General features: G+C 70.4%; 52 protein-coding genes and 1 tRNA gene (1 of these 53 cut by a window edge). 31 read left to right on the forward strand and 22 right to left on the reverse strand.

The window, feature by feature from the left end; all coding sequences use genetic code 11:
• The 3 genes from ACLU3S_RS04745 to ssd form a co-directional block, all read right to left on the reverse strand.
• Positions 1–594 (reverse strand): type II secretion system F family protein (locus tag ACLU3S_RS04745; RefSeq protein WP_413950524.1); only part of this gene is annotated, 594 nt, incomplete at its 3' end.
• Between the two features lie 20 nt (positions 595–614).
• A complete protein-coding gene (locus tag ACLU3S_RS04750) occupies positions 615–1,820 on the reverse strand; it encodes a TadA family conjugal transfer-associated ATPase (protein WP_413950450.1) in 1,206 nt (401 codons plus the stop codon).
• Positions 1,817–2,914 carry a septum site-determining protein Ssd gene (gene ssd, locus ACLU3S_RS04755; RefSeq protein WP_413950451.1) on the reverse strand — a complete coding sequence of 366 codons (1,098 nt, stop codon included), beginning with the start codon at positions 2,912–2,914 and terminating at the stop codon, positions 1,817–1,819. Before ssd ends, ACLU3S_RS04750 begins: the two co-directional genes overlap by 4 nt.
• Positions 2,915–3,508: 594 nt before the next feature.
• Here ssd and ACLU3S_RS04760 point away from each other — a divergent pair.
• On the forward strand, positions 3,509–4,339 hold the full coding sequence (locus tag ACLU3S_RS04760) for an HAD family hydrolase (RefSeq protein WP_413950452.1): 831 nt from the start codon (positions 3,509–3,511) through the stop codon (positions 4,337–4,339).
• A 337-nt stretch (positions 4,340–4,676) separates the two neighbouring features.
• Here the strand turns inward: ACLU3S_RS04760 and ACLU3S_RS04765 are convergent, their stop codons facing one another.
• Entirely contained in the window at positions 4,677–5,501 is an 825-nt protein-coding gene (locus ACLU3S_RS04765; RefSeq protein WP_413950453.1) for an oxidoreductase, read from the reverse strand.
• A gap of 101 nt (positions 5,502–5,602) precedes the next feature.
• Here ACLU3S_RS04765 and ACLU3S_RS04770 point away from each other — a divergent pair, with 101 nt between their 5' ends.
• Complete coding sequence (locus ACLU3S_RS04770; RefSeq protein WP_413950454.1) at positions 5,603–6,583, forward strand: ATP-binding protein; 981 nt, start codon at positions 5,603–5,605, stop codon at positions 6,581–6,583.
• A gap of 3 nt (positions 6,584–6,586) precedes the next feature.
• On the opposite strand, the gene ACLU3S_RS04775 is transcribed toward ACLU3S_RS04770, so the two are convergent.
• Positions 6,587–7,852 carry a hypothetical protein gene (locus ACLU3S_RS04775; RefSeq protein ID WP_413950455.1) on the reverse strand — a complete coding sequence of 422 codons (1,266 nt, stop codon included), beginning with the start codon at positions 7,850–7,852 and terminating at the stop codon, positions 6,587–6,589.
• A gap of 271 nt (positions 7,853–8,123) precedes the next feature.
• On the opposite strand from ACLU3S_RS04775, the gene ACLU3S_RS04780 reads away from it, so the two are divergent.
• From ACLU3S_RS04780 to ACLU3S_RS04805, 6 genes are all read left to right on the forward strand, one after another.
• Positions 8,124–10,427, forward strand: coding sequence for a SulP family inorganic anion transporter (locus ACLU3S_RS04780; protein WP_413950456.1), 2,304 nt, complete (start codon positions 8,124–8,126; stop codon positions 10,425–10,427).
• A gap of 147 nt (positions 10,428–10,574) precedes the next feature.
• Positions 10,575–12,530 (forward strand): acetate--CoA ligase, encoded by a 1,956-nt coding sequence (acs, locus tag ACLU3S_RS04785; RefSeq protein ID WP_413950457.1) that lies wholly within the window; start codon positions 10,575–10,577, stop codon positions 12,528–12,530.
• Between the two features lie 202 nt (positions 12,531–12,732).
• Positions 12,733–14,175 carry a Na+/H+ antiporter NhaA gene (gene nhaA, locus ACLU3S_RS04790; protein WP_413950458.1) on the forward strand — a complete coding sequence of 481 codons (1,443 nt, stop codon included), beginning with the start codon at positions 12,733–12,735 and terminating at the stop codon, positions 14,173–14,175.
• A 109-nt stretch (positions 14,176–14,284) separates the two neighbouring features.
• A complete protein-coding gene (locus tag ACLU3S_RS04795) occupies positions 14,285–14,773 on the forward strand; it encodes a phage holin family protein (protein ID WP_413950459.1) in 489 nt (162 codons plus the stop codon).
• Complete coding sequence (locus ACLU3S_RS04800) at positions 14,770–15,705, forward strand: alpha/beta fold hydrolase (protein WP_413950460.1); 936 nt, start codon at positions 14,770–14,772, stop codon at positions 15,703–15,705. The genes ACLU3S_RS04795 and ACLU3S_RS04800 overlap by 4 nt, the downstream gene beginning before the upstream one ends.
• A 139-nt stretch (positions 15,706–15,844) precedes the next feature.
• Positions 15,845–16,024 carry a hypothetical protein gene (locus ACLU3S_RS04805; protein WP_129307738.1) on the forward strand — a complete coding sequence of 60 codons (180 nt, stop codon included), beginning with the start codon at positions 15,845–15,847 and terminating at the stop codon, positions 16,022–16,024.
• A gap of 17 nt (positions 16,025–16,041) precedes the next feature.
• On the opposite strand, the gene ACLU3S_RS04810 is transcribed toward ACLU3S_RS04805, so the two are convergent.
• The 3 genes from ACLU3S_RS04810 to nth all read right to left on the reverse strand — a co-directional run bounded on the left by ACLU3S_RS04810 (position 16,042) and on the right by nth (position 19,142).
• On the reverse strand, positions 16,042–17,241 hold the full coding sequence (locus tag ACLU3S_RS04810) for a MarP family serine protease (protein ID WP_413950461.1): 1,200 nt from the start codon (positions 17,239–17,241) through the stop codon (positions 16,042–16,044).
• Positions 17,242–17,359: 118 nt separating this feature from the next.
• Positions 17,360–18,055: an NUDIX hydrolase gene (locus ACLU3S_RS04815; RefSeq protein WP_413950462.1), complete on the reverse strand. Its 696-nt coding sequence runs from the start codon at positions 18,053–18,055 to the stop codon at positions 17,360–17,362.
• Positions 18,056–18,107: 52 nt separating this feature from the next.
• Positions 18,108–19,142 carry an endonuclease III gene (nth, locus tag ACLU3S_RS04820; protein ID WP_413950463.1) on the reverse strand — a complete coding sequence of 345 codons (1,035 nt, stop codon included), beginning with the start codon at positions 19,140–19,142 and terminating at the stop codon, positions 18,108–18,110.
• A 274-nt stretch (positions 19,143–19,416) separates the two neighbouring features.
• On the opposite strand from nth, the gene ACLU3S_RS04825 reads away from it, so the two are divergent.
• Both ACLU3S_RS04825 and ACLU3S_RS04830 read left to right on the forward strand, forming a co-directional pair.
• On the forward strand, positions 19,417–20,091 hold the full coding sequence (locus ACLU3S_RS04825; protein ID WP_014674022.1) for a Crp/Fnr family transcriptional regulator: 675 nt from the start codon (positions 19,417–19,419) through the stop codon (positions 20,089–20,091).
• 161 nt (positions 20,092–20,252) lie between these two features.
• Positions 20,253–21,068 (forward strand): nucleotidyltransferase domain-containing protein, encoded by an 816-nt coding sequence (locus ACLU3S_RS04830; protein WP_413950464.1) that lies wholly within the window; start codon positions 20,253–20,255, stop codon positions 21,066–21,068.
• Here ACLU3S_RS04830 and ACLU3S_RS04835 read toward each other — a convergent pair.
• The 4 genes from ACLU3S_RS04835 to ACLU3S_RS04850 are packed head-to-tail and all read right to left on the reverse strand — an operon-like array spanning position 21,065 to position 23,456.
• Positions 21,065–21,895, reverse strand: coding sequence for an MBL fold metallo-hydrolase (locus ACLU3S_RS04835; RefSeq protein ID WP_413950465.1), 831 nt, complete (start codon positions 21,893–21,895; stop codon positions 21,065–21,067). The genes ACLU3S_RS04830 and ACLU3S_RS04835 overlap by 4 nt on opposite strands.
• Positions 21,892–22,776, reverse strand: a complete 885-nt coding sequence (locus ACLU3S_RS04840; protein WP_413950466.1) for an NUDIX hydrolase — start codon at positions 22,774–22,776, stop codon at positions 21,892–21,894. The genes ACLU3S_RS04835 and ACLU3S_RS04840 overlap by 4 nt, the downstream gene beginning before the upstream one ends.
• Before the next feature lie 57 nt (positions 22,777–22,833).
• The gene (locus ACLU3S_RS04845; protein WP_413950467.1) at positions 22,834–23,298 is read right to left on the reverse strand and encodes a RidA family protein; all 465 of its coding nucleotides are present in this window, start codon (positions 23,296–23,298) and stop codon (positions 22,834–22,836) included.
• Complete coding sequence (locus ACLU3S_RS04850) at positions 23,295–23,456, reverse strand: DUF4177 domain-containing protein (RefSeq protein WP_003975360.1); 162 nt, start codon at positions 23,454–23,456, stop codon at positions 23,295–23,297. The genes ACLU3S_RS04845 and ACLU3S_RS04850 overlap by 4 nt, the downstream gene beginning before the upstream one ends.
• Positions 23,457–23,596: 140 nt before the next feature.
• Here ACLU3S_RS04850 and ACLU3S_RS04855 point away from each other — a divergent pair, with 140 nt between their 5' ends.
• The gene (locus ACLU3S_RS04855) at positions 23,597–24,574 is read left to right on the forward strand and encodes an ArsA family ATPase (protein WP_413950468.1); all 978 of its coding nucleotides are present in this window, start codon (positions 23,597–23,599) and stop codon (positions 24,572–24,574) included.
• Complete coding sequence (locus ACLU3S_RS04860; RefSeq protein WP_413950469.1) at positions 24,571–25,953, forward strand: ArsA family ATPase; 1,383 nt, start codon at positions 24,571–24,573, stop codon at positions 25,951–25,953. The genes ACLU3S_RS04855 and ACLU3S_RS04860 overlap by 4 nt, the downstream gene beginning before the upstream one ends.
• 396 nt (positions 25,954–26,349) lie before the next feature.
• Here ACLU3S_RS04860 and wblA read toward each other — a convergent pair whose 3' ends face one another.
• A complete protein-coding gene (gene wblA / locus ACLU3S_RS04865) occupies positions 26,350–26,688 on the reverse strand; it encodes a transcriptional regulator WblA (protein ID WP_356151450.1) in 339 nt (112 codons plus the stop codon).
• A gap of 496 nt (positions 26,689–27,184) precedes the next feature.
• Here wblA and ACLU3S_RS04870 point away from each other — a divergent pair, with 496 nt between their 5' ends.
• Positions 27,185–29,515, forward strand: coding sequence for a transglycosylase domain-containing protein (locus ACLU3S_RS04870; protein WP_413950470.1), 2,331 nt, complete (start codon positions 27,185–27,187; stop codon positions 29,513–29,515).
• A gap of 223 nt (positions 29,516–29,738) precedes the next feature.
• Here ACLU3S_RS04870 and ACLU3S_RS04875 read toward each other — a convergent pair whose 3' ends face one another.
• A complete protein-coding gene (locus ACLU3S_RS04875; protein WP_413950471.1) occupies positions 29,739–30,206 on the reverse strand; it encodes a GatB/YqeY domain-containing protein in 468 nt (155 codons plus the stop codon).
• Positions 30,207–30,300: 94 nt separating this feature from the next.
• Here ACLU3S_RS04875 and ACLU3S_RS04880 point away from each other — a divergent pair, with 94 nt between their 5' ends.
• The 4 genes from ACLU3S_RS04880 (at position 30,301) to ACLU3S_RS04895 (ending at position 34,081) form a co-directional block, all read left to right on the forward strand.
• The gene (locus tag ACLU3S_RS04880; protein ID WP_413950472.1) at positions 30,301–31,227 is read left to right on the forward strand and encodes a metallophosphoesterase; all 927 of its coding nucleotides are present in this window, start codon (positions 30,301–30,303) and stop codon (positions 31,225–31,227) included.
• An 84-nt stretch (positions 31,228–31,311) separates the two neighbouring features.
• Positions 31,312–32,070, forward strand: a complete 759-nt coding sequence (locus ACLU3S_RS04885) for a Pr6Pr family membrane protein (RefSeq protein WP_413950473.1) — start codon at positions 31,312–31,314, stop codon at positions 32,068–32,070.
• 66 nt (positions 32,071–32,136) lie between these two features.
• Positions 32,137–32,210, forward strand: a tRNA-Pro gene (locus tag ACLU3S_RS04890).
• 608 nt (positions 32,211–32,818) lie between these two features.
• Entirely contained in the window at positions 32,819–34,081 is a 1,263-nt protein-coding gene (locus ACLU3S_RS04895; protein ID WP_413950474.1) for a hypothetical protein, read from the forward strand.
• On the opposite strand, the gene ACLU3S_RS04900 is transcribed toward ACLU3S_RS04895, so the two are convergent.
• A complete protein-coding gene (locus ACLU3S_RS04900) occupies positions 34,011–34,853 on the reverse strand; it encodes a PE-PGRS family protein (protein WP_413950475.1) in 843 nt (280 codons plus the stop codon). The genes ACLU3S_RS04895 and ACLU3S_RS04900 overlap by 71 nt on opposite strands.
• Before the next feature lie 281 nt (positions 34,854–35,134).
• On the opposite strand from ACLU3S_RS04900, the gene ACLU3S_RS04905 reads away from it, so the two are divergent.
• Both ACLU3S_RS04905 and ACLU3S_RS04910 read left to right on the forward strand, forming a co-directional pair.
• Positions 35,135–36,763: a DUF4041 domain-containing protein gene (locus ACLU3S_RS04905; RefSeq protein ID WP_413950476.1), complete on the forward strand. Its 1,629-nt coding sequence runs from the start codon at positions 35,135–35,137 to the stop codon at positions 36,761–36,763.
• A 31-nt stretch (positions 36,764–36,794) separates the two neighbouring features.
• Entirely contained in the window at positions 36,795–37,688 is an 894-nt protein-coding gene (locus ACLU3S_RS04910; protein WP_413950477.1) for a phosphorothioated DNA-binding restriction endonuclease, read from the forward strand.
• A gap of 224 nt (positions 37,689–37,912) precedes the next feature.
• Here ACLU3S_RS04910 and ACLU3S_RS04915 read toward each other — a convergent pair whose 3' ends face one another.
• The 3 genes from ACLU3S_RS04915 to ACLU3S_RS04925 are packed head-to-tail and all read right to left on the reverse strand — an operon-like array spanning position 37,913 to position 40,165.
• Entirely contained in the window at positions 37,913–39,430 is a 1,518-nt protein-coding gene (locus ACLU3S_RS04915) for a LacI family DNA-binding transcriptional regulator (RefSeq protein ID WP_413950478.1), read from the reverse strand.
• Positions 39,431–39,481: 51 nt separating this feature from the next.
• Positions 39,482–39,862: a helix-turn-helix domain-containing protein gene (locus ACLU3S_RS04920; RefSeq protein WP_361986679.1), complete on the reverse strand. Its 381-nt coding sequence runs from the start codon at positions 39,860–39,862 to the stop codon at positions 39,482–39,484.
• Positions 39,863–39,907: 45 nt separating this feature from the next.
• A complete protein-coding gene (locus tag ACLU3S_RS04925; RefSeq protein WP_387753212.1) occupies positions 39,908–40,165 on the reverse strand; it encodes a helix-turn-helix domain-containing protein in 258 nt (85 codons plus the stop codon).
• A gap of 510 nt (positions 40,166–40,675) precedes the next feature.
• On the opposite strand from ACLU3S_RS04925, the gene ACLU3S_RS04930 reads away from it, so the two are divergent.
• The 6 genes from ACLU3S_RS04930 (at position 40,676) to ACLU3S_RS04955 (ending at position 46,738) form a co-directional block, all read left to right on the forward strand.
• A complete protein-coding gene (locus tag ACLU3S_RS04930) occupies positions 40,676–41,608 on the forward strand; it encodes a hypothetical protein (protein WP_413950479.1) in 933 nt (310 codons plus the stop codon).
• Positions 41,605–42,306, forward strand: a complete 702-nt coding sequence (locus tag ACLU3S_RS04935) for an ATP-binding protein (RefSeq protein ID WP_413950525.1) — start codon at positions 41,605–41,607, stop codon at positions 42,304–42,306. Before ACLU3S_RS04930 ends, ACLU3S_RS04935 begins: the two co-directional genes overlap by 4 nt.
• 328 nt (positions 42,307–42,634) lie before the next feature.
• Entirely contained in the window at positions 42,635–43,807 is a 1,173-nt protein-coding gene (locus ACLU3S_RS04940; RefSeq protein ID WP_413950526.1) for a hypothetical protein, read from the forward strand.
• Positions 43,808–44,164: 357 nt separating this feature from the next.
• Positions 44,165–44,518 (forward strand): plasmid mobilization protein, encoded by a 354-nt coding sequence (locus ACLU3S_RS04945; RefSeq protein WP_413950480.1) that lies wholly within the window; start codon positions 44,165–44,167, stop codon positions 44,516–44,518.
• Positions 44,515–46,254: a relaxase/mobilization nuclease domain-containing protein gene (locus ACLU3S_RS04950; protein ID WP_413950481.1), complete on the forward strand. Its 1,740-nt coding sequence runs from the start codon at positions 44,515–44,517 to the stop codon at positions 46,252–46,254. The genes ACLU3S_RS04945 and ACLU3S_RS04950 overlap by 4 nt, the downstream gene beginning before the upstream one ends.
• A gap of 103 nt (positions 46,255–46,357) precedes the next feature.
• Positions 46,358–46,738: a hypothetical protein gene (locus tag ACLU3S_RS04955; protein ID WP_413950482.1), complete on the forward strand. Its 381-nt coding sequence runs from the start codon at positions 46,358–46,360 to the stop codon at positions 46,736–46,738.
• A gap of 255 nt (positions 46,739–46,993) precedes the next feature.
• Here the strand turns inward: ACLU3S_RS04955 and ACLU3S_RS04960 are convergent, their stop codons facing one another.
• Together ACLU3S_RS04960 and ACLU3S_RS04965 are read right to left on the reverse strand one after the other, a co-directional pair.
• Entirely contained in the window at positions 46,994–47,815 is an 822-nt protein-coding gene (locus ACLU3S_RS04960; protein ID WP_413950483.1) for a DUF317 domain-containing protein, read from the reverse strand.
• 169 nt (positions 47,816–47,984) lie between these two features.
• Positions 47,985–48,338 carry a DUF317 domain-containing protein gene (locus tag ACLU3S_RS04965; RefSeq protein ID WP_215188018.1) on the reverse strand — a complete coding sequence of 118 codons (354 nt, stop codon included), beginning with the start codon at positions 48,336–48,338 and terminating at the stop codon, positions 47,985–47,987.
• A 191-nt stretch (positions 48,339–48,529) separates the two neighbouring features.
• Here ACLU3S_RS04965 and ACLU3S_RS04970 point away from each other — a divergent pair, with 191 nt between their 5' ends.
• Entirely contained in the window at positions 48,530–49,267 is a 738-nt protein-coding gene (locus ACLU3S_RS04970) for a nucleotidyltransferase domain-containing protein (protein ID WP_413950484.1), read from the forward strand.
• Here the strand turns inward: ACLU3S_RS04970 and ACLU3S_RS04975 are convergent.
• Entirely contained in the window at positions 49,254–49,955 is a 702-nt protein-coding gene (locus ACLU3S_RS04975) for a 2'-5' RNA ligase family protein (protein ID WP_366836916.1), read from the reverse strand. The genes ACLU3S_RS04970 and ACLU3S_RS04975 overlap by 14 nt on opposite strands.
• Positions 49,897–51,315 (reverse strand): helix-turn-helix domain-containing protein, encoded by a 1,419-nt coding sequence (locus ACLU3S_RS04980; RefSeq protein ID WP_413950485.1) that lies wholly within the window; start codon positions 51,313–51,315, stop codon positions 49,897–49,899. The genes ACLU3S_RS04975 and ACLU3S_RS04980 overlap by 59 nt, the downstream gene beginning before the upstream one ends.
• 362 nt (positions 51,316–51,677) lie before the next feature.
• Between ACLU3S_RS04980 and ACLU3S_RS04985 the strand changes: the two genes are divergently transcribed.
• The 5 genes in view from ACLU3S_RS04985 to ACLU3S_RS05005 are tightly spaced (at most 51 nt apart) and all read left to right on the forward strand, a layout consistent with a single transcriptional unit that may run on beyond the window.
• Positions 51,678–52,355, forward strand: coding sequence for a class I SAM-dependent methyltransferase (locus ACLU3S_RS04985; RefSeq protein ID WP_413950486.1), 678 nt, complete (start codon positions 51,678–51,680; stop codon positions 52,353–52,355).
• The gene (locus ACLU3S_RS04990; protein WP_413950487.1) at positions 52,352–53,668 is read left to right on the forward strand and encodes a N,N-dimethylformamidase beta subunit family domain-containing protein; all 1,317 of its coding nucleotides are present in this window, start codon (positions 52,352–52,354) and stop codon (positions 53,666–53,668) included. Before ACLU3S_RS04985 ends, ACLU3S_RS04990 begins: the two co-directional genes overlap by 4 nt.
• Positions 53,669–53,681: 13 nt before the next feature.
• Positions 53,682–54,824 carry a glycosyltransferase family protein gene (locus ACLU3S_RS04995; RefSeq protein WP_413950488.1) on the forward strand — a complete coding sequence of 381 codons (1,143 nt, stop codon included), beginning with the start codon at positions 53,682–53,684 and terminating at the stop codon, positions 54,822–54,824.
• Between the two features lie 51 nt (positions 54,825–54,875).
• The gene (locus tag ACLU3S_RS05000) at positions 54,876–56,435 is read left to right on the forward strand and encodes a hypothetical protein (protein ID WP_413950489.1); all 1,560 of its coding nucleotides are present in this window, start codon (positions 54,876–54,878) and stop codon (positions 56,433–56,435) included.
• Positions 56,387–56,662: the 5' end (the start) of an FkbM family methyltransferase gene (locus tag ACLU3S_RS05005; RefSeq protein WP_413950490.1), read on the forward strand. Its footprint extends 279 nt past the window's final position; 276 of the gene's 555 nt are visible here — the first part of the coding sequence; its start codon is at positions 56,387–56,389; its stop codon lies off the right edge, out of view. Before ACLU3S_RS05000 ends, ACLU3S_RS05005 begins: the two co-directional genes overlap by 49 nt.

A 56,662-nucleotide genomic window follows, 5' to 3' on the forward strand; every position in this document is an offset into this window, starting at 1 on the left:
GGCCGCGAGTCCGGCGCCCTGGTCGACGGCCACCCGCCAGCAGGCGGCCAGCCCGGGCAGGCCCTCGGCGCCCGGCTGCCGTGCCGCCACGGCGAGCGCGCCCGGCACGTCCCCGCCGAATCGGGCGGCGGCGACCACGGCCGCCTGCGCGTCGCCGAGCCCGCCGGAGTCCTGTGCCGCCCGCAGCAGCGCCTCGCCGGGCTGCCGTCCGGCGCGCACCTCCCCGGCGAGGACCCCGCACAGGGCGATCACCGCATCGGCCCGCCGTTCCCGGGTGCGCCTCGCCTGCTGGGCCAGCCGCACCCGCCGCAGCACGGGCACTCCGGCCGCCCCCGCGACGGCCGGGATCACCGAGGCGCCCAGCACCGCGAGCACCAGCCCGGCCGCCAGCGCCCACCATTCGGCTCCCCATCGGCCGCACAGCCGCCTCAGCTCGGACAGGAGCTGATCCGCGGTCGGCGGCCCGGTCGCCACCGCCCCGCCGCCGGCGAACAGCAGCCGCGCCCTGCGTACCCCGTAGTGCCGTCCGCCCAGCAGCCAGGCGAGCGCCCCGAGACAGATCAGCGCGGCCCCCATGGACATCTCACCGGTCATTTCACCGGTCATGTAACCGGTCACTTGCGTCCCCTCTCTCCCTCGTCCCCGAACTCACCCGCACCGAGCAGATCCCGCAGCCGCTCCCAGCCGCGCTCCCGCGTGAAGGCCCGCTCGCCCCAGCGCAGGGCCGGTACGGTCCGCACCAGTCCCGTGGCGTCCCGCTCGAGCACATGCACCTCGGCGATCCGACGCCGCCCGGACCGGCCCCGCTCGAGGTGGATCACCACGGAGAGGGCGGCCGCCAGTTGGCTGTGCAGGGCAGCGCGGTCCAGCCCAGCGGCCGTGGCCAGCGCCTCCAACCGGGCCGGCACATCCCCGGCGGCGTTGGCGTGAACAGTGCACGAACCGCCTTCGTGGCCGGTGTTGAGCGCTGCGAGCAGGTGCACCACCTCGGGTCCGCGCACCTCGCCGACGACCAGCCGGTCGGGCCGCATGCGCAGCGCCTGGCGCACGAGGTCCTCCAAGGTGACCAGGCCGGCGCCCTCCTGGTTCGCGGGCCTGGTCTCCAGCCGGACGACGTGCGGATGGTCCGGTCTCAGCTCGGCCGAGTCCTCGGCCAGCACGATCCGCTCGCCCGGTCCGACCAGGCCCAGCAGCGCGCTGAGCAGAGTCGTCTTGCCGCTGCCGGTGCCGCCGCTGACGAGGAAGGACAGCCGGGCCGCCAGCAGCGCCCTCAGGATCCGGTCGCCGCCGGGCGGCACCGTGCCGGCCGCGACGAGTTCGCCGAGGGTGAAGGCCCGGGGCCGTACCACCCGCAGCGCCAGGCAGGTGCAGCCGACGGCCACCGGGGGCAGGACCGCGTGCAGCCGGGTGCCGTCGGGCAGTCGGGCGTCCGCCCAGGGCCGGGCGTCGTCCAGCCGGCGTCCGGCCACCGCGGCCAGCCGCTGCGCCAGGCGTCGTACCGCCGCCGCGTCGGGAAAGGTCACCGGCGTCAGTTCCAGCCCGCCGCCACGGTCCACCCACACCCGGTCCGGGGCGGACACCAGGACGTCGGTGACGTCGGGGTCGGCGAGCAGCGGTTCCAGGGGGCCTGTGCCGACGAGTTCGGACCTGAGCTGCTCGGCCGCGCCGAGGATTTCGGCGTCGCCGAGCACCCGGCCCTGTTCGCGCAGTGCCTGGGCCACCCGCGCCGGGGTGGGCTCGGCGCCGCTCTCGGCCAGCCAGCGGCGGACGCCGTCGAGCAGGGCCGCACCGTCGGTCCGGTCGAGTCCGGGAAGCGTCATCGGGTGGCTCCCGCCTCGGCGAGCGCACGCTCCCAGAAGTTCAGGCAGAAGCGGGCGAGCGGCCCGCGTCCGGTCGCCCCGGGTGGTTTGCCGCCGCCCTGCGGGCGCAGCAGCGAGGGTTCGACGGGCACCTCCCCGGCCAGCGGCAGGCCCAGCAGCCGGGCCACCTCCCGGTCGTCGAGGCCGGGCGCGTACGGCCCGCGCACCGCCACCCGCAGGTCGCGCACGACCATGCCGACGGCGGAGGCGACCCGCCCGGCGGCCGCGACCGCCCGCAGCTCGGCCGGCACGACGAGCACCGCGAGGTCGAGCTGGGCAAGGGCCTCGCCGACCCCGTCGTCGAGGCGGCGCGGGAGGTCGACCACGACCGTGCCGCCGCGCCGCCGGGCGGCGGCGAGCACCGCGCGCACGGCCTGGGCCGGAACGGCGACGCAGTCGCCGCGGTCCCAGCTGAGCACCCGCAGGGAGTGCAGTTCGGGCAGCGACTCCTCCAGGGCGCCGCCGCCGACCCGGCCCCGGGAGGCGGCGAAGGCGGGCCAGCGCAGTCCCTCGGCGCTCTCGCCGCCGAGGAGTACGTCGAGTCCGCCGCCGAGCGGATCCGCGTCCACGAGCAGGGTGCGCAGTCCCTCGCGCGCGGAGGTGACGGCGAGCGCGCAGGACAGCGTGGACGCGCCGGCCCCGCCCCGGCCGCCGATCACGCCGACGGTGAGGGCGGGGCGGCCGACCCCCTCGGCGACGTCGGCGATCCGGTCGACCAGCCACTGCTCGCCGTCCGGGAGCATCAGGACGTGGTCGGCGCCGATCTCGACGGCTCGTTTCCACACCCCCGAGTCGTCCTGGTCGCGGCCGACCAGCACCACTCCGCGCCGGCGCGTGGCCCCGCGCACCCGGCGGACGGCGTCGTCCCCGACCAGGACGAGCGGGGCCGCTTCCCAGCCGTCACCGATGTCCGGTGGGCCGGGGCGCACCTCGGGTGTGGCACCGGCGGCCGCGCACAGGCGCAGCAGGTCGTCCAGCAGCTCCGTGTCCTCGGTGACGATGAGCGGCCGCCCTCCGGCGGCGGGCCGCGGGTCGTGGGTGACGGTTCCGGACACGTGTGTTCCCCCTTCGCTGCGTGGTCCGCGCAGCCCCTGCGGCCACGCGAATCCCGGACATGTGAAGAACCGGCAAGCGGCCCCCATATGAGCGGCCGATAGGAACCGGCCATACGCGTCCCCGCAATCGGAACCGGCGATGAACTCGCCGTGGCGGGAGCGCGCTGGAATCACGGTGCAGCGATCCCCCGAAATCGTGTGGATCTTGGTCGAAAACGGTGGACAACTTCGAGCCTGTGAATATCCCCGTCACCCATACCGGTGACCCATGTACTGATCCGTGTACGACTTCCACAGAGCAGTCCCGCAATTACGGTGCGTCACGAATCGCGGGCACGCCGAGCGGCGGCCCGCGGCATCACAGCGCGGACCGCACAGTCGCGTAAAGAAGGGATGAAAGCGGAAAAACCCGTCCGGACATGCGACGACCCCCGCCGGGGGGGAGAGCGGGGGTCGTCCCCACGGCCGACTCGGGGGGGGGAGGAGCCGGACCGGGTTAGCACGGTCGCGAACGATCCGTGACTTCCATGGTGTACCCGAGAGCCCTCTCAGGCAAACCCACGCGCCCCAGCTTACGCCGAATGGTGGGCGCCTATGCTCAGGGACGTGGAAAACCACTCCTTGCCCCGCGCAGCGGCCTTCTTCGACCTGGACAAGACGGTCATTGCGAAGTCGAGCACGCTCACCTTCAGCAAGTCCTTCTACCAAGGCGGGCTGATCAACCGCAGGGCCGCGTTGCGTACCGCATACGCCCAGTTCGTCTTCCTGGTCGGCGGACTCGACCACGTCCAGATGGAGCGCATGCGCGAGTACCTGTCGACGCTGTGCCGGGGCTGGAACGTGCAGCAGGTGCGGGAGATCGTCGCCGAGACCCTGCACGACCTGATCGACCCGATCATCTACGACGAGGCCGCCTCCCTCATCGAGGAGCACCACACGGCCGGACGGGACGTGGTGATCGTGTCCACCTCGGGCGCCGAGGTGGTCGAGCCGGTCGGCGAGCTCCTGGGCGCGGACCGAGTGGTGGCCACCCGCATGGTCGTCGGCGAGGACGGCTGCTTCACCGGGGAGGTGGAGTACTACGCGTACGGCCCCACCAAGGCCGAGGCGATCCGCGATCTGGCCGCCTCCGAGGGCTACGACCTCGAGCACTGCTACGCCTACAGCGACTCGGCGACCGACCTCCCGATGCTCCAGGCGGTCGGCCATCCGCACGCCGTGAACCCGGACCGCGCGCTGCGCCGCGAGGCGGTCGCGCGCGGCTGGCCGGTGCTGGAGTTCCGCCGCCCCGTACCGCTGAAGAAGCGGCTGCCCACGCTCTCGGTGCCGCCGCGCCCCGCGTTGGTCGCGGCGGCGGCCATTGGAGCGGCGGCCGCGACCGCCGGCCTCGTCTGGTACGCCAGCCGGCGCCGGGGCACCGACTGACCTGTGTCCGTTTCACCCCTGTTTGAACCTGAAAGTAAAGAAGTGCGGGCAGGGCTTCCGCTTGCTCCTGGCCCGCGGTACAAAGAAATCAGGCCCGCGAGACCAAAGGACATCCGAGAGGATCCCCTACTACTACGCACTTGGCCCTGCGGACCTCGCATGAACACCGGGCACCCACGCGACGTCGACCCGTCGATTACGGGCCAGCCGCACCAGGTGACGGGCAAAGCATCCCGACCTGATGGGCGAATATCGAGGACGCTTGGTAACCCGGTGATCATGCCAGCGGCGGTACGAGCACTCGTACCGCCGCAACCCGTGTCAGGGGGAGGTGCGCTCAGGCCGCGCCGCGCTGCAGCGCCTCGCACACCGCGGTCGACTCGCGCGCACCCAGCTCCACCGCCCTGCCGCACTGGGCGATCCAGGCCGCCATGCCCTCGGGGGTGCCGGAGACGTACCCCTCCAGCGCCGCCAGATAGGAAGCGCGCCCCAGTTCGGCGTGGCCGACCTCGGACGGGCAGACCGCCTTCGGGTCCAGGCCGCTGCCGATCAGCACGATCCGCTCGGCCGCGCGTGCGACCAGCCCGTTGTACGAGGCGAAGGGACGCAGCGCGAGCAGCTCGCCGTGCACCACGGCGGCCGTGACCAGGGCCGGCGCCGAGGTGCCCGCGACGATCAGTTCCGCCAGCCCCTCCAGGCGGCCCGAGACCTCCCGGGCGTCCGGCAGCGGCAGCTCGATCAGCGGCTCGTCCACCGCCTCGCCGCCCTGCCGCGGCCTGCCGACCCGGTCGTCCTTGCTCGCGGCGGCCACCAGATGGAGCCGGGCCAGCACCCTGAGGGGCGACTGGCGCCAGATGGACAGCAGCTGCCCCGCCTCCGCCGTCAACCGCAGCGCACCGCCCACCACGCGCGCGTCTTCGTCGGCGCCGAAGTCGGTGCGCCGCCGCACCTCCTCCAGAGCCCAGTCGGCGCCGCTGAGCGCCGCCGAGCCGCGGGCGCCGCGCAGGGCCGCCTCGGAGGTGATCTCGTTGCTGCGGCGCCGCATGATCCGGTGTCCGTAGACCCGGTCCACGGCCTTGCGCACGGACTCCACGGACTCCGCCACACCGGGCAGCGAGCCCAGGGCGGCGAGCGGATCGGCGGTCGCGCCTGTCGTACTCATGAGTACGACATTACGCACCCGACCGTCAGACCCCACGAAGGAGTGGTCTTCTTCACTGATCCATGCCACGCACAGCTATCGATCGACTACTCTTGGTGAACATGAAAATTGCTTTCGTCGGGAAGGGCGGGAGCGGCAAGACCACCCTCTCCTCCCTCTTCATCCGCCATCTCGCGGCGGCCGGGGCCGCCGTCGTCGCGATCGACGCGGACATCAACCAGCACCTCGGCCCCGCACTGGGTCTCGGCGAGACCGAGGCGGCCGCACTGCCCGCGATGGGCGAACGGCTGCCGCTGATCAAGGACTACCTGCGCGGAACCAACCCGCGCATCGCCTCCGCCGCCACGATGATCAAGACCACCCCGCCGGGCGAGGGCTCGCGCCTGGTCCGGGTGCGCGAGCCCAACCCGGTGTACGACGCCTGCGCGCGGCCCGTGGAACTCGACGGCGGCGCCGTCCGTTTGATGGTCACCGGCCCCTTCACGGACGCCGACCTGGGGGTCGCCTGCTACCACTCCAAGACGGGAGCGGTGGAGCTGTTCCTGAACCACCTCGTCGACGGCCCCGACGAGTACGTGGTGGTCGACATGACCGCGGGTTCGGACTCCTTCGCGTCCGGCATGTTCACCCGCTTCGACATGACGTTCCTCGTCGCCGAGCCGACCCGGAAGGGGGTCTCCGTCTATCGCCAGTACAAGGAGTACGCCCGTGACTTCGGCGTCGCCCTGAAGGTCGTCGGCAACAAGATCCAGGAGCAGGACGACATCGACTTCCTGCGCGCGGAGGTCGGCGACGACCTGCTGGTCACGGTCGGGCGCTCGGACTGGGTGCGGGCCATGGAGAAAGGCCGTCCGCCCCGGTTCGACCTCCTGGAGGAGGCCAACGCCCGGGCCCTGCAGGCCCTCAGGGCCGCCGTGGACGCCACGTACGAACACCGAGACTGGGAGCGCTACACCCGGCAGATGGTGCACTTCCACCTGAAGAACGCCGAGGCGTGGGGCAACGAGCGCACCGGGGCCGACCTGGCGGCGCAGATCGACCCCGCCTTCGTGCTCGGCGAGAGTCTGGCAACTCCCGTCTGACTCCTACCCCTTCACCGCCGGCGCCCCGGGTACGCCCTTGGGCGCCGGGGCCGGACGTGCGGCGAGGAAGGACGCCCACCCCTGCTTGGGGGCCTCGCCCACGTCCAGGGTGCGCAGCTTCTCCAGGGTCTTCGGGTCCTGGGCGTCCAGCCAGTCGACCAGCTCGTGGAAGGAGACGCAGCGCACGTCGGGCTTGTTGCACACCTCCTTCACCACGTCCTCGACGGCGCGCATGTAGGTGCCGCCGTTCCAGGACTCGAAGTGGTTGCCGATGATCAGTGGCGCGCGGTTGCCGTCATAGGCCCGGTAGAAGCCCTTGATGAGGCCGTCACGCATCTGGTCGCCCCAGGTGTCGAACTTGTCGGGGTCGCCCTGGGTCCGGGTGCCGGACTGGTTGACCATGAAGTTGTAGTCCATGGTCAGTTGTTCATAGCTGTGGCCCGGGAAGGGCACCAGCTGCATCGACAGGTCCCACAGGCCCTCCTTCTTCTTGGGCCAGACCTGGTTGTTCACACCGCTGGAGTCGTAGCGGAAGCCCAACTGGCGGGCCGCCTTCATGAAGTTCTTCTGCCCTTCCAGGCAGGGGGTGCGGGCGCCGATCAGCTCCTTGTCGTAGTCGAACGGCAGCGGGGCCGCGTTCTTCATGCCGGTGTTGGTCTTCCAGGACTTCACGAACTGCTTGGCCTGGCGGATCTCGCTCTTCCACTCGTCCACCGACCAGGTGCCGACCCCGCCGTCGGGCCCGCAGAAGTGGCCGTTGAAGTGGGTGCCGATCTCGTTGCCCTCCAGCCAGGCCAACCGCGCCTGCTTGACGGTGTCGGCGATGCCCTGCTGGTCGTTGAAGCCGATGTCGGAGCTGCCCGGCGAGTGCTGCGGCGGCTTGTACAGGTCGCGCTTCTCCTCGGGGAGCAGATAGACGCCGCTGAGGAAGAACGTCATGTTGGCGTGGTTCTCCTTGGCGACCTTGCGGAAGTGCGAGAACAGCTTCTGGCTGTCCTCGCCGGCGCCGTCCCAGGAGAAGACGACGAACTGCGGGGGCTTCTGACCGGGCTTCAGCCGCTCGGGTCTGGGCAGATGGGGCTGCGCGCCGGTGTACGAGGTGGATCCGTCACCGATGAGCCGGAGCACGCTTTGGGGGGCCGGCGCCCCCTTCCGCGGGCCGGACGCCCCTTCCTTGGAACCGTGGGAGCCGGTCCCGCAACCGGCGAGCGATGCAGCGCATGCCGCGGCGATCATGGTGCCGACGGCGATCCTCTGGGTGGCGGCCATGTTCCGCCCACCTTCTTCCTTCTCTCAGACGAACGCTGACGAGGACTCTTTGCGGTGTCGTGCCGGGTTTGCACCGGCAGCCTCGACAAGATCGCACGGGGTCGAGAAGGAATTAGTACGACAAGCCGATCAAATGATTAGTTCCTTCGTGAGAGGGATCTGATGGGCCATTTGCCACGAAAAGCTATGCATGCCCTTTACGTGGCATTACCTTCCTTTTACGGGGCATTACTCCATCCCGCCGCCGCACCGCCCCGGAGGAGACGGGACCATGCCAGCCTGCGCACCCCCACACGCCGACCACCCCCGATCGCCGCACCGGTCCGCCCCCGGACGCCGGCGCGCCTTCCCGGTGGAAGGCGCCGACCTGTCCGCGTCCATCGCCGTGTTCCTGATCGCCCTGCCACTCTCGCTGGGCATCGCCCTCGCCACCGGCGCCCCGCTGCGCGCCGGACTCGTCGCCGCGGCCGTGGGCGGACTGGTCGCGGGCCGGCTCGGCGGCTGCCCGCTGCAGGTGAGCGGCCCCGCCGCGGGACTCACCGTGGTCACCGCCGACTTGATCCAGCGCTACGGCTGGCGGACGACCTGCGGCATCACCGTCCTCGCCGGTCTCGTCCAACTCGGCCTCGGCTGCCTGCGGGTGGCGCGCGGCGCGCTCGCGGTCAGCCCGGCGGTGGTGCACGGCATGCTCGCCGGGATCGGCGTCACCATCGCCGTCGCCCAGCTGCACATCGTCCTCGGCGGCAGCCCGGACAGCTCCGTCCTCGCCAACCTGCGGGCGCTGCCGGCCCAGTTGGCCCACCTGCACCCGGCTGCCGTCTCCATGAGCACGCTGACCCTGGCGCTGCTGCTGGCCTGGCCGCGCCTTCCGGGCCGGGCCGGCCGGTTGCTCCGCAGGGTGCCGGCCGCCCTCGTCGCCGTCGCCGGGGCGACCGCGACCGCCTCCCTGACCGGCCTCTCCCTGCCGCGGGTCGACCTGCCGTCCTGGCGCAGTCACGCCCTGGCCGGACTGCCCCAGGGGCCGGCGCTCGGCATCGCGGCCGCCGTGCTCACCACCACCCTGGTGTGCAGCGTGCAGTCGCTGCTCGGTGCGGTGGCCGTGGACAAGCTGGTCGCCGCCCGCCCCGGACCGCAGTCCCGCGTCGGCCGCTCCCACCTCGACCGGGAGCTCCTGGGCCAGGGCGCCGCCAATGTCGTCTCCGGGGCACTCGGCGGGCTGCCGGTCGCGGGCGTCGCGGTGCGCAGTACCGCGAACGTGAAATCAGGTGCCGTCAGCCGGAACTCCACGATGCTGCACGGCGTTCTCGTAGTAGTCGCCGCGCTGCTGACGGTCCCGGTGCTGGAGGAGATCCCGCTCGCCTCCCTCGCCGCTCTGGTGATGGCCGTCGGTATCCAGATGGTGTCCCTGCACCACATCCGCTCGGTGACGCGCCACCGAGAAGTGGCGGTCTACGCCGCGACCGCACTCGGCGTGGCGCTCCTCGGCGTCCTGCAGGGCGTGCTCCTCGGAGTCGCCGTGGCGGTCGCCCTCGCCCTCAACCGCCTCGCCCACACCCGCATCACCCACGAAATGAGGGAGGGAGTCCATCACCTGCGCATCCGAGGCCAGCTGACGTTCCTCGCGGTGCCCCGGCTCAGCAGAGCCCTGCATCTCGTACCCCAGGGCGCCCACGCCGTGGTGGAGTTGGACGGGTCGTTCATGGACCACGCGGCGTACGAGTCACTGCAGGACTGGCGCAGCGCCCACGCCGCCCGGGGCGGTACGGCCGAGCTGCGCGGCCGGCGCGGCGGAATCCGGACCGCCGGGCCGATCACCTCCTCGACGGAGTGCCGGTGCCGCCCCTGGACGCCCTGGCGCGACCACCGCTCGTGCTTCGTCGCGGCCTCCGGCGCCCCGGCCGGCCGGGAACTGGCCCGTGGCATCGGCTCGTTCCAGCGCAACACCGCGCCGCTGGTGCGGGGGGAGCTGGCGCGGCTCGCCCGGGAGGGCCAGCGGCCCGCACAGCTCTTCCTCACCTGCGCCGACTCCCGGCTCGTCACGTCGATGATCACCGCCAGCGGTCCGGGCGATCTGTTCGTCGTCCGCAACATCGGCAACCTGGTGCCGCTGCCGGGCGAGGAGCACGGCGACGACTCGGTGGCGGCCGCCGTCGAGTACGCGGTGGACGTCCTCGGGGTGCGCTCGATCACGGTGTGCGGGCACTCCGGGTGCGGCGCGATGCAGGCGCTGCTGACCGCCGAGCCGGGCGGCGCCGGCACGCCGCTGCGGCGGTGGCTGCGGCACGGGCTGCCGAGCCTGGCCCGGACGACCGGCGACCGCGACGCCGGTCCCCGGTTCGACCGGCGGGCGCCCGCGGACGCGGTCGAGCGGCTGTGCCTGGCCAACGTGGTCCAGCAGTTGGAGCACCTGCGGGCCCACGCCCCGGTCGCGCGGGCGCTGGCCAGGGGCGAGCTGGAGCTGCACGGGATGTACTTCCACGTCGGCGAGGCGCAGGCGTATCTGCTCGACGGGGCGGGAGAGGGCGCGGTGTTCGAGAAGGTGACGGGAGGGGATGAGGTGCACACTCCGGTATGAGGGACAGGACACCCCGTCGGCACGCCCGAGGCACACTGACACGGGACAGGTCTAAACCAATTTTGCCGTCGACCCTTGTCATCGGCCCCCCGCGTCTGATGAGCTGTGGCCTGGGACACATCGGACACCCTTCGAAAGGGAGATGTCGTGAGCAACGAGAGCCTGGCCAACCTGCTCAAGGAAGAACGCAGGTTCGCGCCCCCCGCCGACCTGGCCGCGCACGCCAACGTCAAGGCGGAGGCGTACGAACAGGCCAAGGCTGACAGGCTCGGCTTCTGGGCCGAGCAGGCCCGCCGACTGACCTGGGCCAAGGAGCCCACCGAGACGCTGGACTGGTCGAATCCGCCGTTCGCCAAGTGGTTCAAGGACGGCGCGCTGAACGTGGCGTACAACTGCGTGGACCGGCATGTGGAGGCCGGGCACGGGGACCGCGTCGCCATCCACTTCGAGGGGGAGCCCGGCGACGGCCGCGCGATCACCTACGCGGAGCTGAAGGACGAGGTCTCCCGGGCCGCCAACGCCCTCCTGGAGCTCGGTGTCCGCAAGGGCGACCGGGTCGCGATCTACATGCCGATGATCCCGGAGACCGCGATCGCGATGCTTGCCTCGGCGCGGATCGGCGCCGCGCACTCGGTCGTCTTCGGCGGCTTCTCCGCGGACGCGCTCGCGACCCGCATCCAGGATGCGGACGCCAAGGTCGTCATCACCGCCGACGGCGGCTACCGGCGGGGCAAGCCGTCCGCGCTGAAGCCGGCCGTGGACGAGGCGATCGGCAAGGTCGACAACGTCGAGCACGTACTCGTGGTGCGCCGCACCGGGCAGGACGTGGCCTGGCACGACGAGCGGGACGTGTGGTGGCACGACCTGGTCGGGCGCCAGTCCGCCGAGCACACCCCGGAGGCGTTCGAGGCCGAGCACCCGCTGTTCATCCTCTACACCTCCGGTACGACGGGTAAGCCCAAGGGCATCCTGCACACCTCCGGCGGCTACCTCACCCAGTGCGCGTACACCCACTGGTCGGTCTTCGACCTCAAGCCGGAGACGGACGTGTACTGGTGCACGGCCGACGTCGGCTGGGTCACCGGCCACTCGTACATCGTGTATGGTCCGCTGGCCAACGGCGCGACGCAGGTCATGTACGAGGGCACGCCGGACACCCCGCACCAGGGCCGGTTCTGGGAGATCGTGCAGAAGTACAAGGTCACGATCCTCTACACCGCGCCGACCGCGATCCGGACGTTCATGAAGTGGGGCGACGACATCCCCGCCAAGTTCGACCTGAGCAGCCTGCGCGTCCTCGGCTCCGTCGGCGAGCCGATCAACCCCGAGGCGTGGATCTGGTACCGGAAGAACATCGGCGCCGACAGGACTCCCGTCGTGGACACCTGGTGGCAGACCGAGACCGGCGCGATGATGATCTCGCCGCTGCCCGGCGTCACCTCCGCGAAGCCCGGTTCCGCGCAGACCCCGCTGCCCGGCATCAGCGCGACCGTCGTGGACGACGAGGGGAACGAGGTGCCCAACGGCGGCGGTGGCTACCTGGTGCTGACCGAGCCGTGGCCTTCGATGCTGCGCACCATCTGGGGCGACGACCAGCGGTTCGTCGACACCTACTGGTCCCGGTTCGAGGGCAAGTACTTCGCCGGTGACGGGGCGAAGAAGGACGACGACGGCGACATCTGGCTGCTCGGCCGGGTGGACGACGTGATGCTCGTGTCCGGGCACAACATCTCCACCACCGAGGTGGAGTCGGCGCTCGTCTCGCACCCGTCGGTCGCCGAGGCGGCCGTCGTCGGTGCCACCGACGAGACCACGGGCCAGGCGATCGTCGCGTTCGTCATCCTGCGCGGTACGGCGGCGGAGACCGAGGCGCTCGTCCCCGAGCTGCGCGACCACGTGGGCGCCACACTCGGCCCGATCGCCAAGCCCAAGCGGATCCTGCCCGTGGCCGAGCTGCCCAAGACCCGCTCCGGCAAGATCATGCGCCGGCTGCTGCGCGACGTGGCCGAGAACCGCCAGCTCGGTGACGTCACCACGCTGACCGACTCGACCGTCATGGACCTGATCCAGGCCAAGCTGCCGGCCGCGCCGAGCGAGGACTGAGCAGGGCCCGGCACCACCTGGGGCACCCGGCCGTAAACGCGCCGGGTGCCCCTTTTGCGTCTACCGTGAAGATCACCGGGACCGGCCCACCCCACATTAGGTAAACTAAGCAAAGCGTCGAGGACGCGACACGCTCCATGGGTGCGCCGGGAAGTCTGGTCGGCATGCATGCCGCCCTGCCCAGTCACCGGAGGTCCCCGCCGTGGCCGCACCCCCCACCCGGCACACCGCCAGCAAGGCCCTGGCGCGCCTGTCCCTGCCCGAGCGGACCTTCGTCGCGGCCGCGCTGCGCACGGAGACCGTCGGCGGCGTCCTGCTGCTCCTCGCCACGGTCGCGGCCCTGCTCTGGGCGAACGTCCCCGTCCTTGGGCACGGCTACGAGACCGTCGCCCACGTCCACTTCGGCCCCGCCGCCCTCGGCCTGCACCTCTCCGTCGCGCACTGGGCCGCCGACGGGCTCCTCGCGGTGTTCTTCTTCGTCGCCGGCATCGAGCTCAAGCGCGAGCTGGTCGCCGGGGACCTGCGCGACCCGAGTGCGGCCGCCGTGCCCGTGGTGGCGGCGCTGTGCGGCATGGCCGTACCCGCGGTCGTGTACACGCTCACCAACCTCACGGACGGCGGCTCCCTGCGCGGCTGGGCCGTGCCCACCGCCACCGACATCGCCTTCGCGCTCGCCGTCCTCGCCGTGATCGGCACCGCGCTGCCCAGCGCCCTGCGCGCCTTCCTGCTCACCCTCGCGGTCGTCGACGACCTCTTCGCGATCCTCATCATCGCGATCTTCTTCACCGACCGGCTGAACTTCGCCGCGCTCGGCGGGGCGGCGGCCGCACTGGCGGTCTTCTGGCTGCTGCTGCGCAAGGGCGTGCGCGGCTGGTACGTGTACGTGCCGCTGGCACTGGTGATCTGGGCGCTGATGTACAACAGCGGCGTGCACGCCACCATCGCCGGGGTGGCGATGGGCCTGATGCTGCGCTGCACCAGGCGCGAGGGGGAGGAGCACTCGCCGGGCGAGCGCATCGAACACCTGGTGCGGCCCCTGTCGGCCGGGCTCGCGGTGCCGCTGTTCGCGCTGTTCAGCGCGGGGGTGTCGATCTCCCCGGGAGCGCTCGGGGCCGTGTTCACCAAGCCGGAGACGCTCGGCGTCGTCCTCGGCCTGGTCGTCGGCAAAGCGATCGGGATCTTCGGCGGCGCCTGGCTGACCACACGCTTCACCCGCGCCTCCCTCGGCGAGGACCTCGCCTGGGCCGACGTCTTCGCGGTGGCGTCGCTGGCCGGCATCGGCTTCACGGTGTCGCTGCTCATCAGCGAGCTGGCCTTCGCCCGCGACCCCGTCCTCAGCGACGAGGTGAAGGCGGCCGTCCTCACCGGATCGCTGATCGCGGCGACGTGTGCCACGGTGCTGCTGAAGATACGCAACGCGAAGTACCGCCGCCTGTGCGAGGAGGAGGAACGCGACGAGGACCTCGACGGAGTCCCGGACGTCTACGAACAGGACGACCCGGCGTACCACCTGCGCATGGCGGAGATCCACGAGCGCAAGGCCGCCGAACACCGGCGCATCGCCGCCGAGCGGACGGCCGCGGCGGGCGACGGGCTTCAGGAAGTGCCGGGCGGGGCAGGCGATGAGGACGACCGTCCGGCATGATCTGACGAGACGGTACAAAACAAGGCGGCCGCGACGAGCAGGACGGCCGCAGCATGACGGCACACTTGCGGCACGAGACACCTCGTAAAACCTCGTAAGGGAGAACGCGATGAGCGCACCCGACGGCAGCCCGGTCGGCGCCGAACGCAGCATCGGCCAGCTGTTCGCCTCGGCGACGACCGAATTGTCGGCGCTGGTGCACGACGAGATCGCGCTGGCCAAGGCGCAGCTCAAGCAGGACGTGAAGCGCGGCGCGACGAGCGGCGGCGCGTTCTCGATGGCGGGCGGGGTCCTGGTGTTCTCGCTGCCGATGCTCAACTTCGCCCTCGCCTACGGCATCCGGACCTGGAGCGGCTGGAACCTGGCGGTCTGCTTCCTGCTGTCCTTCGCGGCCAACGTGCTCGTCGCCGGCGGCCTCGCGCTGGTCGGCATGGTGTTCGCGAAGAAGGCCAAGAAGAGCCGGGGCCCGCAGAAGGTGGCCGCGTCCATGAAGGAGACGGCCGGCGTCCTGCAGAACGCCAAGCCCCACCCGCGCCCTCAGCTGTCCGAGGACCGCACCCCCGCGGCCATCGAGGCTGTGGCACGCTCGTCGTCATGACGGACCCCGCCGCTCCCTCGGTCGTACGGATCGACCTGCCGCACGGGCAGAAGCCGATCCACCGGGACGTCGCCGCGAACGGCGCCCGCTTCCACATCGCCGAACTCGGCGACGGCCCCCTGGTGCTGCTGCTGCACGGCTTCCCGCAGTTCTGGTGGACGTGGCGGCACCAGCTGGTGGCCCTCGCGGACGCCGGCTACCGGGCGGTGGCCATGGACCTGCGGGGCGTGGGCGGCAGCGACCGCACGCCCCGCGGCTACGACCCCGCCAATCTGGCCCTGGACGTCACCGGCGTCATCCGCTCGCTCGGCGAGCCGGACGCCGCACTGGTCGGCCACGACCTCGGCGGCTATCTGGCGTGGACCGCGGCGGCGATGCGCCCCAAGCTCGTCCGGCGCCTCGCCGTGGTGTCGATGCCGCACCCGAGGCGCTGGCGCGCGGCGATGCTGCGCGACGCCCGGCAGACGGCCGCGAGCTCCTACATCTGGGGATTCCAGCGGCCCTGGATCCCGGAGCGTCAACTCACCGCCCAGGGCGGGGAACTGGTGGGGCGTCTGATCCGGGAGTGGTCCGGACCGCAGCCGCCGGAGGACGAGACCCTGGCGACGTACCGGCGCGCCATGTGCATCCCGTCCACCGCGCACTGCGCCATCGAGCCGTACCGCTGGCTGGTGCGCTCCCTGGCGCGCCCGGACGGCGTGCAGTTCTACCGCCGGATGAAGCGGCCGGTGCGCGTGCCCACGCTGCATCTGCACGGCTCGCTCGACCCCGTGACGCGCACCCGCAGCGCGGCCGGTTCCGGCGAGTACGTCGAAGCGCCGTACCGCTGGCGGCTGTTCGACGGTCTGGGTCACTTCCCGCACGAGGAGGACCCGGTGGCCTTCTCCGCGGAGCTGGTCAACTGGCTGAAGGATCCCGAGCCCGACCGGTGACCGCATGGTGACGGGCCCGATGCGTGGAGTATCCGGTTCCTGAACACTTGTCCCCCGAACGGCCACATGCCTTCCGCATAGGCCAATTGGCCGTCGCTCAGGCGGTTATCGACCTTGGGGCGGGGGCACACGTCCGGGTATGGGCTGGACGCACGACTACAGTGACGCACCCCGCAACCGCCGCTCTGCCGCCGGTCTGAGCACGCCTCAGCGAGGCACCCCGCAGCTCGCGGAAGCGGACCTCAGGGTGGGGATCCCGCGCATTCTGCGCCGCCGGGCCCGCTGGGTCTCGATGCGCCTGCGTCACCCGCGCGGCTGACGGCGTCCGCCGGCCGATCACAGCGCGCAGTTGTCCGTACCCACCTGCTCGTTCGCCGTACGACCCTGACCGATGTCGGGCCTGATCTCGTCCGCCGTCAGGGCGTAGCCGGTCTGGGCGTCGTCGAGGGACTTGGCGAACACCACGCCGTAGACCCGGCCGTCGGGCGTGAGCAGCGGGCCGCCGGAGTTGCCCTGGCGGACGATCGCGTACAGCGAGTAGACGTCACGGCGGACGGTGCCCCGGTGGTAGATGTCCGGGCCGTTCGCCGAGATGCGCCCGCGCACGCGCGCGGCGCGCACGTCGTACGAGCCGTTCTCCGGGAAGCCCGCGACGATCGCGCCGTCGCCGCCGGCCGCGTCCCGGGTGGAGAACTTCAGGGGGCTCGCCTTCAGGTCCGGTACGTCGAGGACGGCGATGTCGCGCTTCCAGTCGTACAGGACGACCTTCGCGTCGTACTTGCGGCCCTGGCCTCCTATCTGCACGGTCGGCGCGTCGACACCGCCCACGACGTGCGCGTTGGTCATCACGCGGCGGTCGGCGAAGACGAAGCCGGTACCCTCCAGGACCTTGCCGCAGCTGTGGGCGGTGCCGGTGACCTTGACGATGGAGCGCTGGGCGCGGGTGGCGACCGAGCTGCCCGCCAGGGCCGGGTCGGGCGGCTGGACGTCCTTGATCGGCTCGTCGGCGAAGGGACTGAAGACCTGCGGGAAGCCGTTCTGCGCGAGGATGGAGGAGAAGTCCGCGAACCAGGAGTCGGCCTGCGCGGGCAGCGCCCGGGAGACCCCCAGGAGCACCTTGGAGCCGCGGACCTCCTTGCCGAGCGTGGGCAGGGTGGTGCCGGCGAGGGCGGACCCGATCAGCCAGGCGACCAGGAGCATCGCGACGACGTTGACCAGGGCGCCGCCGGTGGCGTCCAGGGCGCGGGCCGGCGACCAGGTGATGTACCGGCGGAGCTTGTTGCCGAGGTGGGTGGTCAGGGCCTGGCCGACGGAGGCGCACACGATGACCACGACCACGGCCACGACGGCGGCGGTGGTGCCCACGTTCGCGTTGCCGGTCACGGCGTCCCAGATGACGGGCAGCGTGTACACGGCGGCGAGGCCGCCGCCCAGGAACCCGATCACCGACAGGATGCCGACGACGAAGCCCTGGCGGTAGCCCACGACAGCGAACCACACGGCCGCGACCAGCAACAGGATGTCCAGCACGTTCACTGCTTCAGGCCTCGCCTACTCACTCCGGTCCCCACAGCTCGGCCGGGGTCCGGCCCCCCGCGCAGCGGCCAACGGGGCACAGTGTCCCCCGGAAGAACACAGCACGGGGATCACCCTGTCATGAGCGCCAGTCGAGCGGGACCTGCTTCTCCCGTTCCCAGGGGCGCTCCCAGCCCGCGTAGTGCAGCAGGCGGTCGATCACACCGGCCGTGAAACCCCACACCAGAGCCGATTCGACCAGGAATGCCGGGCCTCGGTGCCCGCTGGGGTGGACGGTGGTGGCGCGGTTGGCGGGGTCCGTGAGATCGGCCACGGGGACCGTGAACACGCGCGCCGTTTCATTCGGATCGACGACCCCGACCGGGCTGGGCTCGCGCCACCAGCCGAGCACGGGGGTGACGACGAAGCCGCTGACCGGGATGTACAGCCGGGGCAGGACGCCGAAGAGCTGCACCCCGGACGGGTCGAGGCCGGTCTCCTCCTCCGCCTCGCGCAGCGCGGCCCACAGCGGCCCGTCGCCGTGCGGGTCGCCGTCCTCGGGGTCGAGCGCGCCGCCCGGGAAGGACGGCTGGCCGGCGTGCGAGCGCAGGGAGCCGGCGCGCTCGATGAGCAGCAGCTCGGGGCCGCGCTCGCCCTCGCCGAACAGGATCAGGACGGCCGACTGCCGGCCCGAGCCGTTCTCCGGCGGCAGGAAGCGGCTGAGCTGCAGCGGCTGGATGGTCTCCACCGCGCGCACCACCGGGTCCAGCCAGTCCGGCAGCCCGTCCCTGCTGAGTGTCACCGGACCACCCTGCGTCTCACTGGCCCTCGTCATCGCCACCCCCCGTTCTGCCTGTCCAACGCCCGAGGGCACCGAGATCGTTCCGTCACGCGGCCCCCAGCGGCGGCGCCGGCTTGCCGCCCGCGTCCAGGTAGGCCTGCGGGGGCTTCAGGCGCTGGCCGGGGAAGCCGCCCTTCTCGTACTTCAGGAGCTTCTTCGCCTTCTCCGGGTCGGTCTCGCCCTCGCCGTAGGCCGGACAGAGCGGGGCGATCGGGCAGGCGCCGCAGGCGGGCTTGCGGGCGTGGCAGATGCGGCGGCCGTGCCAGACCACGTGGTGGGACAGGTCGGTCCACTCGCTCTTCGGGAACAGCGCGCCGACGGCCGCCTCGATCTTGTCCGGGTCGGTCTCCTCGGTCCACTGCCAGCGCCGCACCAGCCGCTGGAAGTGCGTGTCCACGGTGATGCCGGGCCGGCCGAAGGCGTTGCCGAGCACGACGAAGGCGGTCTTACGGCCGACGCCAGGCAGCTCGACCAGGTCCTCCAGCTTCGCGGGGACCTCGCCGCCGTAGTCCTCGGCGAGCGCCTTGGACAGCCCCATGACCGACCTGGTCTTGGCCCGGAAGAAGCCGCAGGGGCGCAGGATCTCCTCGACCTCCTCCGGGACGGCGGCGGCCAGGTCCTCCGGAGTGGGGTACCGGGCGAAGAGGGTGGGGGTGGTCTGGTTGACGCGCAGGTCGGTGGTCTGGGCCGAGAGCACCGTGGCGACCAGCAGCTGGAAGGGGTTCTCGAAGTCCAGCTCGGGGTGGGCGTACGGGTACACCTCGGCCAGTTCCCGGTTGATCCGGCGGGCGCGGCGGACCAGGGCGGTGCGGGACTCCCGCGCCGGGGGTCTGACGGCCACCTTCCTGACGGGCGCGGCCTTCTTCACGGCAACGGCCTTCCCGGTGGCGACGACCTTCTTGGCCGGGGCGACCTTTTTGGCCGAAGCGACCTTTCCGGCCAGGGCCGCCTTCTTCGCAGCGGCCGCCTTCTTGGCCGGGGCGGCCTTCTTCGCCCGCGCGGCCTTCCCGGCAGGACCGGCCGCGGCATTTTCAGCCGCTTTTCCGGTTTTCCCACCACCGTCGGGCTCTTGTTCGCCCACAGCGGAATCGCGACGTGCAACCACCCGCGCAGCCCCCTTTGCCTGTGCTCTCACCGGCGATTTGGACACCCGGCCAGCCTAAAGCCACGCACCGACATCCGCCTCGGACCCGGAAGATCGGCCCCCGATTGGACCCCTGACGCTTACCCCTGGACACCTGTGCGGCATCCTTGTGACAGATCACACTGTTTGGACCGTCCGGCAAAATGGGGAACACGGTCCCCTGGCACACGGGGACCAAGATCCCCTGAGCAGGTCGACAAGGAGAGAACTCGTGGACGACGTTCTGCGGCGCAACCCGCTCTTCGCGGCTCTCGACGACGAGCAGGCCGCGGAGCTTCGCGCCTCCATGAGCGAGGTGACTCTCGCACGCGGCGACTCCCTGTTCCACGAGGGCGACCCCGGTGACCGGCTGTACGTCGTCACCGAGGGCAAGGTCAAACTGCATCGCACCTCCCCCGACGGCCGCGAGAACATGCTCGCCGTCGTCGGCCCCGGCGAGCTGATCGGCGAGCTGTCGCTGTTCGACCCGGGCCCGCGCACGGCCACCGCCACCGCGCTGACCGAGGTCAAGCTGCTCGGTCTCGGCCACGGCGACCTCCAGCCCTGGCTGAACGCCCGCCCCGAGGTGGCCGGCGCCCTGCTGCGCGCCGTCGCCCGCCGTTTGCGCAAGACCAACGACGCCATGTCCGACCTGGTCTTCTCCGACGTCCCCGGCCGCGTGGCGCGCGCCCTGCTGGATCTCTCCCGCCGCTTCGGCGTGCAGTCCGAGGAGGGCATCCACGTCGTCCACGACCTCACCCAGGAGGAACTGGCCCAGCTGGTCGGCGCCTCCCGCGAGACGGTGAACAAGGCCCTGGCGGACTTCGCCCAGCGCGGCTGGCTGCGCCTTGAGGCGCGGGCCGTGATCCTGCTGGACGTGGAGCGGCTGGCCAAGCGCTCGCGCTGACGCCACGGGGGCGGGTGCCCCGCTCGGCCCGGCGCTCGCGCTGACGCCGCGAGGCCCGGACCCCCACACCGGCCGGCGCTCGCGCTGACGCCGCGAACCCCCACACCGCCCGGCGGCGAAAATCGGTTACGCCGCCGGTTCCCTCAGGGCACAGTGAACGCATGCCTCCCGCCCCGCACGGCCTCGACGACCTGGGTTTCATGGAGCGCGAAGGCTCCCTCGCGCGCGTGCCCGACGCCTTCGGCCCGGTCGTCACCGCGGCCCGTGACCGGCTGCCGCACGCCGTCGGGGCGCGGCTGCACAGCGCCTACCTCTTCGGGTCGATCCCGCGCGGCACCGCGCGCGTGGGCCGCAGCGACCTGGACCTCCTGGTGGCCCTCCGGGAGGAGCCGGCCGACGCCGACCGGGAAGCCGTACGGGCCCTGGGCGAGGCCCTGGACAAGGAGTTCCCGCAGATCGACGGGGTGGGCACGCTGCTGTACAGCCGTGCCCGGCTGCTGAGCGACCTCGAGCGGTACGACATGGGATGGTTCGTCGCCTGTCTGTGCACCCCGTTGCTCGGCGACGACCTCGCCGGGTGCCTGCCCCGCTACCGCCCCGACTCCCGGCTCGCCCGCGAGACCAACGGCGACCTGGCCCGGCACCTGCCGCGCTGGCGGGAGCGGATCGAGAGCGCGCCGGACGCCGAGGCCCGGCGGCGGCTGGTGCGCTTCATGTCACGGCACCTCGTCCGCACCGGCTTCACCCTCGTCATGCCCCGCTGGCACGGCTGGACCAGCGACCTGCGCGAGATGGCGGAGGTGTTCGGCGCCTACTACCCCACTCGGGCGGCACAGATGCGCACGGCGGCGGAGTACGGCCAGGAGCCCGCCGGCGACCCGGACGTCCTGCGCACGTATGTGGACGACCTCGGGCCCTGGCTCGCCGGCGAGTACGCGCGCGTGCACGGCGCCAAGGCGCCCCGGCCGGAGGACTAGATCAGCCCGTGCTCGCTCAGGTAGTCCATCTGGGCCCGCACGGACAGTTCCGCCGCCGGCCACAGCGAGCGGTCCACGTCGGCGTACACGTGGGCGACGACCTCGGCCGGGGTGCGGTAGCCGTTCTCCACCGCCGTCTCCACCTGGGCGAGCCGGTGGGCGCGGTGCGCGAGATAGAACTCCACGGCGCCCTGGGCGTCCTCCAGGACCGGCCCGTGACCCGGCAGGACGGTGTGCACGCCGTCGTCCACCGTCAGGGACCGCAGGCGGCGCAGGGAGTCCAGATAGTCGCCCAGACGTCCGTCGGGGTGCGCCACGACGGTCGTGCCGCGCCCGAGGATGGTGTCGCCGGTGAGCACCGCGCGGTCGGCCGGGAGATGGAAGCACAGCGAGTCCGCGGTGTGCCCGGGCGTCGCCACGACCCTCAGCTCCAGACCCCCGACCGTGACCACGTCCCCGGCGGCCAGGCCCTCGTCGCCGAGGCGGAGCGCCGGATCGAGGGCACGCACACGCGTGCCGGTCAGCTCGGCGAAGCGGGCGGCGCCCTCGGCGTGGTCGGGGTGGCCGTGGGTGAGCAGGGTCAGGGCTATCCGCTTGCCGGCCTTCTCGGCGGTGTCCACGACGGTCCGCAGATGGCCGGGGTCCAGCGGCCCGGGGTCGATCACCACCGCCAGGTCGGAGTCGGGTTCGGCGACGAGCCAGGTGTTGGTGCCGTCCAGGGTCATCGCGGAGGCGTTGGGCGCGAGGACGTTGACGGCCCGTTCGGTGGCGGGGCCCGAGACGACCGCGCCCCTGGGCTGGCCGGGCAGCGCGCTTGCGTCGGTCATGCGGGGCCTCCACCGCTGGTCGTCGGAGCCGTCGGGACGTGCTTCGTGAACTCCTCGTGCCCGGGCCACGACAGCTCGATCTCACCGTCGACCAGGCGGGCCCGCGCCTGCACCGGTGTCATGTCGCGCGCGGGGGCGGCCGCCAGGGCCTGGGCGGCGGTGCCGTACGGGGCCAGCTGGCGCAGGGTGGCGATGGTGGGCGGCATCATCAGCAGCTCGCCCCGGTCGTACCCGGCGGCGGCCTCCGCGGGCCGGATCCACACCGTGCGGTCGGCCTCGGTGGAGGCGTTCCGGGTGCGCTGTCCTGCGGGCAGGGCGGCCACGAAGAACCAGGTGTCGTAGCGGCGGGCCTCGAACTCCGGGGTGATCCATCGGGTCCAGGCGCCCAGCAGGTCCGAGCGCAACACCAGGCCGCGCCGCTGCAGGAACTCGGCGAAGGACAGCTCGCGCGCGACCAGGGCGGCGCGGTCCGCCTCCCAGTCCTCGCCGGTGGTGTCACCGACGACCGTGTCCGGGCCGGGCCCGGCGAGCAGGACGCCCGCCTCCTCGTAGGTCTCGCGCACCGCCGCGCAGACGATGGCCTGGGCGCCGGTCTCGTCGACGCCGAGCCGCTCGGCCCACCACGCGCGCGTGGGGCCCGTCCAGCGGATCTGCCGGTCGTCGTCGCGCGGGTCGACCCCGCCTCCGGGATAGGCGTACGCGCCTCCGGCGAAGGCCATGGAGGCGCGTCTGCGCAGCATGTGGACGGCCGGTCCGGCCGCGGTGTCCTTCAGCAGGAGCACCGTGGCCGCGCGCTTGGGTGACACCGGGGTGAGGGTGCCGTCCGCGAGCGCGCGGATGCGGTCCGGCCACTCCGGGGGGTACCACTGACCGTTCGCCATGGCCGGAGGCTATCCCGTGTAGGGCGAATGTTCGAGAGGTGCCCGAGGTCAGCGGGGCTACTGGGCGAGTTCCACCTGGATCTCGACCTCCACCGGCGCGTCCAGCGGCAGCACCGCGACGCCGACCGCGCTGCGGGCGTGCACGCCCTTGTCGCCGAGGACCTCGCCGAGCAGCTCGCTGGCGCCGTTGACGACGCCGGGCTGGCCGGTGAAGTCGGCCGCCGAGGCGACGAACCCGACGACCTTCACCACGCGCGCGATGCGGTCCAGGTCGCCCGCGACGGATTTCACGGCGGCCAGCGCGTTCAGCGCGCAGGTGCGGGCCAGGTCCTTGGCCTCCTCCGGCGTGACCTCGGCGCCCACCTTGCCGGTGACCGGCAGCTTGCCCTCGACCATGGGCAGCTGGCCCGCGGTGTAGACATACACCCCGGACTGCACGGCCGGCTGGTACGCGGCCAGCGGCGGCACGACCTCCGGCAGGGTCAGTCCCAGTTCGGCCAGCTTGGCCTCGACCGCGCTCACGCCTGCTTCTCCCGCTTCAGGTAGGCCACGAGCTGCTCGGGGTTGTTCGGCCCGGGCACGACCTGGACGAGCTCCCAGCCGTCCTCGCCCCAGGTGTCCAGAATCTGCTTCGTGGCGTGGACGAGCAGTGGCACGGTTGCATATTCCCACTTGGTCATGGGGCGACTGTAGCCGCTGTGACCGGCGGGTCCGGTGGCGCCGTTGTCCACAGGCTGTGTGCTCAGGTGTGACCGACTACGCCCCCCGTTGTCCACAGCCTCGCGCGTGCCCGTCGGCGGGACTGGTTAGTCTCGAATACGTGAGCAGGCTCCAGGTCGTCAGCGGCAAGGGCGGGACCGGCAAGACGACGGTCGCCGCCGCCCTCGCGCTGGCCCTCGCGACCGAGGGGAAGCGGACGCTTCTCGTGGAGGTCGAGGGCCGGCAGGGCATCGCACAACTCTTCGAAACGGAAGCGTTGCCGTACGAGGAGCGCAAGATCGCGGTCGCCCCGGGAGGCGGGGAGGTGTACGCCCTCGCCATAGACCCCGAACTGGCCCTTCTGGACTACCTCCAGATGTTCTACAAACTGGGCGGTGCGGGCAGAGCGCTGAAGAAGCTCGGCGCCATCGACTTCGCCACCACCATCGCGCCCGGCATCCGGGACGTCCTCCTCACCGGCAAGGCGTGCGAGGCGGTGCGCCGCAAGGACCGCAGCGGCCGCTTCACGTACGACTACGTCGTCATGGACGCCCCGCCGACCGGCCGCATCACCCGCTTCCTGAACGTCAACGACGAGGTGGCGGGCCTGGCGAAGATCGGCCCCATACACAATCAGGCCCAGGCCGTGATGCGCGTGCTGAAGTCGCCGGAAACGGCGGTGCACCTGGTGACGCTCCTGGAGGAGATGCCCGTCCAGGAGACCGCCGACGGCATCGCGGAACTGCGGGCGGCGCGGCTGCCGGTGGGCCGGGTCATCGTGAACATGGTCCGCCCCGAGGTGTTGGACGCGGCCGATCTGGAACTCGTACGGACCGTGGAGCGTTCCTCGGTTGCGCAGGCCCTGTCGGCCGCCGGCCTGGGCGGGGCGCGGCGCGGCGGCAACGCCGAGAGGCTGGTGGCCCCGCTGCTGGAGCAGGCCTCGGAGTACGCCGAGAGGTTCGCGCTGGAGCAGGAGCAGCGCGCGGTCCTCGGCGAGCTGGGCCTGCCGCTGCACGAACTGCCGCTGCTCGCCGAGGGCATGGACCTGGCGGGCCTGTACGAACTCGCCACCGAGCTGCGGAAGCAGGGGTTGTCATGAGTCCGGACCCGGCCGAGGCACAGGAGACACCCGACGGGTGGGAGGACGGCGAGCGGGACGGCGCCGAGGGGTGGGAGAGGGCGCGCCGCCTCTCCCCCGCCCGCGTGCTCGACGTCGACCGGCTGCTGGACGACCCGAAGACCCGCATCGTGGTGTGCTGCGGCTCGGGCGGGGTCGGCAAGACGACGACCGCGGCGGCCCTGGGCCTGCGGGCGGCCGAGCGGGGCCGCAAGGTGGTCGTCCTCACCATCGACCCGGCCAGGCGGCTGGCCCAGTCGATGGGCATCGACTCCCTCGACAACGTGCCGCGCCGCGTGAAGGGCACCGAGGGCGACGGCGAACTGCACGCCATGATGCTCGACATGAAGCGCACCTTCGACGAGGTCGTGGAGGCGCACGCGGACCCCGAGCGGGCGGCCGCGATCCTGGCGAACCCCTTCTACCAGTCGCTCTCGGCGGGCTTCGCGGGCACGCAGGAGTACATGGCGATGGAGAAGCTGGGCCAGCTGCGCGCCAGGGACGAGTGGGACCTGATCGTGGTCGACACCCCGCCGTCCCGCTCCGCACTGGACTTCCTGGACGCGCCCAAGCGGCTCGGCTCCTTCCTGGACGGCCGGCTCATCCGGCTGCTGACGGCCCCCGCCAAACTGGGCGGCCGCGCGGGGATGGCCTTCCTCAACGTCGGCATGTCGATGATGACCGGCACACTGGGCAAGCTGCTGGGCGGTCAGCTGCTGAAGGACGTCCAGACGTTCGTGGCCGCGATGGACACCACCTTCGGCGGATTCCGGACGCGCGCGGACGCCACGTACAAGCTGCTCCAGGCGCCCGGTACGGCGTTCCTGGTGGTGGCGGCGCCGGAGCGGGACGCGCTGCGGGAGGCGGCGTACTTCGTGGAGCGGCTGGCCGCGGAGGACATGCCGCTGGTGGGCCTGGTGCTCAACCGGGTCCACGGCAGCGATGCCGGCCGGCTGTCGGCCGAGCGGGCGCTCGCCGCCGCGGAAAATCTTGAGGACCGCCGCATTGTGGATCAGGGGGACGGGAAAGCTGGACTTCGTAACTCTCCCGACACGTACGGCAGTTCACAATCTCCCGCATCCGAGGCCGCAACCGGTTCCGCCGCTTCCGAGGAAGGCTCCCCCGCCGACGAGGAAGGCTCCGTCGACCGGCTCACCGCGGGCCTGTTGAGACTGCACGCGGAACGCATGCACCTGCTGGCGCGCGAGCAGCGCACGCGTGACCGCTTCACCGCCCGCCATCCCGAGGTGGCGGTGGTCGACGTGCCCGCACTGCCCGGCGACGTGCACGACCTCGCGGGCCTGCGCGACATCGGAGACCGACTCGCGGCCGGCCCCGCGGGGCGCACGGAGGCGTCGTAGCGGAGGCGCGCCGAGCCGTCGTCACACGCGTGGACGAAGTCGTCGCGCCAGACGGCACAGGGTGGTCATGGCCGGCACGCATGGAGCGGTCGTACCAGCGCCGTGCACGAATCCGTCGTACCAGCGCGCACCGAGCTGTCGTGGCTGCCGCGCACGGAGCTGTCGTACCAGCGCGCACGGAGCCGTCGTGGCCGGCGTCCACGAATCCGTCGTACCGGCAGCGTGCACCGAGCTGTCGTAACTGGCGCGCATGAAGCCGTCGTACCAGCGGGCGCTGAGCCGTCGTGGCCGGCGCCCGCGAAGCCGTCGTACCGGCAGCGTGTCCGGCCGTCGCTTCGCGCGGCTCACGCCCGGCCGGACGGTTCCGAGGACTGTGCCGTGTCGAAGGGGGTGCCCTCAGCTCACCGCCGCGTAGTTCTCGTACACCTCGTCGTTGTCGAGGGGCACGATCCCGACGCCCCGCTCGTACTCCGAGCGGGCGGTTTCCAGCAGCCGGCGCCAGGAGGTCACCGTGGGCCGCCGGCGCAGCAGTGCGCGGCGCTCCCGCTCCGTCATGCCTCCCCACACACCGAACTCGACGCGGTTGTCCAACGCGTCCGCCAGGCACTCGGTGCGTACCGGGCATCCGGTGCACACTGCCTTGGCCCTGTTCTGCGCTGCTCCCTGAACGAACAGTTCATCCGGATCGGTAGTGCGGCAGGCAGCCTGCGCACTCCAGTCGGTTACCCAGCCCATACCGGCGCCGTCCTCTCCCGAATCGAGGCTCCCCCACGGCGGCAGCGGCATATTCACCGCCGCCAGTTGAGGACGTTACGGAAGGCGGGGACAGCGCAACACCCCCTTCGGGCCCAATCTTGAATGGCCCGAACGGACTATGGGTAAGCGGCAGATCACCCGCGGGAGTGAGCCTGCGACATATGCGACCAGCCCGGCAAACCGGGACGGCTGTGGTGCGCCACACCGGGCGCCAGGTGACACAGGAGGCGGATTCGGACACGCCCCCACCAAAAAGCTGGGGTACTTCCGGAACGATTCGGGGTAGCCGGACGTATTGATACGTGACCGCACCGCTGTGACAGTTGAGAGCAGCTTAGGCCAAGGCCTGCGCGCGTGTCCGGGAAATGGAAACGTAGGCAGGTCAGGTCGCGCTGCCATCACGATCCGGCGCTGGAACATCCCGAGGGGGAGCCGCTCCCTCGGAACGCTCATAAGTACGGATTAGGCTGCCTCCATGCCAAAGAAGCGCTCGGGCCGTGGTCTGTCGCCAACGCAGCAGGCCGCCAAGTTCCTCGGTGTCAGTGTGCTCGCCGGAGCCGTGCTGGCGGGTATCGCGCTGCCCGCGGCCGGCGCGCTGGGCCTCGCGGCCAAGGGCTCGGTCAAGAGCTTCGACGAGATCCCGGCCAACCTGAAGAGTCCCCAGCTGAGCCAGCGCACGACGATCCTGGACGCCCAGGGCCACCAGATCGCGAGCGTCTACTCCCGCGACCGCACGGTGGTGGACCTCAAGGACATCTCGCCGTACATGCAGAAGGCCATCGTCGCGATCGAGGACTCGCGCTTCTACAAGCACGGCGCGATCGACCTGAAGGGCGTGCTGCGGGCCCTGAACAAGAACGCGCAGGAGGGCGGGGTCGCGCAGGGCGCCTCCACGCTCACCCAGCAGCTGGTGAAGAACTACTTCATCGAAGAGGCCGGCGACGACCCGACGAAGGTCGCCGAGGCCACCCAGCAGACCCTGGGCCGCAAGATCCGCGAGCTGAAGTACGCGATCCAGCTCGAGGACAAGCTCGGCAAGAAGAAGATCCTCGAGAACTACCTGAACATCACCTTCTTCGGCGAGCAGGCCTACGGCGTCGAGGCCGCCTCCGAGCGGTACTTCTCCAAGCACGCCAAGGACCTCGACCTGCCCGAGGCCGCGCTCCTCGCCGGCATCGTGCAGTCCCCGAGCCGCTACGACCCGGTCAACGACGAGGCGGAGGCCACCAAGCGGCGCAACGTCGTGCTCCAGCGCATGGCCGAGCTCGGCGACATCTCCCAGAAGGAGGCCGACGAGGCCGGGCGGCAGCCGCTCAAACTGCACCCCAGCCGCCCGAAGAACGGCTGCATCACAGCGGTCCAGGGCGCCGGCTTCTTCTGCGACTACGTGCGCGACGTCTTCCTCAGCGACCCGGTCTTCGGCAAGACCAAGGAGGCGCGGGCGCGCCTGTGGAACAAGGGCGGCCTGACCGTCCGTACGACGCTCGACCCCCAGGCACAGCAGTCGGTGCAGGCGTCCGTCAAGGACCACGTCTACAAGTCGGACGCCGTGGCGACGGCCGCGACGATCGTCGAACCCGGCACCGGCAAGATCCTCGCCATGGGCCAGTCCCGCCCGTACGGCATGAACGCCAAGGACCACGAGACCGAGATCAACCTCTCGGTGAACCAGAACATGGGCGGCGGGGCCGGTTACCAGCCCGGTTCGACGTTCAAGCCGATCGTCGCGGCGGCCGCCATCGAGGGGGGTACGCCGGCGACGCAGGAGTACTCCTCGCCGTACGAGATGCCGTACCCGAGCCCCGTCTCGGCGTGCAACGGCAAGGTGTGGCGCAACGACCCCAGGAAGCCCGCCAAGCTGACGAACGAGAACGAGTCGGAACACGGCCCGTACAGCATGAAGGAAGCGACCGCCAAGTCGGTCAACACCTACTACGTGCAGCTGATCAGCGACATCGGCATCTGCCCCGTCATCGACATGGCGAAGAAGATGGGCGTGGCGCGCGCCGACGGCCGCAAGATCGACCAGGCGCCCTCGATCGCGCTCGGCACCCAGGAGATGTCCCCGCTGACGATGGCGAACGCGTACGCCACCTTCGCCGCGCGCGGCATGTACTGCACCCCGGTCGCCATCGAGTCGGTCACGCAGCGGACCGGCAGCCACGTGAAGTCCCTCCCGGTGCCGAAGTCGACCTGCTCGCGCGCGATGTCCGAGAAGACCGCCGACACCGTGAGCACGCTTCTGAAGGGCGTGGTCGAGGACGGCACAGGTCAGCAGGCCGGCCTCGACGACCGCCCGAGCGCGGGCAAGACCGGTACGACGGACGAGCGCTACGCGGCCTGGTTCGTCGGCTACACCCCGAACATGGCGGGCGCGGTCTGGGTCGGCGACCCGCAGCACAAGCGCAAGATGATCAACATCACCATCGGCGGTGAACCGCACGACAAGGTGTTCGGCGGCGAGGTCCCCGGCCCGATCTGGCGGGACATGATGGCCGGCGCCCTCGAGGGCAAGCCCGTGGAGAACTTCAACCTCGTCGACATCCCCGACGACAACCACTCCGGGGACGGCCGGGGAAGGGGCCACGGCAGGCACGGGGGGAACGGCGGAAACACGACAGGACAGCTGATCGGAGGCCTGATCGGCGGCCTGAACGGAGGCCCGAACGGCGGTACGACCGGTAACGCGACCGGCGGCACCACCGGCGGCCCCAACCCGACTCCGACGATCTCCCTCCCCGGCAACTTCTTCCAGGGCCAGACGAACGGCGGCACCAACGGCAACGGCCCCGGGGGCCGGCGCTAGGCCCCTTCGGCAGTGACGCCGGGGCGCTCCGGTGATACGGCGGCGGGGCCGCACCCTGTGGAAGGGTGCGGCCCCGCCGCCGTGGAGAGCGAGGGACCGGCTTCATGGCCGGCCGGTGCTGAGCCGCGTACCCGACTCGGCCGGGCCGCTCAGCCCTGATCCCGATGGGCCACTCAGCCCTTGATCCCGATGAGCCGCTCAGCCCTTGATCCCGATGAGCCGCTCAGCCCTGAAGCAGCTTCTTCACCGCGGCGGCGACGCGGCCGCCCTCGGCCTGGCCGGCCACCTTCGGGTTCACGATCTTCATGACGGCACCCATGGCACGCGGCCCCTCGGCGCCCGCCGCCTTGGCCTCCTCGACGGCCTGGGCGACGATCGCGTTCAGCTCCTCGTCGGACAGCTGCTTCGGCAGGTACTCGGCGAGCACCTCGCCCTCCGCCTTCTCCCGCTCGGCCGACTCGGCACGGCCGCCCTGCGCGAAGGCCTCAGCCGCCTCGCGACGCTTCTTCGCCTCACGGGTGATCACCTTGAGGACCTCGTCGTCGGACAGCTCCCGCTTCTGCTTGCCCGCGACCTCCTCCTTGGTGATCGCGGCGAGGGTCAGCCGGAGCGTCGAGGAGCGGAGCTCGTCGCGCCCCTTGATCGCGGCGTTGAGGTCGTCCTGCAGCTTCGACTTGAGCGTGGTGGTCATGCGGTCGATTGTCGCAGGTGTGCCGTGCCGAACGCCCGCTGATTTAAAGGACCGCAGGTCTCGCCGGGCGCCCGGGGTCTGACACGATGGTCGTATGCGCGCGCGATACGGAGTTCCCCTGGGAATCATGGCGGCAGGCGCCGCCGGTCTGGTGTACGCGGCGGGCTTCGAGGCCCGCTTCTTCCGCCTCCGCCGGGTGACGGTCCCGGTCCTCCCGCCGGGCATGCGCCCGCTGCGCGTGCTGCAGGTGTCCGACATCCACATGGTCAGCGGTCAGCGCAAGAAGCAGCGGTGGCTGCAGTCGCTGGCGGGGCTGCGCCCCGACTTCGTGATCAACACGGGCGACAACCTGTCGGACCCGGAGGGCGTGCCCGAGGTGCTGGACGCCCTGGGCCCCCTGATGGAGTTCCCGGGGGCGTACGTCTTCGGCTCCAACGACTACTACGGCCCCAAACCGCGCAACCCCGCCCGCTACTTGCTGGAGAAGGCGAGCGGCCGTCACGGCCTCAACGGCAACCCGCCGGTCGTGGGCGCCATCCACAACCCGTGGGAAGACCTCCGGGACGGTTTCGACGAGGCGGGCTGGCTCAACCTGACCAACACCCGGGGCGTGCTGAAGGTCGAGGGCGTCTCGATCGAGCTGACCGGCCTGGACGACCCGCACATCAAGCGGGACCGCTACGCCCGGGTGGCCGGCGGCCCCTCCGAGACGTACGACTTCTCGTTCGGCGTCGTCCACGCCCCGTACCTGCGCGTCCTCGACGCCTTCACGGCCGACGGCTACCCCCTGATCCTGGCCGGCCACACCCACGGCGGCCAGCTGTGCATCCCCTTCTACGGCGCCCTGGTCACCAACTGCGACCTGGACGCGGACCGGGTGAAGGGCCTCTCCACCCACTCGGCCGAGGGCCGCACGTCCTATCTCCACGTCTCGGCGGGCTGCGGCACCAACCGCTACACCCCGGTCCGCTTCGCCTGCCCGCCCGAGGCGACGCTGCTGACGCTGGTGGGGCGGGAGTAAACGGGCGGGGCGTCAAGGGCCGGGGTAACCCACCCGGACGAGTCCACATAGCCCCTTATGTCCCCCACTCCTAGCGTGGGGGACATGAGCGCCCCGATACCCAGGGAGATCCCGGACCTGCCCGCGGTCCCGGCCTCGCCCGTCCTGCTGCCCTCCCCGGTACCGGCCACGGCGGTGGTGGCTCCGGCCCACCGCCCCCGGACAGCGGTGCTCCGCCTCCTGATCGCCCTGACGGCAGCCGCCGGCGTGGCCCTGGAGGCCCTGCTGAGCACGCCGGCCCACGCCCTGAGCTACTTCAGCGTCCAGGCGAACGCCCTGCTGGCGATGACCATGCTCCTGTCGGCGTCGCGAGCATGGCGCGCCCGGCTCCCGCTCCCGTCCTCGGTGACCGGCGCGACGCTCCTCTATGTCCTGGTCTCGGCGCTGGCCTACCACCTGCTCCTCGGCCACAGCACACCCCCGTTCTCCATGACCGCGGCCGCGGCGGCTCCCCCGCGCTGGCACGCCCAGTGGGCGGCCCTCCAACTCCTCCACACGGTGGTCCCGGCGGCGGCCCTGCTGGACTGGCTGTGCCTCACGCCCGCGGCCCGCCTGCACCTGCGCCAGGCGGCGGGCTGGCTCCTCTACCCCTTGGCCTACCTGGCCTTCTTCCTCACCCGGCCGATCCTCCTCCCGCCCTCCCGCCCGTCCCGCTACCTCTATCCCTTCCTGGACGTGGCCGTCCACGGCTACCGCAGCACCCTGGCCAACGCGCTCCTCCTCGGCCTCGCGATCTACGCCCTGGCCGTCCTCCTCGTGGTCATGGACCACCTCCGCCCGAGCCCGACCCGCCGCCGCTTCTAAACCGGATTTCGTCTCCAGCCACCAGTGGGCTAAAGTAAACGTCGTCGCCGCGACAAGCAGCGACATCGGGGTGTAGCGCAGCTTGGCAGCGCGCTTCGTTCGGGACGAAGAGGTCGTGGGTTCAAATCCCGCCACCCCGACAGAGAAACACCAGGTCAGGCCCGGTGCTGAGAGATCAGCACCGGGCCTGATTTGCTTTGTGGCCCCGATTTGGGAGCCGTTTGGGAGCCAACTTCCAGAAACCGGCTCCCGGCGGCTCCCAGCGAGCGGCCGTCCGCCGTCCAGCCCGCTCTTTGCCGTCACGCTGGGCAAGGGTCATCCCTATGGTTGTGCGAGGCCGATCACAGGCGGTACGACGATCGCCATGCACCGATGGTCTCCGTTAAATGACCGGCAGCTCGCACTCCTCACCCGCATCGGGGACGGAGCCGACCCCGTCACGTCGGACAGCCCGGAGTTCGCCCTCACCGCCCGCGCGCTCAAGGAGCGGCGTCTGATCACCATGCCCAAGCAGGATGGGAAGTGGCAGGCGGAGATCACTGACGCGGGGCGCTTCTACCTGGAACACGGCCATCACCCGGACCGGCCGGAACCAACGCCGCGCAGGCAGCGGTCTGCGGGTTCCGAGCAACGGACACGGCCGGCCCCTCCTCCGCAGAAGCAAGACACAGCTCCGTCCACGACGAAGCCGGCGCCACAGCGCGCCGCCAACCCCCCGCAGGCGTCGTCGGCGGAAATCGGAGCCGCCTTGATCGCGGAAGTACAGCAGGCTGGGCGGTTCCTCCGCATCCCGAACCCCAGCGACCAGGAGCGAGCCCGCTACCGCAGGGCCTTCGACGCAGCCCGGCAGTGTGCGCCCGAGGGATACCACCTGAAGTACAGCGGCCGGGCGAAGGGAGACTTCTTCCTCGGCCTGCTCAGGGCGTCCGGGGAGGACGACACCGAGTGGAACCGGATCCGGCTGGCGCGCAGCCGGGTGATCAGCGATGTCGAGGACGTGATCGCCGCAGTCACGGCAGACCACAGCGCCTTCGAGATCTCGGAGGAGGTCCTGCCGCGAGTCCTCTCGCTTCTCCGGCTCCTCGCCGAGCAGGCACTCGCCCGCCACGGCGAGATCACGGTGTCCAAGAAGCGCAAGCAGCCCAGGCCCCTGCTCACCGTTCACGGCAGGACGTACGAGGTCAGCTTCCGCGAACGGCAGAAGCAGGTCCGGTACGTGCCCAAGCAGCCGGGCCGCCGCACGTACGACTGGCAGCGGGTGATGCCGGCGCACAGGTTCGAGCCGTCCGGCGAGCTTGAACTGCTGATCAGCCAGCACTCGGGCTACGGCTACGGCCACAGCTACGGCTGGAAGAAGGAATGGGCCGACACCGCCAAGAAGCCGTTGGAGGAGCAGGTCGGTTCGGTCTTCCGGGCGCTCAAGGCTCGTGCGGAGGAGCAGGAGCGGGCTCGGCTGGAACGGGAGGCGGAGCAGCGGCGCCTGCGAGAGGAGCGGGAGCGGCAGGAGGCGGAGCGTCAGCGTCTGGAGGCGGAGCGGGAGGAGCGCGAGAGGCGGGAGTGGGAGTCCGCCGTCAGTGCCGCCTCGATCAAGGCGGTTCACGCCCTACGGGCGGACCACTTCGGCACAGCCCTGGAGCAGTGGAAGGTGGCCGGAGAGATCCGCGTGTTCTGCGGCGCACTGGACGAAGCCGCCGCGACATCGGACAGCGCCGTCGAAGCCGAGAGGCTGCGAGAGTGGTCGGCTTGGGGGAAGGCGGAGGCCGACCGGCTGGACCCCACCATGAACGGCAGGGGCCTGGCCGTTCTCGACTTCCACGCGGAGCCGACCGGAGATCAGCTACGGCCCTTTCTCGGCGGCTGGAACCCGCACCGGCCGGAGAGGGAGCAGCCTGCGGCACGGCCCGAGCCGCCGAAGCCGGCCCCGGAGCCGTGGCGCGGCTCTATCGACGCACGTCAGGATCAAGGCTGGCGATATGGACGCCAAGGTCGCGCTCAATGGTGGAGGCGATGACGCCGTGCCCACGGTCGCGTAGGGCCTTGACCGCCTTCTCCACCAGCTGGCCGAGCCGGATGACCTCTTCGCGCAGTGCGACCAGCTCGTCGTAGCGGTCAGCCTTGTCCGCTCCGCACCAGGCCCGGACGGTCCGCAGGACGGCCGCCTCCGCGTCCAACTTGCGGTCGTCCCGACGACGGTACGAGTACCAGGAGGGCTGTGCGCGCTCCTGCTCGATGTCCTGCTGCTTGCGGTCCACCTCCGGGAGGATCTCGTCGGCGAGGCGGCCCGCTACCTGACGGGCGACGCGTTCGGTGACCGGCCAGCCGACCAGGCACATGCCGGCGCGGTCCTCGTGCACCATCGGGTCACTGCGGAGCGCGGTGGCGTCCATGCCGATGAGCGGCGCCGTCTCGTCGAGTCGGCTCAGTTCCAGAACTCCCGCGTCCGCCACCCCTCGGCGGAGGCGCAGCCTGTTCTTCGGCCGGACGAACCCGAGGACCAGGCGTGCGGCCTCGAAATCCGTGCTGCCCCGTACGTGGCGCGACGCCTCGGTCAGTCTGAGCTCCGCCTCGTCGTCCGCGCGGAACGCATCGACGTCTGACCACGGTGCTACGAGGCAGCCGGGACTGACCCATTCCTGCAGGCCGGCGTCATCCCCTTCCAGGAACCGGACATGGATCCAGTCAGACCTGCCACGGCCGCCCACCCGAACGATCTCCACCTGCCTGACGGGGCCGCCCAAGTGCCTGGGCCTCGCACGGTAGGCCCAGTGCTCGCCAATCTCCATGTGTCTATTGAGCCAGGTGTGTTGGCCGCATCACGGGGCGTTTTCCATAACTACCGGCACGCGTCCGCGGCACCAGGTTGACGCCGCCCTAGGAAGGCAACGCGCGAGATGGTTCGCACCAGCACCGACCAGAGAGAGCCTCACACATAGTCACAGGGTGGTCACGAGGCGGCATATGCTGGTGATCGGGAGGCTGATCACCAAGAAAATGTCGCTCTGTGTTTGCCGGGATTATCCGGCGCCCTGTGTGCTGGGGAGCCTCAGGGGCGAGGGGGTGGGGAATGACTACTTACCGTTTCAATCCGCCGCCGGGTTGGCCTGTGCCGCCCGCGGGATGGATGCCGCCGCCGGACTGGCGGCCCGACCCTTCGTGGCCCCCGATGCCGGTGGGATGGCAACTGTGGGTTCCTGAGGTCGGCTCCACCACCGACGCCCTCGCCGTCGGCCCTGCCACGGGAGCCTCCGCGGTGCCGGCCACGGCCACGGTGCCGCCGCCTCGAAAGGGAGGGCTGTTCGGGCGTCGGCGTTCGAATGCCGTGTCCGAGGTCGAAGAACTGCGCGCGTGGATCGCAAAGACTCAGGGGCTGGATGCCGCGCGGGTCGCCGATCTTGTGCGGCAGGTCGAGGCGGAAGCCGCCGCGCTGCGTGAGAAGGCGTCCGCCGAAGCCTCCGAGGAGGCCGAGGGGATCCTCAAGGACGCGCGTGAGACGGCGAAGGAGGTTCGCGACGATGCGCGCCGGACGGCGAAGGAGACCGAGCGGGTCCGCAAGGAGGCCGACCGACACCGCAAGGACGTCTCCGACGCCGAGCGCCGGCTTGCCGAACTGCAGGGCCGGATCGTCAACGCCGATGAGACCGCCATGCTGCAGGAGGCCGGCATCTATGCCTACCGGCATACGCTGCACGACGCGATCGCCTACCGCAGCCGACTCGACACGCTGCAGAACGAGATCAAGACGCTCGCCCGTGCGGGCCGCGCCGTCCAGGCGGCCACGGACTGGACGGTCAACGGCTCCAAACGCGAGGGCCAGAAGATGGTCCGCGACTTCTCCAAGCTCATGCTGCGCGCTTACAACGCCGAAGCCGACTACGCCGTGCGGTCCATGCGGCCCCACCGGCTGAGCTCCCTCGTGGACCGGCTCTACAAGAGCCGCGAGACGATCGCCAAGCTGGGCGCCACCATGCACATTCGGATCACCGACGAATATCACAACGCGCGCGTGCGGGAGTTGGAACTCACCGCCGACTTCCTGCAGAAGAAGGAAGAGGAGAAGGAAGCTCAGCGCGAGGCGCGTGCCCGGGAGCGCGAGGAGGCAGCGGTCCAGCGGGAACTCGACCGGCAGCGCGAGAAACTGGACAAGGAACTCAGCCACTATCAGGCAGCACTTGAACGCCTGCGCGAGCGCGGTGACGAAGCGGGTGTCGCGGAGCTGCAAGCCAAACTGGCCGAGATCGAAGACGCCCTCCAAGACGTCGAGTCCCGCAAAGCGAACATCCGCGCCGGCTACGTGTACGTCATCTCAAACATCGGCGCCTTCGGCGATCGTATGGTGAAGATCGGCATGACGAGACGGCTCGAACCTCTGGAGCGCATCTACGAGTTGAGTGGCGCGGCCGTGCCCTTCCGCTTCGACGTGCACGCGCTGATCTTCAGCAAGGACGCGGTCGGCCTGGAAACGGAGCTCCACCGACAGTTCGCCTCACAGCGGGTCAACCAGGTCAACAGCCGGAAGGAGTTCTTCTACGCCACCCCGGCGGAGGTGCGCGATGCGCTGCAACGGTTCGCCGGACAGCATCTGATCGAGTTCACCGAGGAACCCCAGGCACTGGAATGGCGGGCCGGCAGGCGCATGAGTGAAGCCGGTGCGCCTGCCGCAGGCGCAGGCGGAGTTACAGCCCGGACAGCATGATGTGCGGCCAAGCATCACTACGATCACGGTCATGGATTGGCTGGAGCGCGCCGCGAAGCTGAGGCAGTGGAGTCGGGATGGTGTGCGGGCGCCGCACAAGCCGTTGCTGCTGCTGTACGCGCTGGGCCGTTTCCAGACGGATACCGCGGACGAGTTGCCGTACAGCGCGGTGGAGTCGGATCTGAAGCAACTGCTGACGGAGTACGGTCCGCCGCGCAAAACCACGCCCGCCTATCCCTTCCATCATCTGGTCAGCGACGGGGTGTGGGAAGTGCGGACCGAGCACGGTGGCGGCAGCCCGGGCACCGGGGTGCGGGAACTACGGGCCAGCCGGGCCACTGGGCGGCTGGCGCCAGACCTTCAGGTGGCGCTCCGGCGGGAACCGTCGCTGCTGGGCCGCATGGCAAGGGTGCTGCTGGATCTGCACTTCCCAGCGTCGCTGCACCAGGACCTCTGCGACGCGGTGGGCCTGGAACTGGAACTGGCGGAGACTGACGCTCTGGTAGCACCCGGGAGGCGGCAGCGAGACCGCCGGATGCGGGAGATGGTGCTGACCGCGTACGAGTACCAGTGCGCCTTCTGCGGCTACGACGGCATGATCGGCACGGCGCCCGTCGGGCTGGAAGCCGCGCACGTGCGCTGGTGGGCGTTCGACGGCCCGGACAACGTCGACAACGGACTGTGCCTGTGCTCGCTGCACCACAAACTCTTCGACAAGGGCGTTCTCGGCATAGGTGACGGCCACCGCATCCTGGTTTCGCAGCGATTCATCGGTCGTAGCAAGACGGCCCGCGAGCATGTAACAGCACTCGCAGGCCGTCCGCTTATCGGCCCTCAACCCGGCATCCCGCCCGTTGCGGCAGCCCACCGCTCCTGGCACACCAGCCAGGTCTTCCACGGCAGCCCACGCCCGACGGCCGCCTGACCTGATGTTCAGCGCGGGATATCAAGAGGCGGGGTACCCCAAGCAGCCCTGATCGCGCCTCATGTCGCTATAAAGGCGCGTGGGTGATCCGGCGGTCCGTCGCCTCAGGTAACGCTCTACTTCCCGCCCCCGTCGAGGTGCAGGAGGCAACTCACGTACGGAGAGGGCCTCGACCGTTTCTGGGCGAGGCGCTCTCACCGCATCGTATGCACCCCCGTCACCGGCTATTTCACCGCTTCACGGCGCGCTCGCAGGAGCACATCGAGGACACTCACCGGCGAGCGAAGACTCATCGCCAAACGTGCGTCGAGCGCTGCCTCCCACTGCTCGGTCAGCCCCAGCATGAGGCGCTTGCGCATGCCTGGGGTGACGTGGGCGTAGCGTGCCGAGACCGAGCCGTCGATGTGGCCCATGCGTTCGTCCATGAGCACCTTCTCGGTTCCCAGGTCCTCCATCATCGTCCGGTGGGTGTGGCGAAGGCCGTGGGGCGTGAGTCCCTTGGCTATCGGGAGCCAGCAGGCGTCGGCCCGGTCGCTGGCACCTCGCCCCCGCGCTGGGACACCGGGCCACGGCTCGCCGAGCAAGGGCACCGGTCGTGGCTCCTGGGGTGCCTTCTTCGGGTACCAGCCGGAGACCGCCGGCGTGAACAACCAGGTTGCGAAACCGTTCCTGCGCCAGTGGGCGGCATGCTCCGGTACGACGCCGCCCCGGACGAACCGGAGGTCCGCGATGGCCTGCTCGACCTTCTCTCGCGTGGCCTCGGTGACGCGATCGGGGTGGTTGAGGACGTTGGACACCGTGCCGGTCGAGACGCCGGCACGGCGGGCGACGTCGACGAGCTTCGCGCCCTGGTGGCCCCCGGTACGGGCCGCGCCCTGTCCTCGGAAGACGTAGGTCTTGCCGTGACAGGGGCACGGCTTGGGTTTCGTGCGGGCGATGTGGTTCGCGACCAGCGCGGACAGCCAGTCCATCGAGTCGATGGTGCGGTAGCTGTCGTCCTTCGGCGGGCAGCGCACCAACTCCCCTGTGTCGAGTTCGTACAGCTGCCACTCGACCCGGACGGCTCCAGGGCGGACGAACGCGGTCTCCAGGCCGACGATCTCACCCCAGCGCATGCCGGTGTAGCCCTTGAGGACCACGGCGACGAACTCGTCATCACGGCCGGAGAGCAGGGCGGCGCGCTCGGCGGTCAGCAGGATGCCGAGCGCGTCGGTGACCACCTTCTCCGGACCACGGTCTCGGGAGCGGCCGGCGCGTTTGCCGCGTCCGCGCCGCCGAGCGGCCGGGTTGGACGTGATCAGGCCCTCGTCGATCGCGTCCTCAAAGATCAGGTGGAGCGTCGAGCGCCAGGTCTTGACGCTGGAGGCGGCATAGAGGGCCTTCTCCTTCTTCTCCCACAGGTCGACGTCCGTGCGCAGGATGCCGGCGAGTGCCTTGTCCTCGAACTCGGGGAGCAGGTGCTCCTCGATGTGGCGCTTGTAGTTCTGCATGGTCGAGGCCGCCAGGTCCTGGGCCTCGTACCAGCGGTTCGCGTACTCGCCGAAGGTCTCCTGGCCGAGGGCCGGGTCGCGCCAGTCGCCGCGGCGGTACTTGTTCTCGGCCTCGGCCGCTGCCCGTTGGGCCTCGCCTTTGGTGGCGAACCTGATCGCCTTGCCGTTCTCGTCGACGACCGTGTTGTGCTTGCCGGGCGCGACCTTGTACCGGCCGCGCCAGTAGTTTCCACGCTTCTCCGCGAAACCCAAGTTACGCTGTCCCCCTCTTCCTTGTCCTCGGCTACGGCAGATGCGATCGGGTCACGCGACAGTGCTGTACTGCTGCTGTCGACGCGGCGGGCGGGCCCGCAGGCGAGTCGCTGGCACCACGGCGGGGCGGCGACGTTGCGCGGAGTCGGTCTGCGTACCGGGCTCGGAGAGCGGCTCGGTCGCCCGGGCGGCTGTCTGCGCAGGCTGTGCCGGCCGCTCCTCGTAGAGGCGGATGATCTCGGCGAGGTGCTCGGCGGTGAAGCGGTAGGCGCGGCCGACCCGGGTGTGCGGGATCAGGCGCCGTCGCGCTCGGTCCTTGACCCACCAGGCCGAGCAGCCGAGGGTGTCGGCGATCTCCTCGGGGCGGTAGAGGCGGGGTGGAGGGGCGTCGGACGGCCTGTGGGGGACGGGCGCGGGCGTGGGTCGGTGCAAGGGGGCGGCTCCTGGTCGCGAGGGCGGGGGGGATGCGTGGGCGGCTCAGGTGGCGCCCGGGCCCTGGAGGAGGGCGCCGGGCGATACCTGCAAGGCTTCGGCGATGGCGACGAGGTCGTCGATATCGCATCGCCGCTTGGCGAGTTCGATGCGGGACAGCATCGTGTTGGACATAGGACGACCCAAAGCGGTACACCGCGCCGCGAGTTGGCGCTGCCCAAGGCCGCGTTCCGTACGGAGGATTTCGATGGTGCGAGCCGCCAGCATTCCTGCGGGCCCTATTTCCAGAGATCGTGCTGCCATGGCTCCAGTTGTAGCGTGCATTCGCCGGTTTGGTTAACCGGCGATCGTCGGCTATGTTGCGCCGCGCTCAATCGGTGAGCGAGGCGGTCGGGGTGCTGCGCAAGGGCGGATCCCCGAACGGGTCCCAATACCAGAGGCCCTCTCTGACGTGGGGTGTTGTGTTGTAGCTTCGCCGCTCGCGGGGTGTCAACGGCTTCCGGATGTGATCCTTCTGGCTCGGGATGCGGGGCAACTATTTGGTCAACCGCCGATCGTGCCCTACCGTTTTCGCACCGCCCTCGCCGATTCGATTTCCAGCGGCATTTCTGCCGTGAGAGATTGCGCCGGATAGGGCTGGACTTGCGCGCCGTGGGTGTGGCTATGTTGACGACGCCCCGGAAAGCGCGAGCGGCCATCAACGCTCCCGCGTCAACGGCCGGACATTCCCCGCCCTTCACGCCCGTCCCGCCCCCGACCGACGGTGAACCGTGGGCCCCCAGCCCACCGGCCACCGAGTGAGGACCGCCCCTCTTGGCACGAATCCGCACCATCAAGCCCGAAGCCTTCGTCTCCGAGTCCCTGGCCGCCGTCTCCCTGACCGCCGAGCGCACCTTCTTCGGCCTGCTCACCCAGGCTGACGACCAGGGCCGCCACCGTGACCACGCCGCGATCATCGCCGGGCAACTGTGGGTCCTGCGCCCGGAACACACGCCCTCCGCCGTCGAGCAGGACCTCGCCCAGCTCGCCGACGCCGGGCTGATATGCCGCTACAAGGGCCCGGATGACAAGCGCTACCTGCACATCGTCACCTGGCGGCAGCATCAGAAGATCAACCGCCCCAGCGCGAGCCGCCTGCCAGCCTGCCCGCGCCACGACGCGCCGGCTCGCACCGCGTCCGGTGTCGGCACGCCGACTGCGGGGGCTGGCATCACGGAGCCCGCACCGCTGTCTCCCGGAGCCCTCCGTGAGGGCTCCGGGCAAGTACGCAACCCTGCGGTGAATCCCGCCCTGAATGGCGAACCTGCAGGTCAGGACGATTTCACGGAGTCCTCCGTGAGGAAGCAGGGAGGGCTCGGCGAGGGAGCGGTGACGTCTCACGGTCCGGATCTAGGACCTAGGATCATGGATCTAGGAGATACCCCTTCGGGGGGCGCGAGCGCCCCCGCACCTCGCACCGTCTCGGCCAACCAGCTCATCGCCGAGTACGCCGCCGCTTGCTCACACCGGCCACCCAAGGACGTCCTGGGCCATCTCGGCCAGCAGGTGCGCAAGCTGCTCGACGAGGGCATAGCCCCCGATCACATCCGGGCCGGACTCGGACTGCACCGCGCCAAGGGCCTGCACCCCAGCACGTTGCCGAGCCTCGTGCACGAAGCCATGAACGCGGCCCCCGCCGCGCCGGTTGTCCACAGGGCGTGGACAAACCCCGCCGATGTCGAAGCCGCCTACGGAGGTGACCTCTGACCGCCACCCTCACCCGCGAGCCCCACCGGGTCGGCCCGCTCGCCGACCGGCTCAACGGCATCCTTGCCAGTCGCGGCATCGACCTCGCCAGCGCGGCCGTCGAGGAAGGGCACGCCGAGCCCGTCACCGCGCTGGAACTCGCCGACGCCAGGATCCCCGCCCGATACCGCCGAGCCCTGGCCGACCACCCGAAGGTCACCGCCTGGGCCGACGAGATCGCCCGCGCCGGACGCCCCGGCCCCGGGGGGCCGGGCATCGCCGAAGGCCCGTCGCTGCTGATCGCCGGCCCCACGGGCACGGGCAAGACGTACCAGGCGTACGGCGCCATCCGCACCCTGCTCGCCCGTGGCGTCCGCCTGCGCTGGGAGGCGACCACCACCGCCGACTTCCACGCTCGCCTGCGTCCCCGCGCCGGCCATGACGTCGAACGTGAACTGCAGACTCTGGCGCGCTGCCCGCTGCTGTTCCTGGACGACCTCGGTGCGGCCAAGACCAGCGAGTGGACCGAGGAGCTCACCTACCGGCTCATCAATCACCGGTACGAGCACATGCTCCCCACCCTCATCACCACCAACCTCCCGACGGAGCAGCTACGCGTCGCCCTCGGTGACCGCGTCGCCTCCCGCCTCGCCGAGATGACCGAGCGCGTCATCCTCAAAGGCCCCGACCGACGACGCCGCACCGCGCCCTCAGCCTGACCGGCCTCCCCACCTGCCTCGCCGCGCCGCGCGCGCTCACGCCTGGCCTGCGCCGGCCCGCGCGACAGGACCGCTCAACGCTCCGCCGTGATCGTCCGGCCCTCCCCGGTTCCTCTACACCTTGGAGACCCTCCTGCCTTCTCTGACCCTCGTTTCCCTGGCCACCCGGAACAGCGGCACGCCGCTCCGCCCGGACTGGGTCACCTCCCCGGTGACAACCCTGGCGCTCCTCGTCTCTCTCGTGCTGCTGGGCCTGCTCGCCGGATGGCTGATTCGCCAGCAGCGCCGCCGGCCGCCCGGCAGCAAACGCTGGCGCGGGACCGTCGCGGTGCCCGTCGCGGCCATGGCCGCGCTCGGCTGCACCGCCTACAGCGCGGACACCAGCTGGCGGTTCGCCGCCGACTACCTCGATATGGGCGGCACCGCCGAGCGCGTCGCGATGTTCGCCGCCGCCGAGCTGGCCCTGTTCGCCACCGCCCTGATGGCGCGGCAGAACCTCAACGGCCCGAAGCAAGCACCCGGCCTGCCCGGCACCCTCACCTGGGTCATCACCACCGTGCAGATCCTGCCCGCCTACGCCGAGTCCGGGCTGGTCGGCGGCACCGTGCGAGCCTTCGTCGGCCCGGTCATGGCCGCGATGCTGTGGCACCTGGCCATGGGCATCGAGCTGCGCCACCGCACCCCCGACGCCGCCTCACGCGGCCTGGCCGCCGTCCTCATCCGCCAGGCACGCGAACGCCTGCTCGCCCGGCTCGGCATCGCCGACCAGGACGCCGATGCCGCCCGCCTCATCCGCGACCGCGCGCTGAGCGAAGCCGTCGCCCTGATTCTGCGCGCCGAGTCGATGACCGACCGCCAGCGCGGCAAGCGACGGCAACGACGCCTGACGGAACACCTGCACGAGGCCCTGGAGCGGGCCGGCGTCGACGGCGACCCGCTCCAGGACGAGCTGCTGCTGCGCAAGCTCGCCACCCGTAAGCAGGCCCTCGACCTGGCCTCCATCACGCTGCCGCCGCGCTGGCAGATTCCGGCCTCCAACCCTCTCCGGGAATCCGGACACAGCCGCCCGCGCTACAGCCGCCCGGCACCACTGCCGCGGGCAGAGGAAGCTGCCCGCCCACACCCATCGGACGCGGGTGACGACGAGGTGCCTCCGGCTGCCCGCCCGGAGACTGCCCGCCCGGTGCCCGGGCTGTCCGCACGGGCAGAAGCCGAAGACAGCCCGGCGCCGACGGGCAACAGCCCGGGCAGCGTGTCGGGCAAGCGCGAACGGAAGGGGGCTGCCCGGAAGAAGCGCGACGCCGGCAAAGCCCGTGCCTCCGACGAGGTCATCCTCAAGCACGCTCGCCGCATCCATGAGGAGACCGGCAGCGTCGGCCGCGACCGGGTCGAGGACGCCCTGCGCGCCGCCGGCTACACCGTCTCCAGCGACGGCGTCGGACGAGTCGTCCGCGAGTTCAAGGCCCAGCTCAAGGCAGCAGCCGGCGATCCACTCCGCTGATCCCGGCAGCACCAGCACTTCCGACCAGACCCTGACCCGAAGGGCCCCATGCACGCCCCGCACCACGAAGACCCCATGCTCCACGAGGAATCCCTGCTGATCACTCCTGCCCCATCGGGAGCAAGTTGGTGCAGGAGCATTGCTCCCGTCGGGAGCAATGCTCCTGCCTCTCCCGCCCCGGGAGTGGCAGGAGCGGATCGGCACCGGGGGGCGCCGACCCGTCAGGATGCGACCGAGGGCGGATCGCATCCTGAGAGGGAGGAACCGCGCACGTGCCACAGCACCGACTGCGCTCACGCTGCCCCGTCGAAGCCCCGTGTGCAGCAGCGTGAACGTCTGCGTGACGAGAAGAAGCGTGTGCACCAGCCCAGCTGCCGCATGAACGACGACGAGTACCAACTCCTCCTCCGGGCAGCCGCCGTGTGCCACATGAGCGTGGCCGGGTTCCTTGCCCGCTCGGCTCTCAACGCTGCCCGCGACCTGGAGCGCACCGCTGCGGACATCGCGGGCGAGAAAGAGATGCTGCAGGAGCTGTTCGCGCTGCGGCGGCACCTCGGGCAGATCGGCAACAACCTCAACCAGGTGGCCAAAGCGCTGAACTCCGGAGTCGACGCCCCGCAGGCCGAGGCGGTCCTCGCCGCCGTCCAGCGCGCTGCCAAGCGTGTCGACGCCTTCACCCAGCAGCACCTGGACCACAGGACGGCTGCGTGATCCCGCGCGTCCACGCCAGGGGCACGCGCACCATCGGCCTGCTCCACTACCTGTACGGGCCCGGCACGCATGAGGAGCACGTCGACCCGCACCTGGTGGCCGCCTGGGACGGCCTTGCCCCCGATCCCGGCCGAGACCCCGGCGCCACGTACGGCGATCTCCAGCGGCTGCTCGACCAGCCGGTCATGGCCCTGCCCGAGAGCCGGCGGCCGGCCGAGCACGTGTGGCACCTGTCGGTACGCGCCGCCCCCGAAGATCCGGTCCTGTCGGACGAGCAGTGGGGCGAGATAGCCCGCAGGATGGTCGCCGCCACCGGTATCGCCCCTGACTGCGACGACGCCGCGTGCCGCTGGGCGGCCGTCCGGCACGCCGACGACCACATCCACATCATCGCCACCATCGTCCGCGAGGACGGCCGCCAGGCCCGCCTGCGCCAGGACGGCAGACGCTCCCAGGCCGAAGCCCGCAAGATCGAGACCGACTACGGGCTGCGCCGCCTCCACGCCGGCGACGGTACCGCCGCCCAGCGGCCCACCAGCGCCGAACGCCACAAAGCCCAACGGGAAGGCCGCGAGCGCACCGCGCGGGAGGAGCTGCGGGAGACCGTGCGCCGCGCCGTTGCCGGCACGGCCTCCACCGATGAGTTCTTCGACCGCCTGGCCGCCGCCGGTCTGCTGATCCGCAAACGCGTCGCGCCCTCCGGTGATCTGCTCGGCTACAAGGTCGCGCTGCCCGATGACCGCAACGGCGAGAAGGAGCCGGTGTTCTACGCGGGCTCCACGCTCGCACCCGATCTGTCCCTGCCCCGTATCCGCGAACGCTGGGCCCTGCCTGCGCAGGCCGCCGCTTCGCCAGACGGCTCACGGCCGGAGCAGCGGGCCCTGCCGGACATGACAGGTCCCGCGTTCGCGCGGCGCCGGGCCACCGCCGCTACCTGGCAGGCCCTGCTGATCATCGATGCCGGTGACGACGGCGCGGCAGCGGCCCAGATAACCGCGGCGGGGGAGATCCTCGACGCGCTGGCCAAGACCTCCGCCGCCCACACCCGCGCTGAGCTGCGCGAGGCGGCGTTCGTGTTCGAGCGGGCGAGCCGCTCCCACGTGGGGGCCGCACGTGGGCATGACCGGGCCCTGCGGCAGGCCGCTCGCGATCTCGTCCACAGCGGGCCCGCCCTGGGCCGAGGGGAAGACGGCGCCACCACCGCGATGCTCATCGACATGGCCTTCTTCCTCGCCATCGCCGCGGCGAACTGGCACGCCAAGAAGCACCACGGCCAGCAGGCCGCAGCCGCCCGACAAGCCGCCGAGCATCTGCGCGCCGCCTATCAGGCCGCCGCCGGTGAGCCCATGGCCGCACTGGGCCAGCGAGGCCAGCGCCTGGCCCCGCGCGTCCGGCAGCGGCAGGCCGACCTTGTTCGCCACGTGCTACCAGAGCTTGCCGAACGGATCCAGGCCGAGGCCGGCTGGCCTGCCCTGGCCACCACCCTCGACGACGCCCGGAAGGCCGGCCACGACCCGGCAGCTCTGCTGGCTGACGCTGCCCGGCGGCGCGAGGTCGACACCGCCACCTCCATCAGCGACGTCCTTGTCTGGCGCCTGCGACGCAGCGCCCACCTGCCCGCCCTACCCGAAAGCTCCCACGCGACGCCCGCCCGAGACAGTCGGCACCAGGCGACTTCGGCGCCCAGCACGCCGCTGACGCAGGGCACTGTGAAGCATTCCAGCCGCCGCCGCTGACCGGAAAGCGGCGCAACATAGCCGACGATCGCCGGTTGGGCAAAACGGCGATCCTCCGGACCATTGATGCCTCCACCCACCCACTCCCATGAGGAGCACCCGTATGCCCAAGACCCAAGCGCGACCGGAAATAGTCGTCCTGCTCTGCGACACGGACGTCGAGCGCCAGCGTGAGAGCGGCAAGTGGTACCACCTCGACGGACGCCCGTTCAGCAAGGACGAGCTGAGCCTCCTCCGCAGGGCCACTCGCGCCGAGTTCGACGAGATCAGGACGCAGCACAAGCGATACGAGGACTACCGGCGCACGATGGACGAAGCTCCGGATGCCCTCGACCAGTTCCTGGCCCCGTTCTGGGAGCGACTCGACGTGAAGAGGCTCGGCAACGCCGTCGAGCTCATGAATGAGGACGAGCGAGCCGAGCTCGATCGCCTCCTCGGGCTCATCGTCGACCCAATCCGCCCCTTCACCCCCTACGCCTTCTGACCCTGGCCCCCGCGCCGATACGTACCCAACGCGCTGGTGACCGGTTCCAAAGACCGATCCGGCATCTGACACAGAGGCGCGTGCGTCCCATGCGATAGCCGGTAGGACTCGTCACGCCGAACGAAGCACTGGGCGTGGAGGCGGACCACTCTCAACAACCTCAGACCGTGAGGCACGAGGGCGCCGACCAGGGCACAGCAGCATGAAGCCGGGCCTCCCCGAGGGGTGGCCCGGCTTCTATGTGTTGGATGGCCCTCAGCCGGCTGGAGCGCGCAGGAGCCGGTCATGGGTGCTCTCCGGCACCACCCGACGCAGCACCGGCGCGCTGGAACTGAGGGAATCGGCGAAGGCGGCGACGAGGTCGTGCGGCACGCTGGGGCCGAAGGACGCCGCCCACAGGTAGCCCGCTCGAAGCACCGGCTCCGCCCAAGCCTGCCACCCGGCCAGGGCCGCCTCGTCCGCCTCAGCCACCAGCGCGAGTGGGTCGGCGTCCTGGATGAGGGGCGGCACCTCGCCGAGGCGGATGTGGGAGGCGAACGTCGGATCCACCGCGCCCGAGCCGGGCTGGTCGACGTCACGCAGCCACCCGTGCGCCGTAACCGCGTCGAGGACCAGCTCGGGGCCACCAAGCGGCAGGGCCGGCTGATCACGGGCGTCGAGCGCGTCGAGGAAGGTGCCGAGGACCTCTCCCGGCACATCGGGGGTGAAGTAGGCCGACCACTGGGCGAGCGGGCTGCTCGGGTCCGAACGAGCGGACACCTGCCAGGCGATCGGCAGGTTCCCCAGGTGGAACGGCTCGTCCGGCAAGACCCACTGCGCCCACCGCAGGGAGTCGGGACTGATGTGCAGGATGGTGCTGCGCAGGACCTGTCGGTCCTCCAGCGCCTCGTCCGGCTGCTGGCGCCCGCGGACGATCGTCAGGCTCGTCCAGCCCAGGCCGGCGAGCGTATCGGCGACAGCGTCGTACAGGCGCCCGTCGTCACCGGCCAGGTGCCGTGGACCGACCCAGTACGCGGACGGGAGGCTGGCCGGAGAGGGTGGATCGATCGGGACATCGGGATGCAGGTACGCCTCCAAGGGGCTGGGGCTGGGGGGCTGATGCCGCCAGCGTTGCGTAGAACTGGATGGATGTGCTGGGCTGACCTTGCGGCGGCCTCGGGTGGCAGATGCCGGGCTACCCCGTCTCGCCCTCACCAGGCAGGCGTCACGTTCCCCCAGGGGCGCCGACTCGTCGAGCCGCTGGGTGTCACACGCGCTGGGAGGTCTCCAGCACGCACGCGACTGCGGCAGCGACGACATCGGCCGGCGTCTCGGTGTCGAAGGACATCTGGTAGCCGCGCACCGTGGCCGTACCGGTGACGGCGATCTTCCACCCCTCGCCGTCGGTACCAGGGCGGCCGGACGGAAACCATCCGAGATAGAAGGATCCATCCTTCGAGTTGACGTGTACGTCCGCGCGGTCGTCGACGACCAGGTGGAAGTCGTCGGCGGAGAACTGATCCATCACGAGCGTGGCCTGGCCCGGGCCGAGCAGCCACTCACGCAGCCGCAGGGCCTCGACGCTGGTGGAGAATCCGGGCCCCTGGGGCGCCGCAGTCACAGACAATCACCTCTCTGACCTGGTACTTCGCGAGAAGGTCGTCCAGGTTCACATGCCGCTGCCGCGTTGGCCAGTCATTCGTGGATCTTCGCTGTCTGCCCCCGGCGAACTGAGACGCAGAGCGCGAGACCTCGCTGTCCAGCTGCGGAAAACGGCGTGCGCCCGGTGTGGGCAGTGCTGATAGTTGCCCCATGGAGGCGATCAAGGCCGCACGCGCCGTCGTAGAGGAACATCACCCCAGCGCGCGCGCCGCGTTCCTGGGCGGCAGCGTCGTGACAGGCCGACGCACGGCGACGTCGGATCTGGACATCGTGGTGCTGCTGTACGGCGCCCCAGCCCCGTACCGCGCAAGCCTCCAGCACGCCGGCTGGCCAGTGGAGATGTTCGTGCACACCGAGGCAACGTGGCACGGCTACGTCGAACGGGAACTGCGCAAGCGCCGGTCACCACTGCTGTGGATGTGTGCCGACGGGTTGCTGCTCTTCGACAGGGATGGGCTCGGAGCGCGCCTCGCCGCACAAGCCCGGAAGCTGACCGCCGCAGGACCGCCGCCGGTGCCGGCGGAAGAGATCGAGGACCGCCGGTACGCAATCACCGACCTCCTCGACGACCTGGCGGGAAGCAACGACCAGGGCGAGCATCTGTTCATCGCCACCGAGTTGGTCCGACGCACCGGCGAGCTGGCACTGGCCATCGGCGGTTCGTGGAGCGGGGGAGGGAAGTGGCTGGCACGCCGCCTTGAGACGGCCGCCCCGGGACTGAGCACCCGCCTGCACCACGGCCTCCACGAGGTACTGAGCGGCCGGGCAGAGGCCCTCGTGACCGTTGTGGACGAGGTACTCGAACAGGCAGGAGGCCGGTTGTGGGTCGGCTACAAGCGCGCCGGGTCTCTGGGAACAACCTTGCGCAACCCGCTCACACCAAGTTGATTTGATCGATGACGCGCCAACGATAGGCCCGGTCTTCGCGCCGCATCTCGACCAGGTGAAGGTGGTCGACTGGCACGCTGACGCAGTCCATGTCGCGAAGCGGGCGAATCGTTTCCCGAACCACCCGGGCGTCCGCCGCGCGGTTGCAGTAGGCGATGCCGATGTGCGGTCTCAACACCGTGGTCGGCTTCCGGAACGGCAGCTGACACTGCGCGCCGGCGGCGGACAGTTTGGCGTGCAGATCAAGTACGGGGGTCCAGGGAGCGATGCTGTAGCGAACCGCCCCCCGGGATGCGGTCATGGGTACGGCCTGCAGCCGGAACCGGTCCGTCGACATCTCGGCCACAGCGGCCAGCAGTGCGTTCAGTTCGCCCAGGGAGACGTCCTCGACGGTCCCTATCCGACCCAGGGTCAGATGCAGACCATCCGCGTCGATGGGATCGAAGTGCAGATTCCGGATCTCGTCTTGGCACTGCTGAGCGTGCTCGGCGAGTGCCGAATCTGCGGGGAAGCCGAGCATCCAGTAATAGGCGCGCGTCGATGGAGTCCACCCACGCCGATCCCAGTGGTTGCTCATCTCCTCTACTCCGTCGAAGGCCGCCCAGTCGTGCACCGCGATGGCCTGGGGGTCATCCAGGTCCGGCGGCGGTGCGGGGGGAAACGCGCTGGTGTCGTAAGTGAGCAGCACTCGGTGCCCTTCCGTTACGGCTATCGCTCGCGACGGCCATCTTGGCAGAGTCACTCACCGCTCGGGCCAACGGAGCCTTGTGCCAGCTCCGCAGCGCCTCGGCGTAGTCCCGGACGGCCGGAAGCTCCTGCCACGCCGCAGCAGTCGTATGGAGTTCACCGGCGCGCTGGACGACCGATCGGATCGGCGGACCGCCCCCAGCTGCGAGAGCCTGCATACCAAGCGTCATGGCGTGCTCCACATCCGGCTGAGGGCCGACGAGCAAAGCCGTGGCCACATCCAGGCGGACCAGTGCGCGGCTCCAGGCGGAATCGGACTGTTCGACGAGTTCGTCGACCTGCTCCGCGTACTGCATGACCTCTTGCGTGTTACCGAGGGCGACGTGTGCGGTGGCGGCGTTCGCAAGGGTGCGGGGGATACTGTACGGAGCGAACGATATGCATGGCGTCAGGCCATCAGGGAGCCGGTACTCACTGCTGAGGTCCTCGGCCTCCGCGATGGCCCGCCGCGCTCCGGTGGCGTCGCCGAGCTTGCCCAGAGCTCGTGCTCGGCCATTGGCCAGTAGCCGGATTGCCTGAGCGTTGCACCGATCGATGGCCAGACCGGCATCGGCCCACTCAAGTGCCTGGTCATATCGCCCCGCGTAGTAGGCGCCCAGGGACCTGGTACCGAAGATCCACATCGCCAGCTCCGAGTCATCGATCTCCAGGGCGAGCTGCAGGGCTTCGGTGCTGTACGCCTCGGCGTTGGCCTCGTGACCGGCGTTGACGGCCATGTAACTGAGCAGTCCGGAAGCCTTCGCGGCCAAGCGGAACAGCTCGGTGCGCTGTCGAGGCGGCTGGCGCCCTTCCAGCAACGTCTGAATGAAGTGACGCAGCTCGACGGTCCGGGGACCAAGCTTGTGCGGCCCGTCAGCCTCATAGCGATCCACTATGGCGCCCACTTGTTGGGTCAGCAGGCTCAGGGTGGCAGGGTCGGTATTGGACGAGATCGTGCCGTTAAGGCGTCTCGCCACGTCGAGCGGACTTTCCCAAGGTTCCAGTAGCGCTGGCTCGTGAACCGATGCGGGAAGTGGACGGTGCGCTTCTGCCGAACCCGGAGCCTTGCTCGCGAAGAGCCGCGGCAGGGCATGCTCCGGCACGCCCAGTCGCTCCAGCACCGTAACGATCTTGTCGTAGTGGGTCAGCCGCCTCGAGCCGGACTCCAGCGCGGAGAGGAATGGCTGGCTCAGCCCGGTGACACGGGCCATCTCCTCTTGCCGTAAGGAGGCGAGCCTTCGTACCCGGGCCAGAGCTGACCCGAAGTCGCCGTCACGCATCGCCGTGACGACATCGACGTCCTGCCACACATGCTGAGGCACACGGGCAGGAAGCGGCTCCGCAACCACCAGCATTCGGCTGCAGGGACCACAGCGCGGCTCACGGTTGTACCGGCTCAGCGCCTGCCCACATCCCGTACACCGCCTTGGCTCGCCTGCCATCAGAACCTCCGCTCTCCACGGCCGGCCTTCCCGCGGGCTTCCAGACCCCGAATCACTCCAGTGATATCACCGCCGAAATGTGCCATCGGCTGCTTCCTGCCACATCGTTGATGGCCGCACCGGAATCCCCGGGAGCCCCGCAACTGATCAGCGCTGAAGTCATAGCTGCTTTCCGGCAACCGCAGACGACTCCACCGGCCCTTAGCGCTGTCGCGAAATCAACCGACGTTACCGCCCGCGGAATGAGAGGCCACGTGTACGACCGGACAGGAAGAGCCGACTGGACCGAGCGCCAGATCGCCTACTACCGCGCCAGAGCTGCCGAGTACGACAGCGCGTACGACACCCGCATGGACAAGCCCCGACTCGTGACGGCCCTCGATGAGCTGCCCATCAGCGGGCACGTCCTCGAGCTGGCGTGCGGAACGGGCCAGTGGACCCAGCACCTCGCCGGCCGCGCGCGCACCTTGACCGCGCTGGACGCCGCCCCGGAGATGCTCCGTATCGCCCGCGCCCGGATGCGGGGTACAGCGACTCGCTTCATCGAAGCGGACGTCTTCGATTGGGAGCCGGACCGCCAGTACGACACCATCTTCTTCGCCTTCTGGCTCAGCCACGTTCCACCTGTGGAGATGGAAGCCTTCTGGGCCCTGCTGAGGTGGGCGCTGGCTCCCGGCGGCTGCGCCGTCTTCATCGACGACTCGCCCGCGAAAGCCGAGCTCGAAGAGCTGGTCGCCGAGGCACATGTGCCGACAGTGCGCCGTCGCCTCGCTGACGGATCCCAGCACCTCACCGTGAAGGTGCTGCACGACGTCCCCAGTCTCACCTCACAGATGAACGACCTGGGCTGGGAAGCCCACATCGAGCTGATCGACGCCTACCACCTCGCTGGCACCGCACGTCCCCGGGAGGACGCATGACCAGCATCAACGGCTACCCTGCTCGGTCTGGCGTCCGCGCCGGCGAAGTACTTCGGCTGCACATCGCCACATCGGCCCCCCGATTCCGTGTCGATTTCTATCGCTGGGGAGCGGCTCCTCAGCACACAGGACACGCCGAGTGGCCGGGCCGCACCGCCGACCCGGGCACGTTCGACAGGGACTGGCAGTGGCCTGCGTACGAATTTTCCGTACCGCCCGAATGGAGGTCCGGTGTCTACATCGCGGTCCTGAGCACGGAGCCGAGCTCGTGCACGCCGCCGATGGATTCTCGCGAGGCGCGGATCCTCGTGGTCGTCACACCCGCCGCCCGCTCGGACCGCAAGATCCTCTACAAGATCCCGACCTTCACCTACCACGCGTACAACACAGCCGGCGGCGGCAGCCTGTACAGCGCCTCTCAGGTGACCATGCAACGCCCCGGAGGCGGTGTCGGGGGCCCGGTCAAAGGGCTGCCCGACCCTTATGACACCAGCTCTCCCCGGCAGACGTTCGCACACTGGGACGCCCCCTTCATCACATGGATGGAGGAGAACGGGATAGAGAGCGACTTCTGTACCGACCTGGACCTCCACGAAGGCCGGCACCTCAACGACGGGTACCGCCTCCTGATGTCCGCCGGGCACGACGAGTACTGGAGCACCGATACCCGCCAGACTGTCACCGCCTTCCGGGACGCCGGCGGCAACATCGCCAACTTCGGTGCCAACACCTGCTGGTGGCGGGTGAATGTCGCCGCGAACGGTGCCGGGCTGAGCTGTGCCAAGTTCCCTCCCGGAGCGCCTGCGGGGGCCGACCCGGACAGCTCGTACGGCTGCCCCGACCGCTGGTGGGAGTCGGAGCCCGAGAACGCCCTGCTCGGCGTGAGCTACCGCAACGGCGGCGGCCACTGGGAGGGCCCGCGTACGCCACTCGGGTTCACCGTGACGGACGGGGACCACTGGATCTTCTCCGGCACCGGATTGAAGACCGGCGACGTCCTCGGGCGCGAGGCCGCTCTCATCGGCTACGAATGCGACGGGGCGGCATACGAGCTCGACGCAATCGCCCGACCGCGTCCGACGGGCCAGGACGGTACGCCGAAGGACTTCGAGATCCTCGGCATCGCACAACTGCCCTCCGACTGGAATTTCGCCGCCCGGGAGCCGGCGGCCAGCCCTCGCGCGGCCACCTTCGGCCTCTACACCGCGGCCGGCACGGTCTTCACCGCCGCGACCACCGACTGGGCTCGCCTGCTGGCCACCGACCCCCAGGTCGCCTCCATCACCCGCAACGTCATCACTCGACTCTCCTGACGAAGGGATCAACGTGTCTGGGTACACACGTCCGCTCAGCGTGGTCATCGGCGTCAACGGCATCGGCATGGGGCACTCCGTCAGGCAGAGCGTGATCGCTCAGTACCTCCGCGACCGCGGACACCATGTGCGGATCATCACCAACGGCTCGGCCCGCGTGGAGTACTTCCGGGACCTCGGCTTCCCCGCGTGGGACGGGTGGATGCCGACGCTTCTGGCCCGAGGCGACCGCATACACGCGAGCGACGCCGTGCGTGCCAACGTCTGGCGGGTGCCCGCCGGCGTCACCAAACACCTGCGCCTGCGTCGGATCATTCGGGACACCGGCATCCCGGACGTGTTCATCACCGACTACGAGCCCAACACCCCGCGGCTGGCCTACCACTTCGGCAAGCCACTGGTCTCCGTCGACCAGCAGAGCAAGTACCGCCACCTGGACCTGCCCACGGTCGGCCGGTACGCCCGCACCGCTGATGAGCAGCGGTTGCGCTACTTCGCACCCCACGTCGACCGGTCGTTCATCTGCTCGTTCGTCCCTCTGGAGGCCGACGACCGAAAGCTGGAGTTCATCGCCCCTGTCATCCCCGACGTAGTCCGCTCCGCCCCCGTCACCACCGAGTCCCTCGCCACGGCCTACTTCTCACGCTACTTCGACCACGGCCCGGGGGAATCCGTCCGCACCCTCGCCGAGTTCTTCCGCCAGCACGTCCCGGATCGCGCTCTGCGTATCTACGCCCAGGCGGCAGAGATCGGGAACCTGCGCCAGTACGCCGACGACAAGATCGACATCTGCACCTTCGACCGCGAGGCGTTCATCGCCGACATGGCACGGTCCGAGGCGATCTTCTCCAACGCCGGCTTCAACCTCATCAGCGAAGCCTTCGTCCTCGGCAAACCGGTCCACCTGATCCCTCTGCCCACCTACGACCAGCACTGGTGCGCCAAGGTTGTCCACGAAGCCGAACTGGGCACCACTGCACCGCGCATCACCTGCGGTGCGGTACTCGACTTCCTCAGCCGAAGCAAAGAACTTCGCGACAACGTCGTGCACCACCGGGACCGGCACCTCCAGGCCGACCCGCGGGAACGGATCGCCTCCTATCTGGAGAGCCTGCCCGCAGCCAGTCAGCGGACTCTCACGCCATCCGCGCGGTAGACGGTCATGACGACTCGCCCACTCCCCGCATCCATCGACATCGCGTTATCAGTGGCTGCTGTCGTGGCCTGCTATCGCTTCGCGGTCTCTCCGGCAGTACGAGCCCTCGCTCGCCGTCGTCGGGTCCTGCTGGCCATGCTCATCGCGCTCGCGCTCGGGGTACTGGCCGCCTTCCGGCCGTTGCCCGAGCCGGGCCCGTTGCGCTGGTTCGTCACCTTCGTGGTGGTTTTGCTCACCTGGCAGGGGGCGACCAGCGACTACGACGTCGCAGAGCCCGTCGAACCCCAGCGCCGCGACAAACGGCTGCTGCTCCTCCTCGCAGCCGCGTCATGCCTATGGCCGACGGCCCTGCTGCCGTGGATGGCCGTGTACTGCGGCAAGCTGCGCGGCTGGAAGCACCACGCGATGATGCCCCTGCGCGTGCTCAAGGCGTACCTCGCCTGGTTCTTCGTGGCGATGGTCTTCGTGCTCTTCGGCGCTTCGTGTTCCGCAGCGGCACTCCTGTTGGTGCTCGGCTGCGTCTCGCTCTCCCACTACGTCAAACCGGCCTGGAGCAAGGCCCGTCTCGGGCCCTACCCGTGGTCGTGGGGCTGGCACAACCGCACCCACTACCTCATGGCCTCCGCATACTCATGGGGCTGGGCACGCTTCCTCCGTGCCGAGACCGCATCCCGCGTGCTGCGCCGTGCGCGCGTCTTCGATCGTCCGGTCAACTTCCTCACGATGGCCGTCGAGGCCGGCGGCCTCGTCGCATTCCTCGATCGCCGACTGCTGATCACTGCCCTGTTGGCAACCACCCTCTTCAACGTGGTCGTGGCCCTCGCCTCCGGCATCCTCTTCTGGGAGAACATCGCCACCAACATCGCCCTCGCCATCACGATCACGCTGCTTTCCGGTGCGGAGCACGACGCGGCGTTCGGCCGGCCCGCCGCACTGATCGCGCTCGTCGTGCTCCTGCTCAGCACCGCCGACCTGCTGTGGCAGCCCTGGCACCTGGGCTGGTGGGACTCCCCCTTCACTGCACGCGTCCATTGGCAGGTGGAGACCGTCTCCGGAGCCAAGCTGGGTCTCTACAACGACTTCATGTGCCCGTACGAGCGCGAGTTCGGCCGCGTCCTGGGCTACTTCCTCACCGACGAACCCGTCGTCCACGGCCACCTCGGCATCGTCTGGGACCGGCAGCTCCGCGACCTTCTTGTCCAGGCGGACGGCGACCGGAAGCAGCTGCGCGCACTCAAGCAGACGTACGGCCACATACAGGCCGACGAGCAACAGGCGTGCGAGCACATCGCCTTCCTCACCAGGATGTTCACCCAGCTCAACGCCGACGCGCGGAAAAGCCCCCTGCCCCGATCACTGCGCCGCCTCAAGGCCCCGGGCGGCCAGCTCTACCGATGGGGCGACCTTCCTCCCTATCGCGGTGAGGAACCGGTCCGCCGCATCACGATCCGCTACGAGGAGCGCTGTTACCGCCCCGCCACCGGCGACTTCCTCCTGCTTACCAACCGCACCCTGCAGGAGATCGACCTCCTCGCACCCAGCGCCGACCAAGGGAGTACCTCATGCGAAACGTCTTCATCGACTGCGGCACGAACCTCGGAATCGTGCTGAACCGCTTCATGCACGAGCTGCCGGACCACGACTTCTACGCGTTCGAGCCCAACAAGGACCTGCTCCCCTCCATCCGCCGGCAGGTCGAGCAGCCCCCTCACTCCCCGCGCGTCGAGATCTCCCACAGCGCGGTGTGGACCCACGACGGGACGATCGACCTCTTCCTCGGTCACCACGAGAGCTCAACCGTGATGCCCGGCAAGCGCGTGCCGCCGGTGTACGACCAG

It is taken from the genome of Streptomyces sp. AF1A, from assembly GCF_047340315.1.
Taxonomy (GTDB): Bacteria; Actinomycetota; Actinomycetes; order Streptomycetales; family Streptomycetaceae; genus Streptomyces.

Bases quoted from the DNA above. Each gene is read 5' to 3' on its own strand.
- ACLU3S_RS04955 (WP_413950482.1), top strand. From the start codon at position 46,358: ATGCCCAAGACCCAAGCGCGACCGGAAATAGTCGTCCTGCTCTGCGAC.
- ACLU3S_RS04815 (WP_413950462.1), bottom strand. From the start codon at position 18,055: ATGACGAGGGCCAGTGAGACGCAGGGTGGTCCGGTGACACTCAGCAGG.
- ACLU3S_RS04795 (WP_413950459.1), top strand. From the start codon at position 14,285: ATGAGCGCACCCGACGGCAGCCCGGTCGGCGCCGAACGCAGCATCGGC.
- ACLU3S_RS04880 (WP_413950472.1), top strand. From the start codon at position 30,301: ATGCGCGCGCGATACGGAGTTCCCCTGGGAATCATGGCGGCAGGCGCC.
- ACLU3S_RS04860 (WP_413950469.1), top strand. From the start codon at position 24,571: ATGAGTCCGGACCCGGCCGAGGCACAGGAGACACCCGACGGGTGGGAG.
- ACLU3S_RS04970 (WP_413950484.1), top strand. From the start codon at position 48,530: ATGGAGGCGATCAAGGCCGCACGCGCCGTCGTAGAGGAACATCACCCC.
- ACLU3S_RS04835 (WP_413950465.1), bottom strand. From the start codon at position 21,895: ATGACCGACGCAAGCGCGCTGCCCGGCCAGCCCAGGGGCGCGGTCGTC.
- ACLU3S_RS04910 (WP_413950477.1), top strand. From the start codon at position 36,795: ATGGATTGGCTGGAGCGCGCCGCGAAGCTGAGGCAGTGGAGTCGGGAT.
- ACLU3S_RS04875 (WP_413950471.1), bottom strand. From the start codon at position 30,206: ATGACCACCACGCTCAAGTCGAAGCTGCAGGACGACCTCAACGCCGCG.
- ACLU3S_RS04900 (WP_413950475.1), bottom strand. From the start codon at position 34,853: ATGGAGATTGGCGAGCACTGGGCCTACCGTGCGAGGCCCAGGCACTTG.
- ACLU3S_RS04765 (WP_413950453.1), bottom strand. From the start codon at position 5,501: ATGAGTACGACAGGCGCGACCGCCGATCCGCTCGCCGCCCTGGGCTCG.
- ACLU3S_RS04985 (WP_413950486.1), top strand. From the start codon at position 51,678: ATGAGAGGCCACGTGTACGACCGGACAGGAAGAGCCGACTGGACCGAG.
- ACLU3S_RS04780 (WP_413950456.1), top strand. From the start codon at position 8,124: ATGCCAGCCTGCGCACCCCCACACGCCGACCACCCCCGATCGCCGCAC.
- ACLU3S_RS04805 (WP_129307738.1), top strand. From the start codon at position 15,845: ATGGGCTGGACGCACGACTACAGTGACGCACCCCGCAACCGCCGCTCT.
- ACLU3S_RS04760 (WP_413950452.1), top strand. From the start codon at position 3,509: ATGCTCAGGGACGTGGAAAACCACTCCTTGCCCCGCGCAGCGGCCTTC.
- wblA (WP_356151450.1), bottom strand. From the start codon at position 26,688: ATGGGCTGGGTAACCGACTGGAGTGCGCAGGCTGCCTGCCGCACTACC.
- ACLU3S_RS04770 (WP_413950454.1), top strand. From the start codon at position 5,603: ATGAAAATTGCTTTCGTCGGGAAGGGCGGGAGCGGCAAGACCACCCTC.
- ACLU3S_RS04800 (WP_413950460.1), top strand. From the start codon at position 14,770: ATGACGGACCCCGCCGCTCCCTCGGTCGTACGGATCGACCTGCCGCAC.
- ACLU3S_RS04830 (WP_413950464.1), top strand. From the start codon at position 20,253: ATGCCTCCCGCCCCGCACGGCCTCGACGACCTGGGTTTCATGGAGCGC.
- ACLU3S_RS04870 (WP_413950470.1), top strand. From the start codon at position 27,185: ATGCCAAAGAAGCGCTCGGGCCGTGGTCTGTCGCCAACGCAGCAGGCC.
- ACLU3S_RS04750 (WP_413950450.1), bottom strand. From the start codon at position 1,820: ATGACGCTTCCCGGACTCGACCGGACCGACGGTGCGGCCCTGCTCGAC.
- ACLU3S_RS04925 (WP_387753212.1), bottom strand. From the start codon at position 40,165: ATGGCAGCACGATCTCTGGAAATAGGGCCCGCAGGAATGCTGGCGGCT.
- ACLU3S_RS04840 (WP_413950466.1), bottom strand. From the start codon at position 22,776: ATGGCGAACGGTCAGTGGTACCCCCCGGAGTGGCCGGACCGCATCCGC.
- ACLU3S_RS04990 (WP_413950487.1), top strand. From the start codon at position 52,352: ATGACCAGCATCAACGGCTACCCTGCTCGGTCTGGCGTCCGCGCCGGC.
- ACLU3S_RS04850 (WP_003975360.1), bottom strand. From the start codon at position 23,456: ATGACCAAGTGGGAATATGCAACCGTGCCACTGCTCGTCCACGCCACG.
- ACLU3S_RS04885 (WP_413950473.1), top strand. From the start codon at position 31,312: ATGAGCGCCCCGATACCCAGGGAGATCCCGGACCTGCCCGCGGTCCCG.
- ACLU3S_RS04775 (WP_413950455.1), bottom strand. From the start codon at position 7,852: ATGGCCGCCACCCAGAGGATCGCCGTCGGCACCATGATCGCCGCGGCA.
- ACLU3S_RS04905 (WP_413950476.1), top strand. From the start codon at position 35,135: ATGACTACTTACCGTTTCAATCCGCCGCCGGGTTGGCCTGTGCCGCCC.